The organism is Streptomyces sp. NPDC001933, from assembly GCF_042890955.1.
GTDB lineage: Bacteria > Actinomycetota > Actinomycetes > Streptomycetales > Streptomycetaceae > Streptomyces.
On the sequence record NZ_JBIASS010000003.1, the window covers coordinates 287496 to 343866 of the forward strand.

General features: G+C 70.9%; 51 protein-coding genes and 4 pseudogenes (2 of these 55 only partly in view). 24 read left to right on the forward strand and 31 right to left on the reverse strand.

Annotation, left to right across the window (positions count from 1 at the left end; genetic code table 11):
• The 4 genes from lon to ACFYY7_RS09070 all read right to left on the reverse strand — a co-directional run.
• A protein-coding gene (gene lon / locus ACFYY7_RS09055; protein ID WP_388658907.1) for an endopeptidase La crosses the window boundary here: on the reverse strand, positions 1-917 show its beginning. It extends 1507 nt beyond the left edge of the window; 917 of the gene's 2424 nt are visible here — the first part of the coding sequence; its start codon is at positions 915-917; the stop codon falls past the left edge of the window.
• Between the two features lie 368 nt (positions 918-1285).
• On the reverse strand, positions 1286-1705 hold the full coding sequence (locus ACFYY7_RS09060) for a hypothetical protein (protein ID WP_388658910.1): 420 nt from the start codon (positions 1703-1705) through the stop codon (positions 1286-1288).
• A 146-nt stretch (positions 1706-1851) separates the two neighbouring features.
• Entirely contained in the window at positions 1852-4119 is a 2268-nt protein-coding gene (locus ACFYY7_RS09065) for a DUF6571 family protein (RefSeq protein WP_388658912.1), read from the reverse strand.
• A gap of 18 nt (positions 4120-4137) precedes the next feature.
• The gene (locus ACFYY7_RS09070; protein WP_388659760.1) at positions 4138-4569 is read right to left on the reverse strand and encodes a hypothetical protein; all 432 of its coding nucleotides are present in this window, start codon (positions 4567-4569) and stop codon (positions 4138-4140) included.
• A gap of 573 nt (positions 4570-5142) precedes the next feature.
• On the opposite strand from ACFYY7_RS09070, the gene ACFYY7_RS09075 reads away from it, so the two are divergent.
• Both ACFYY7_RS09075 and ACFYY7_RS09080 read left to right on the forward strand, forming a co-directional pair.
• Positions 5143-5793 carry a DNA alkylation repair protein gene (locus ACFYY7_RS09075; RefSeq protein WP_388659763.1) on the forward strand — a complete coding sequence of 217 codons (651 nt, stop codon included), beginning with the start codon at positions 5143-5145 and terminating at the stop codon, positions 5791-5793.
• A gap of 73 nt (positions 5794-5866) precedes the next feature.
• On the forward strand, positions 5867-6694 hold the full coding sequence (locus ACFYY7_RS09080; protein WP_388658915.1) for a nucleotidyltransferase: 828 nt from the start codon (positions 5867-5869) through the stop codon (positions 6692-6694).
• On the opposite strand, the gene ACFYY7_RS09085 is transcribed toward ACFYY7_RS09080, so the two are convergent.
• A complete protein-coding gene (locus ACFYY7_RS09085) occupies positions 6621-7466 on the reverse strand; it encodes a rhomboid-like protein (RefSeq protein WP_388658918.1) in 846 nt (281 codons plus the stop codon). The two genes, ACFYY7_RS09080 and ACFYY7_RS09085, sit on opposite strands and share 74 nt — an antisense overlap.
• Before the next feature lie 136 nt (positions 7467-7602).
• On the opposite strand from ACFYY7_RS09085, the gene ACFYY7_RS09090 reads away from it, so the two are divergent.
• The 9 genes from ACFYY7_RS09090 to ACFYY7_RS09130 all read left to right on the forward strand — a co-directional run bounded on the left by ACFYY7_RS09090 (position 7603) and on the right by ACFYY7_RS09130 (position 18839).
• Positions 7603-8205: an RNA polymerase sigma factor gene (locus ACFYY7_RS09090; RefSeq protein WP_388658921.1), complete on the forward strand. Its 603-nt coding sequence runs from the start codon at positions 7603-7605 to the stop codon at positions 8203-8205.
• Complete coding sequence (locus ACFYY7_RS09095) at positions 8202-9185, forward strand: zf-HC2 domain-containing protein (protein WP_388658924.1); 984 nt, start codon at positions 8202-8204, stop codon at positions 9183-9185. The genes ACFYY7_RS09090 and ACFYY7_RS09095 overlap by 4 nt, the downstream gene beginning before the upstream one ends.
• 10 nt (positions 9186-9195) lie before the next feature.
• Positions 9196-9999 carry an ABC transporter ATP-binding protein gene (locus tag ACFYY7_RS09100; protein ID WP_388658927.1) on the forward strand — a complete coding sequence of 268 codons (804 nt, stop codon included), beginning with the start codon at positions 9196-9198 and terminating at the stop codon, positions 9997-9999.
• Positions 9996-11315: a hypothetical protein gene (locus tag ACFYY7_RS09105; protein WP_388658930.1), complete on the forward strand. Its 1320-nt coding sequence runs from the start codon at positions 9996-9998 to the stop codon at positions 11313-11315. Before ACFYY7_RS09100 ends, ACFYY7_RS09105 begins: the two co-directional genes overlap by 4 nt.
• Before the next feature lie 38 nt (positions 11316-11353).
• Positions 11354-11935 (forward strand): hypothetical protein, encoded by a 582-nt coding sequence (locus ACFYY7_RS09110; protein ID WP_388659766.1) that lies wholly within the window; start codon positions 11354-11356, stop codon positions 11933-11935.
• Between the two features lie 113 nt (positions 11936-12048).
• The gene (locus ACFYY7_RS09115; RefSeq protein ID WP_388658932.1) at positions 12049-12741 is read left to right on the forward strand and encodes a spermidine synthase; all 693 of its coding nucleotides are present in this window, start codon (positions 12049-12051) and stop codon (positions 12739-12741) included.
• Positions 12742-12964: 223 nt separating this feature from the next.
• A complete protein-coding gene (locus ACFYY7_RS09120; protein WP_014154105.1) occupies positions 12965-13702 on the forward strand; it encodes a response regulator transcription factor in 738 nt (245 codons plus the stop codon).
• Complete coding sequence (locus ACFYY7_RS09125) at positions 13699-14775, forward strand: ATP-binding protein (protein WP_388658935.1); 1077 nt, start codon at positions 13699-13701, stop codon at positions 14773-14775. The genes ACFYY7_RS09120 and ACFYY7_RS09125 overlap by 4 nt, the downstream gene beginning before the upstream one ends.
• A 257-nt stretch (positions 14776-15032) precedes the next feature.
• Complete coding sequence (locus ACFYY7_RS09130; protein WP_388658938.1) at positions 15033-18839, forward strand: multifunctional oxoglutarate decarboxylase/oxoglutarate dehydrogenase thiamine pyrophosphate-binding subunit/dihydrolipoyllysine-residue succinyltransferase subunit; 3807 nt, start codon at positions 15033-15035, stop codon at positions 18837-18839.
• 86 nt (positions 18840-18925) lie between these two features.
• On the opposite strand, the gene fxsT is transcribed toward ACFYY7_RS09130, so the two are convergent.
• From fxsT to ACFYY7_RS09170, 8 genes are all read right to left on the reverse strand, one after another.
• Positions 18926-21919 (reverse strand): FxSxx-COOH system tetratricopeptide repeat protein, encoded by a 2994-nt coding sequence (fxsT, locus tag ACFYY7_RS09135; protein ID WP_388658941.1) that lies wholly within the window; start codon positions 21917-21919, stop codon positions 18926-18928.
• 81 nt (positions 21920-22000) lie between these two features.
• Positions 22001-23398: an aKG-HExxH-type peptide beta-hydroxylase gene (locus ACFYY7_RS09140; protein ID WP_388658944.1), complete on the reverse strand. Its 1398-nt coding sequence runs from the start codon at positions 23396-23398 to the stop codon at positions 22001-22003.
• Positions 23395-24594: an FxsB family cyclophane-forming radical SAM/SPASM peptide maturase gene (locus ACFYY7_RS09145; protein WP_388658947.1), complete on the reverse strand. Its 1200-nt coding sequence runs from the start codon at positions 24592-24594 to the stop codon at positions 23395-23397. Before ACFYY7_RS09145 ends, ACFYY7_RS09140 begins: the two co-directional genes overlap by 4 nt.
• A gap of 144 nt (positions 24595-24738) precedes the next feature.
• A complete protein-coding gene (fxsA, locus tag ACFYY7_RS09150; protein WP_388658951.1) occupies positions 24739-24936 on the reverse strand; it encodes an FxSxx-COOH cyclophane-containing RiPP peptide in 198 nt (65 codons plus the stop codon).
• A 207-nt stretch (positions 24937-25143) separates the two neighbouring features.
• Positions 25144-28743, reverse strand: a complete 3600-nt coding sequence (locus ACFYY7_RS09155) for an SAV_2336 N-terminal domain-related protein (RefSeq protein WP_388658954.1) — start codon at positions 28741-28743, stop codon at positions 25144-25146.
• Between the two features lie 7 nt (positions 28744-28750).
• On the reverse strand, positions 28751-29782 hold the full coding sequence (locus tag ACFYY7_RS09160; RefSeq protein ID WP_356088344.1) for a MoxR family ATPase: 1032 nt from the start codon (positions 29780-29782) through the stop codon (positions 28751-28753).
• Between the two features lie 88 nt (positions 29783-29870).
• Positions 29871-31937 (reverse strand): trypsin-like peptidase domain-containing protein, encoded by a 2067-nt coding sequence (locus ACFYY7_RS09165; RefSeq protein ID WP_388658957.1) that lies wholly within the window; start codon positions 31935-31937, stop codon positions 29871-29873.
• A complete protein-coding gene (locus ACFYY7_RS09170) occupies positions 31934-32428 on the reverse strand; it encodes a CU044_2847 family protein (RefSeq protein ID WP_388658959.1) in 495 nt (164 codons plus the stop codon). The genes ACFYY7_RS09165 and ACFYY7_RS09170 overlap by 4 nt, the downstream gene beginning before the upstream one ends.
• Positions 32429-32669: 241 nt before the next feature.
• Here ACFYY7_RS09170 and ACFYY7_RS09175 point away from each other — a divergent pair, with 241 nt between their 5' ends.
• Positions 32670-32849, forward strand: a complete 180-nt coding sequence (locus tag ACFYY7_RS09175; RefSeq protein WP_128557595.1) for a DUF6104 family protein — start codon at positions 32670-32672, stop codon at positions 32847-32849.
• Positions 32850-32884: 35 nt separating this feature from the next.
• On the opposite strand, the gene ACFYY7_RS09180 is transcribed toward ACFYY7_RS09175, so the two are convergent.
• Positions 32885-33742, reverse strand: coding sequence for a hypothetical protein (locus ACFYY7_RS09180; RefSeq protein WP_388658963.1), 858 nt, complete (start codon positions 33740-33742; stop codon positions 32885-32887).
• 165 nt (positions 33743-33907) lie between these two features.
• Between ACFYY7_RS09180 and ACFYY7_RS09185 the strand changes: the two genes are divergently transcribed.
• Both ACFYY7_RS09185 and ACFYY7_RS09190 read left to right on the forward strand, forming a co-directional pair.
• Positions 33908-34765, forward strand: coding sequence for a DUF4097 domain-containing protein (locus ACFYY7_RS09185; RefSeq protein ID WP_388658964.1), 858 nt, complete (start codon positions 33908-33910; stop codon positions 34763-34765).
• Position 34766: 1 nt separating this feature from the next.
• Complete coding sequence (locus tag ACFYY7_RS09190; RefSeq protein ID WP_388658967.1) at positions 34767-35804, forward strand: helix-turn-helix transcriptional regulator; 1038 nt, start codon at positions 34767-34769, stop codon at positions 35802-35804.
• A 142-nt stretch (positions 35805-35946) separates the two neighbouring features.
• Here the strand turns inward: ACFYY7_RS09190 and ACFYY7_RS09195 are convergent, their stop codons facing one another.
• The 3 genes from ACFYY7_RS09195 to ACFYY7_RS09205 all read right to left on the reverse strand — a co-directional run bounded on the left by ACFYY7_RS09195 (position 35947) and on the right by ACFYY7_RS09205 (position 39889).
• Positions 35947-37389 carry a cellulase family glycosylhydrolase gene (locus tag ACFYY7_RS09195; RefSeq protein WP_388658970.1) on the reverse strand — a complete coding sequence of 481 codons (1443 nt, stop codon included), beginning with the start codon at positions 37387-37389 and terminating at the stop codon, positions 35947-35949.
• A 44-nt stretch (positions 37390-37433) separates the two neighbouring features.
• On the reverse strand, positions 37434-38399 hold the full coding sequence (locus ACFYY7_RS09200; protein WP_266729757.1) for a zinc-binding dehydrogenase: 966 nt from the start codon (positions 38397-38399) through the stop codon (positions 37434-37436).
• Positions 38400-38677: 278 nt separating this feature from the next.
• Positions 38678-39889, reverse strand: a complete 1212-nt coding sequence (locus ACFYY7_RS09205) for an NADP-dependent malic enzyme (RefSeq protein WP_388658973.1) — start codon at positions 39887-39889, stop codon at positions 38678-38680.
• 521 nt (positions 39890-40410) lie between these two features.
• Between ACFYY7_RS09205 and ACFYY7_RS09210 the strand changes: the two genes are divergently transcribed.
• From ACFYY7_RS09210 to ACFYY7_RS09220, 3 genes are read left to right on the forward strand one after another with little or no spacing between them, the layout of a single operon-like run.
• Positions 40411-41361 (forward strand): ABC transporter substrate-binding protein, encoded by a 951-nt coding sequence (locus ACFYY7_RS09210; RefSeq protein WP_388658976.1) that lies wholly within the window; start codon positions 40411-40413, stop codon positions 41359-41361.
• Positions 41362-41390: 29 nt separating this feature from the next.
• Positions 41391-42341 carry an amino acid ABC transporter permease gene (locus ACFYY7_RS09215; protein WP_388658979.1) on the forward strand — a complete coding sequence of 317 codons (951 nt, stop codon included), beginning with the start codon at positions 41391-41393 and terminating at the stop codon, positions 42339-42341.
• Positions 42338-43105 (forward strand): amino acid ABC transporter ATP-binding protein, encoded by a 768-nt coding sequence (locus ACFYY7_RS09220; RefSeq protein ID WP_323185731.1) that lies wholly within the window; start codon positions 42338-42340, stop codon positions 43103-43105. Before ACFYY7_RS09215 ends, ACFYY7_RS09220 begins: the two co-directional genes overlap by 4 nt.
• Before the next feature lie 72 nt (positions 43106-43177).
• Here the strand turns inward: ACFYY7_RS09220 and ACFYY7_RS09225 are convergent, their stop codons facing one another.
• The 3 genes from ACFYY7_RS09225 to ACFYY7_RS09235 all read right to left on the reverse strand — a co-directional run bounded on the left by ACFYY7_RS09225 (position 43178) and on the right by ACFYY7_RS09235 (position 45350).
• Positions 43178-43930: a hypothetical protein gene (locus tag ACFYY7_RS09225; RefSeq protein WP_388658982.1), complete on the reverse strand. Its 753-nt coding sequence runs from the start codon at positions 43928-43930 to the stop codon at positions 43178-43180.
• The gene (locus tag ACFYY7_RS09230) at positions 43927-44415 is read right to left on the reverse strand and encodes a SigE family RNA polymerase sigma factor (protein WP_362200788.1); all 489 of its coding nucleotides are present in this window, start codon (positions 44413-44415) and stop codon (positions 43927-43929) included. Before ACFYY7_RS09230 ends, ACFYY7_RS09225 begins: the two co-directional genes overlap by 4 nt.
• 173 nt (positions 44416-44588) lie before the next feature.
• Entirely contained in the window at positions 44589-45350 is a 762-nt protein-coding gene (locus ACFYY7_RS09235) for a class I SAM-dependent methyltransferase (RefSeq protein WP_388658984.1), read from the reverse strand.
• Positions 45351-45439: 89 nt separating this feature from the next.
• Here ACFYY7_RS09235 and ACFYY7_RS09240 point away from each other — a divergent pair, with 89 nt between their 5' ends.
• Positions 45440-46069 carry a CGNR zinc finger domain-containing protein gene (locus ACFYY7_RS09240; protein WP_388658987.1) on the forward strand — a complete coding sequence of 210 codons (630 nt, stop codon included), beginning with the start codon at positions 45440-45442 and terminating at the stop codon, positions 46067-46069.
• Here the strand turns inward: ACFYY7_RS09240 and sodX are convergent.
• A complete protein-coding gene (sodX, locus tag ACFYY7_RS09245) occupies positions 45973-46488 on the reverse strand; it encodes a nickel-type superoxide dismutase maturation protease (protein ID WP_388658988.1) in 516 nt (171 codons plus the stop codon). The two genes, ACFYY7_RS09240 and sodX, sit on opposite strands and share 97 nt — an antisense overlap.
• A 123-nt stretch (positions 46489-46611) precedes the next feature.
• Between sodX and sodN the strand changes: the two genes are divergently transcribed.
• On the forward strand, positions 46612-47007 hold the full coding sequence (gene sodN / locus ACFYY7_RS09250) for a superoxide dismutase, Ni (RefSeq protein WP_093899557.1): 396 nt from the start codon (positions 46612-46614) through the stop codon (positions 47005-47007).
• A gap of 7 nt (positions 47008-47014) precedes the next feature.
• Here the strand turns inward: sodN and ACFYY7_RS09255 are convergent.
• From ACFYY7_RS09255 to ACFYY7_RS09285, 7 genes and pseudogenes are all read right to left on the reverse strand, one after another.
• A pseudogene (locus tag ACFYY7_RS09255) lies at positions 47015-47413 on the reverse strand (tyrosine-type recombinase/integrase); the annotation flags it as partial.
• A 74-nt stretch (positions 47414-47487) separates the two neighbouring features.
• Positions 47488-47772 (reverse strand): annotated as a pseudogene (locus tag ACFYY7_RS09260) (tyrosine-type recombinase/integrase); the annotation flags it as partial.
• A 136-nt stretch (positions 47773-47908) separates the two neighbouring features.
• The gene (locus ACFYY7_RS09265) at positions 47909-48118 is read right to left on the reverse strand and encodes a hypothetical protein (protein WP_388658991.1); all 210 of its coding nucleotides are present in this window, start codon (positions 48116-48118) and stop codon (positions 47909-47911) included.
• Positions 48119-48284: 166 nt separating this feature from the next.
• Positions 48285-49292, reverse strand: a complete 1008-nt coding sequence (locus tag ACFYY7_RS09270; RefSeq protein ID WP_388658993.1) for a hypothetical protein — start codon at positions 49290-49292, stop codon at positions 48285-48287.
• 377 nt (positions 49293-49669) lie between these two features.
• A complete protein-coding gene (locus ACFYY7_RS09275) occupies positions 49670-50488 on the reverse strand; it encodes a class I SAM-dependent methyltransferase (protein ID WP_388658995.1) in 819 nt (272 codons plus the stop codon).
• A complete protein-coding gene (locus tag ACFYY7_RS09280) occupies positions 50485-50907 on the reverse strand; it encodes a hypothetical protein (RefSeq protein WP_388658998.1) in 423 nt (140 codons plus the stop codon). Before ACFYY7_RS09280 ends, ACFYY7_RS09275 begins: the two co-directional genes overlap by 4 nt.
• Before the next feature lie 43 nt (positions 50908-50950).
• Positions 50951-51850 carry a helix-turn-helix domain-containing protein gene (locus ACFYY7_RS09285; RefSeq protein WP_388659001.1) on the reverse strand — a complete coding sequence of 300 codons (900 nt, stop codon included), beginning with the start codon at positions 51848-51850 and terminating at the stop codon, positions 50951-50953.
• A 68-nt stretch (positions 51851-51918) separates the two neighbouring features.
• On the opposite strand from ACFYY7_RS09285, the pseudogene ACFYY7_RS09290 reads away from it, so the two are divergent.
• The 3 genes and pseudogenes from ACFYY7_RS09290 to ACFYY7_RS09300 form a co-directional block, all read left to right on the forward strand.
• Positions 51919-52224 (forward strand): annotated as a pseudogene (locus ACFYY7_RS09290) (ATP-binding protein); the annotation flags it as partial.
• 103 nt (positions 52225-52327) lie between these two features.
• A pseudogene (locus tag ACFYY7_RS09295) lies at positions 52328-52585 on the forward strand (hypothetical protein); the annotation flags it as partial.
• Positions 52586-52803: 218 nt separating this feature from the next.
• Positions 52804-53013, forward strand: a complete 210-nt coding sequence (locus ACFYY7_RS09300; protein ID WP_388659003.1) for a DUF6243 family protein — start codon at positions 52804-52806, stop codon at positions 53011-53013.
• 52 nt (positions 53014-53065) lie between these two features.
• Here ACFYY7_RS09300 and ACFYY7_RS09305 read toward each other — a convergent pair whose 3' ends face one another.
• Positions 53066-53650 (reverse strand): helix-turn-helix domain-containing protein, encoded by a 585-nt coding sequence (locus ACFYY7_RS09305; RefSeq protein ID WP_388659006.1) that lies wholly within the window; start codon positions 53648-53650, stop codon positions 53066-53068.
• Between the two features lie 115 nt (positions 53651-53765).
• Here ACFYY7_RS09305 and ACFYY7_RS09310 point away from each other — a divergent pair, with 115 nt between their 5' ends.
• On the forward strand, positions 53766-54602 hold the full coding sequence (locus ACFYY7_RS09310) for an EamA family transporter (RefSeq protein ID WP_388659009.1): 837 nt from the start codon (positions 53766-53768) through the stop codon (positions 54600-54602).
• 52 nt (positions 54603-54654) lie between these two features.
• Entirely contained in the window at positions 54655-55362 is a 708-nt protein-coding gene (locus tag ACFYY7_RS09315; RefSeq protein ID WP_388659012.1) for a B3/4 domain-containing protein, read from the forward strand.
• Here ACFYY7_RS09315 and ACFYY7_RS09320 read toward each other — a convergent pair.
• Together ACFYY7_RS09320 and ACFYY7_RS09325 are read right to left on the reverse strand one after the other, a co-directional pair.
• Entirely contained in the window at positions 55352-56047 is a 696-nt protein-coding gene (locus ACFYY7_RS09320; protein WP_388659014.1) for a response regulator, read from the reverse strand. The two genes, ACFYY7_RS09315 and ACFYY7_RS09320, sit on opposite strands and share 11 nt — an antisense overlap.
• A protein-coding gene (locus tag ACFYY7_RS09325; RefSeq protein WP_388659017.1) for a sensor histidine kinase crosses the window boundary here: on the reverse strand, positions 56044-56371 show its final stretch. The gene runs 896 nt beyond the window's last position; 328 of the gene's 1224 nt are visible here — the last part of the coding sequence; its start codon lies beyond the right edge, outside the window; its stop codon occupies positions 56044-56046. The genes ACFYY7_RS09320 and ACFYY7_RS09325 overlap by 4 nt, the downstream gene beginning before the upstream one ends.

Sequence of the window (56371 nt, forward strand, 5' to 3'; positions counted from 1 at the left end):
TTCCACGGCAGTTCGAGGACGGTGTCGAGCCAGGTCCTGATCCAGGAGCCCTCAGGGCTCTGGTCGGAGGAGCGCTCCAGCTTGTCGACCTCCTTGAGCGCGGCCTCGCGGACATGCTCAGGAAGGTCGGCGGCCTCGACGCGGGCCCGGTAGTCGTCGGACTCGTCCTCCGGATCACCGTTGAGTTCGGAGAGCTCCTTGCGGACGGCTTCGAGCTGGCGCCGCAGCAGGAATTCGCGCTGCTGCTTGTCGACACCCTCCTGGACGTCCTTGGCGATGGACTCGGCGACGTCCTGCTCGGCGAGGTGTTCGCCGAGCCACTGGATGGCGAGCTTCAGCCGGGCGACCGGGTCCGTGGTCTCCAGGAGCTGCACCTTCTGGGCGGTGGTGAGGAAGGGCGAGTAACCGGAATTGTCGGCGAGCGCGGAGATGTCCTCGATCTGCTGGACCCGGTCCACGACCTGCCAGGCGCCGCGCTTCTTCAGCCAGCTGGTGGCGAGCGCCTTGTACTCCTTGACCAACTCGGCGGCGGCTCCGGGGAGCGGATCGGGGACGATCGCGTCGACCCGGATCCCCTCCACCCAGAGCGCCCCGCCCGGCCCGCTGGTCCCGGCCCCGATCCGCACCCGGCCCCGGCCGCGGATGAGCGCGCCCGGATCTCCGTCCGAAAGCCGTCCGACCTGCTCGACGGTGCCGATGACACCGGTGCCGGTGTACGTACCGTCGATCCGCGGCACCAGAAGCACCTCGGGCTTGCCGCCCCCGTCACGGGCCGCGGCCTGCGCGGCCTCCACGGCGGCACGTACATCGGTGTCGGACAGGTCCAGAGGCACCACCATCCCGGGCAGCACGACCTCGTCGTCGAGCGGCAGCACGGGCAGGGCGAGCGGAGTGACCGCATTGGAATCGGTAGCCATGATCTCCCCTTCGGCAGTCAAGTTGAGCTATGCAGACTCAATGCTCCTGAGCCGTCCGTTGTTCCCCGGGGTGTGTTCGCTGTGAGCGATCATCCGACCGGGCCACCGTCGGCCGCACGCGCGCGCTCACGAAGCGGCTCAAGACGCAGCAGGAGCTCGCGGGCAGGCTCCGGGCGACGGACGGACACCGTGGCAAGGCTCATGGGACCCCTGATCTGCCGCCCGAAGGCGTTCGGGCGGCAGGAGCTGGACACCACGGCGTGATCCGGGATCCCCATCGAATCCGGGGGCTCAGCTACATACCCGGAGGAATCCCACCGAGTCTCCGATCGATGCCGAACTGCCGATCATTCGAATCGATCGGGAATTCAATTTCCATTGCTCGCAGCGCACTTCAGCTCGCGCTGAGCAAAAGTCACGAACTGCTTCAGAAGTGCCGGCAGGACCCTCTGCAGCTTGCCCTTATCAGGGGCGCTACCCGCGTTGACGAAAAGGTCGATGTACTTTCCCGGCGAGTTAGGACCCCTGGAGGGTTCGCAGGTGAAATAGGTGGCAGCGCCGATGTCCCAGAGGATGCCCTTCTTTCCCACGTCGATCGGTTGCGGCTTGGCTTTGTCCATTGAAGTCCAGTCGATCTGATCCTCGAAGCCTCGGAGAGTGGCGATTGCCAGAAACGTCGGAGCGCCATCAATGTCGAGGGAACATGTCACAGAGTCGAGATCATCGACCAACACGAAAGGCCTGTGATACACGGCAGCTTTGTCACCCGCTGGCAGGATGGGCGACACGTCACTACTGGCGAACGCGTTCCAACAGATTCGCTTGGGAAGTTCCGGGACAGCCTTCCTCTCACCGTTCGAACAGCCCGCCAGAAGACCTGCCAAGATCACGAATATCGATACCCCCGCTGCGGCACTTACGAATCGGCGCACGATTAACTTCCCTTGAGGGCTGAACTGGCGACCAAATCACGGCCTGCTGAGTGCGCCGTTGCTGTCTGGGTGGAGGCCGAGCCTTGGTACTCCTTGATCTGTTCAGTCGTCAGACCAGCCCCTCGCCCAGCCACGTCCACCGCAGACACGGCGGCCACTTTGGCGGCCTTCTCGGCGGCCGCGTAACCTGCCGCAGATTCATGGCGTGACGCGTTCGTCGTGTCGTGCTCTGCATTCTTCACGGCGGACTCGCTGACGTCTTCCTTGATCCAGTCCACCACATCGCCACCTACGGGAAGCATCTCGACGTACTTGGCCCCGACAGCGTCGATGATGCGATTCGTCCACTTCGCATTGTCTGCGACACCCTGGTTATATTCCTCGTTCGCAGCAACCTGCGCATCGAAGACACCTTGCGCCCTCGCCTCGGTCATCATGCCGGCGATCTCGCCTCCCGGGTGGACAGCATTCCGCACCGCCTCACCCATGTCATCGTGTATCTCAGGATGCCGGAAGGCATTGGACACCAGTGCCGTGGTGTATGCCTGCTGGGCATTGGTGATCGCGCCGTAGGCCTGGGGGTCCTGACCGACTGCGCCAAGGAAGAAGGCCATCTCGTCCTTACGGAATTCTGCGGGTTTACCGAACGGTTTGATCTGTTCCGCACCGTTCTCAGCCGTGGCCTGCAAGTCAGGCATGTACTCGGCTGCCATGTTGCCGAAGTTTTGGGAGAGTCCGTTGAGTCGTCCATCTCCTGTCACAAGCTCTGGCTCCGCACCGATCTTCGCGACGACCTTCTCCATCACGTTGCTCATGTGCTTGCCGTGCTCTACCGGCGGCGCGTCCTCGTCGCCCGGCACTCGTCCCGTGACCGCCGCTTCCAAGGCGTTGCCCATGGCCGTCTGGCCAGGACTCTGCTCTCCACCGATGACCGTGTCGTACCAGTCGTCCGTGGGCTTCTTGTCGAGCAGGTAGTCGACAACGTCCTGCGCCTTCTTGCCTTTGAGCTCAGCGTCGTCCGTGGTCACGATGCCGTCCTTGTTCGTGTCCTCACGGAGCGGCTCGTCGAAGAAGACCGCTGATGCATCGGGGTTGTTGCTCATGGCCTGCATGAGCCCGGTCAGGGGGTTGAAGCCCTTGCCGCCCGTCTCATCGAGGTTGATGAGCATCTTCTGGTCCCACGGCAGGTTCTCGTGCCAGATCTCCGGGTTCTTCTTGTCCATGGCGACCATGTCCCGGCCGACCGACAGCAGGAAGTTCTTGTCGTACGTTCCTTCCCGGAGGAGCGCGCCCAGCGCCTGGTAGCCGTACAGCTTCGCGAAGCCGGCGCCCGGTACGTCGATCTGCTTGTGGCCGGCCTTCATGAGCTGCGTGGTCCACCCGGCGCCGAGGTGGTCCGGTGTCGACGTCTTGGTGGCGAGGCCCAGCATGGTGCCCATGTCGCTCTGGATGTTGCGGACCATGTTCACCCGGTCCTGGCCGGCCGGTCCGAGGGACGTCGCGTCCAGCGACATCTTCGTGTAGGCCTCAAGGGTGCCCTCGGCGGTCAGTTTCCGGTAGAAGGCCGGGGCGAACTCGGGGTCGTTGCGGTTGTCGTCCAGGAGGTCTTCGAGTTCCCTCAGCGCTGCCACATTGCGCGCCGTGCCGCCGTCCCCGGTGACCTTCTTCATCAGCTCCGTCGCCCGGTCCACCTGCTCGGCGTCCAGGGTCGTGTACTTGGGAGCCGTGAAGTTGTGGTCATCCTTCACGTTCGCCGCGAGAGCGCGCTTCAGTGATTCGTCGGCGTCGGAGCAGTCCTCGACGATTCTGTCGATCTTCCTCTGCCAGGAGGCCACGGCATGGTTCTGCTTCCGCAAGGCTGCCGAGTAATCCGGGTCGTGGCGCGCCGCGGTGTCGCTCTCCAGGTCGTACCGGGGCGTGACCTTGCCCTTGGCGTCCACATGGATCCCGGCGGCCGGGCCTTCCTCGTCCCTGATCCGGACGAGCGCGTCCTTGGCGGTCCTGAACGACGTGTGCGCATCCGCAAGCAGCAGCTTGATGCCCTTGGCCTGAGCCTCGGCGTCTTCGAACTCCTTGGCCGTCTTGCCGATGAAGGGTTTGGTGACGTCGGAGTTGGCGCCTTGCCATCGCGCCTTGTCGGACTTGGCCTTCATTCCCTGGCGGGCGTCGTCGGCAAGCTTCTCCAACTTGGCCACCATTTCCGACCAGTCGTCCGCGGCTTCCTTGAGCTTGCCGACGGGCGCGTTGACGACATCATCGAATGTCAGCACGGCGCTTCCCTCCGCGTCCTATTTGAAGTATTCGCTGATCTTGGACACGGAGAGCAGGTTGCCGCCGATATCCGCATCGTCCTCGGCATGAGCGGACTTGCTGAAGTCGAGGTGGTCGGAGATCCGAGCGCAGGCGTCCAGGAGCGTTCGCAACTGGCTGTTCCACCGGTCGTGCACCTTCAGCAGCTCCGAACCGCTGGTGAAGTTGCCGTTCGTCAGGGCGGTCGCCGCATCGAAGGTGGCAGGACGGGCATGGTCACCGTCCCGGGAGAGCCGACCGCGCAGCAGGTACGCCTCGTGTCCGACTGCTCCGAGGTCGTCCTGGTTCACCACCAGATCAGCCGCACCGCCTGAAGCTGCAGTACCTCCGTCAGCTCGATTCAGCTGCATTTGAGCCGATTGCCGCTGAGCGGCTTCGGCCTTGACCTGTTCCCACTCGTTCCAGGCCATCATGCGCCCCCCATTCGACGAGTTCTCGTTGCGTGGTGCGGTGTTCGGCGGCGATGGCTACGCGTGCAGTAGGACTGGCCTGATCCGTACGGGTGCGGTGCGGCAGCAACCGGTGCCGATGGCACTGTGCGGCAGCAGTTGCGTGCAGGCTGTGCCTCGTCGAACCCGCGGCGCCCAGCTGACCGCGCACGAACGACTTCCCCATGTCAGACGCCGCTGCCCCGCCTTCCCGTGCGATATGCAAACTCCTCCCGCTTCAAACCCTTGACCGGACAGGCATTTTATTCGTTCAGGGACCGCCGAAAGAAGCAGTAACACCCCCACAACGCCTTGATATTCGGCCAACTTCAGATCACTCGGGCCGCTCGCACCGAGCAGCGCAGCAGCTCGTGGATGATCCGGTCGGACCGCCGCCCCACCATTTGCAGAAGTAACACTTCACCACGCCGGGCGGAGGTCACGCATCGCCGTCCGAGCATTCCCGCAGGCCGGCGGCCGTCGGCCGTACGCTGGAATTTCACGCGCGAAGGGCAGGAGGCCGAGGTGACCGGGACGACGACGGTGGCGCAGGTCATGGCCGAGCTGGCCGAGCTCGATGACCCGAAGGCGCGCAAGGTGAACGAGAAGCGCGGCGACGATCACGGGGTGAACCTCGGCAAGCTGCGCGCGCTCGCGAAGCGGCTCGGGACGCAGCAGGAGCTCGCGGGCGGGCTCTGGGCGACGGGCGACACCGCGGCGAGGCTCCTGGCGATCCTGGTCTGCCGCCCGAAGGCGTTCGGGCGCGAGGAGCTGGACACCATGCTGCGCGAGGCGCGCACCCCCAAGGTGCACGACTGGCTCGTCAACTACGTGGTGAAGAAGAGCCCGCACGCCGAGGAGCTGCGCCTGGCCTGGTCCGCCGACCCGGATCCGGTGGTCGCGAGTGCCGGCTGGGCGCTGACCACCGAGCGGGTGGCGAAGAAGCCCGAGGGTCTCGACCTCGCGGGGCTGCTCGATGTCGTCGAGGCGGAGATGAAGGACGCCCCGGACCGTCTGCAGTGGGCGATGAACCACTGTCTGGCGCAGATCGGGATCGAGCACGCCGAGTACCGCGCACGCGCGATCGACATCGGCGAGCGCCTGGAAGTGCTCAAGGACTACCCGACTCCCCCGAACTGCACGTCCCCGTTCGCGCCGGTCTGGATCGCCGAGCTGGTGCGCCGCCGACAGGAGCAGGAGAGCTGAGGGGGTGCTCCGTGGCCCTCGGCGGGCGCGAAAATCGTTCGGCCCGTCGCACGGGTGCGGGCACAGTGCCCCCATGGACGACGACAGCGGTGGCCGGGGTCTGAACGAGGACGGGACGATCCGGCGGGAGGGTTCGCTGAGCCGGGTGCCCGCGGCGTTCGCCCCCGTGGTGGCGGCGGCCCGGTCCCGGATCACCGGGGCGTTCGACGGCACGCGGCTGCACAGCGCGTACGTCTACGGCAGCATTCCGCGCGGCACGGCCGTTCCCGGTGTCTCCGATCTGGATCTGCTGCTGGTCCTGCGTACCCGGCCGACCGGGGCCGACGAGGCCGCGGCCCGTGCCGTCGAAGCCGGTCTGGACGCCGACTTCGGGCAGATCGACGGTGTCGGTGCCCTCCTCACCAGTACCGACACCGTCACCAGCGAGCTCGAACGGCACGATCTCGGCTTCTTCCTCGCCTGTCTCTGCACCCCGCTGCTGGGCGAGGACCTCGCCGGGCGGCTGCCGCGCTACCGCCCGACCCCGCTGCTCGCCCGCGAGACCAACGGGGACCTGGTGCTGGCTCTGCCCCGCTGGCGGCGCAGAGCCGCCGAGGCGGCCACGGACGCCGAACGCCGCAGCCTCTGCCGCGGGGCCGCCCGCCGGATCGTCCGGTCCGGCTTCACCCTGGTGATGCCGCAGTGGCGGGGCTGGACCAGTGACCTGGCCGAGTCCGCCGAGGTGTTCGCCCGCTACTACCCGGACCACCCGGAGCGAGTCGAGCAGATGCGGCTGGCCGCCCGCGTCGGCCGCGGCCCCTCCGCCGATCCGGCCGTCCTCACCACGCTCATCGAGGACCTCGCGCCCTGGCTGGCGGCCGAGTACCTCGCGGTGCACGGCGAGAAGGCACCGCGCCCCTGATCACCTCGCCGCGCTCCGCCACCCCCCTGCTCACCGCGTCCCTGACCGCACCGGCCCGGCGCAGCAGCGGCCAGCAGGCCACGCCGAGCAGCAGCGCCAGCGGATGACCCCAGTCGGTGAGCGGGTTGCTCAGCTCGACCAGGTCGCCCGCCAGCATCGCGCCCAGTCCGCCGAGCACCACCGTCCGGACCAGCGGGGTGAACAGCCCGGTGAGCGCGCCCACGCTCGCCATCAGCCCGAAGCTGATGCCGTAGTCGAGGCGGTGCAGCGACGACTCCGGCAGATGCCCGACGACCACGGAGATCCCGACCGGGATCTCCGTGGCGAGCGTCGCCACGACATGGCCGAGCACGAACACCGCGGCGGTCCGCCATCCTCCGATGCGGCGTTCCAGCGCGGTCAGTACGAGCGCGAGGACGAACACCACCGGGGAGCCGAGCCCGCCGACGGCCCACAGGGCGCTGGCGGTCAGGACGAGCAGCGGGGTCTCGCCGAGGTGCGCGACGTCCGTGCTCGATTCGCGCAGCACGGCGGCGACGGTGGCGGGATCGGCGAACTCCATGAAGAGGGACGTGCCGACCAGCACCAGCAGATACCCGGAGGTGAACGGGGTACCGGTGGGTGTCGGCAGCAGCCGCAGCCAGCGGCGGGCCCCGCTGTCCGGAGGCGGAGACGGCGGCGGGGCGACCGGGCCGGGCTGGCGCGGGACGGCGTCGAGCAGCGGAGCCGCGAAGGGTTCTTCGCGGACCGCCCTGTCCGTACGCTGATGCACCGCGTGAGGCCCCTTTCCGTGACAAGCCCCCCGAAGCAACGTCCTACCCTCTGTGATCATCCCCCGCGCCGTCTGTGGCGTGAGCCACACACGCCGCCCGTGAACCGGTCGGGGCGCGTCGCCCGATAGAAGAGGTGTGAAGCTGTTGCGCCCCTCGGGGGAGGACCCGGACGACGACGCCCTGCTGCGTGCCGTCGCGAAGGGCGATACGCAGGCCCTGGCGACGCTCTACGACCGGCACGCCGGCTGGCTGCTGGCCAGGCTGAGCAGACGGTGCGCGGATGCCGAGACCGTACGGGAGGTCCTCCAGGACACCTTCGTGACGGTCTGGCGCTCCGCCGCGTCGCACCGCGGGGCCAGGGTCGGCGGCTGGCTGTGGGTGATCGCCTCGCGCCGGCTGGTGGACGCCCAGCGGGCCCGTGCCCGTACCGATCTCGCCGACCGGGCGGAGCGGGCCGGGAGCAACGAGTGGGAGGCCACCGCGCAGTCCGCCGAGGAACGGGTGCTCGCCGGGCTGGAGTACGGGGATGTGGGCGCCGCGCTCGACCGGATCTCGCCCGAGCTGCGCGAGGTCCTGCGCGCCACGGTCATCGACGGGCTGACGACCCGCGAGACGGCCCGGCTCCTCGGCATACCCGAGGGCACGGTCAAGACCCGGGCGATGCGGGCCAGGCGCGAGCTGCGGGCCGCGCTGGAGCTGCCCGCCCCGGCGGCCCGGCCGCTGGGAGGAACGGCATGACCACGATGGGAGGTGACGGCATGCCCCACTGGCACGTGAGCGAGGAGCTGGCCGGGCGGTACGCCGCCGGTTCGGTGCCGGAGACGGACGCCTGGTCCGTGGAGAAGCACGTGGAGGCGTGCGGGGGGTGCGCGGCCCGGCTCTCGACGGCGGTACGGGCGCGGCCGGAGGCGGGGGCGGTGCTGGACGCGGTACGCGCGGGGGTGCTGGCCGCGGTGGTGGCGCGGGGGGCGTCGGCGGAAGGTGTGTCGACGGAAGGGGCCTCGGCGGAAGGGGACTCTGCGGAAGGAGCGTCCGCGAGGGAGCCCGCCCACGGAGTCCGGCGCCGCTCCCCCGGGGCCGCCACCCGCACCGGGCGGCTGCTGTGGGCCGCCGGCCCCGCGCTGCGCGGGCCGTGGCTGCTGGCGCTGGTGCTGGTGGCGGTCGGGGCCGTCGCGCTGGCGTACGGGGCGGGGGCCGGGGCCGGTGAGGCCGTCCGCCCGCTGCTCCTCGTCGTCGCGCCGGTGCTGCCGCTCGCCGGGGTGGCCCTCTCCTACGGCCGGCACGCGGACCCGATGCACGAGATCACCGCCGCCACCCCGTCCGGCGGGGTGCGGCTGCTGCTGACCAGGACCGCCGCGGTGCTCGCCGTGAGCATCCCGGCGCTCACCCTCGCCGGGGCGGCGCTGCCGTCGTCCGCCGGGCGGCCCGGCGCGGCGGCCTGGCTGCTGCCCGGACTCGCGATGACGCTGGCGGCGCTCGCCCTCGGTTCGTACGTCGGCTGCCGCACCGGTGCCACGTCCGTCGCCGTGGCCTGGGCGGCCGCCGTCGTCCTGCCCGCCTTCGCCGCGGCGCCCCCGGACTCTGTCGCCGCGGCGGCCTCGGCCGCCCGGTACTTCGCGGGCCCCGCCGCACAGGCCGGCTGGGCGGCGGGCGCGCTGGTGTGCGCCGCGCTGCTCGCCGTACGCCGTAGATCCTTCGACCATCTGGAGACGTTGTGAGCGTGAACGCATGAGCGGCAGCGAGGCCGTGAACACGGTCGAGGCAAGGGCACTGACCGTCCGGCACCGCAGGACGACCGCGCTCGACGCCGTCGACCTGGACTTCGCGCCCGGTGTGCACGGGCTGCTCGGGCCGAACGGTGCGGGCAAGACCTCGCTGATCCGGGTGCTCGCCACCGTCGCCGCGCCCTCCGGCGGCCGGGTGGAGCTGCTCGGCAGCGAGGTCGGCGCCGGGTCGGACCACCGCAGCCGGGCGGCGGTCCGGCGCAGGCTCGGCTATCTGCCGCAGGAGTTCGGCTACTACCCGGGCTTCACGGTCCGCGAGTTCGTCTCGTACGTGGCCTGGCTCAAGGAGATGGACGCGGCGGCGGTCCCGGAGGCGGTGGAACGCGCGGTGGACCGGGTGGGGCTGACGGACCGGATCGACGCCCGGGTGAAGACCCTGTCGGGCGGCATGGTGCGGCGCGTCGGCATCGCCCAGGCGATCGTCAACGATCCGGACCTGCTGCTGCTCGACGAGCCGACCGCCGGCCTGGACCCGGAGCAGCGGGTCGAATTCCGGGCGCTGATACGGGAGCTGGGCCGCACCACCACCGTGATCGTCTCGACCCACCTGGTCGAGGACATCGCCGCCGCCTGCACCGATGTCACGCTGATCGAGTCGGGCCGGATCGCGTACCGGGGCACGACACGGGAGCTGACGGAGCTCGGCGACGCCGGGGACGGCGGAGCGGAGCGGCCGGACGGAAACCCGATCGAGCGCGGCTACACCGCCGCGCTGCGGGCGCACCGGGCGGCGGTGGCGAGCCGATGACCGCATCCGCAGCATCCGGGAAGACCACGGCCGGGAAGCCCCCGGCCCACACCGCCCTGCGCATCGAACTCCGGCGCGGGATCGCCCCCTGGACGGGGCTCGCCGTCGCCGTCACCCTCCTCGTTCCGCTCTGGAGCAAGGCGGCCCAGTGGCAGGGCAGCTGGGGCGAGACCCAATCCCAGCTGCACTCGGCGGCGGCGCTGCTCGGCGGCCCGCTCGTCGCCGCGGCCGCCTGCTGGCAGGGCGGCCGTGAGCACCGCCGGCGCACCGCCGAACTGCTGCTCTCGGTGCCGCGCAGCCGGTTGGCGCAGGTGACGACGGCCGCGACGCCGATCGCGCTGTGGGCGGCGGCCGGGTACCTGCTGGCGCTGGCCGTGGTGTTCGCGGCGACGGCTCCGTACACCGGGGCGGGCCGCCCGTCCCTCTCGGTCGTCGTCACGGACCTCGGCCTCCTGCTCTCCATCGGCTTCGTCGGCTTCGTGGCCGGGCGGCTGCTGCGGTGGCGGCTGACCGCCCCGGTGCTCGCGGTCGTGCTGTACGTGCTCCTGGGGGCCCCGGGCTACATGGAGGCGAAGGCCCGGTTCCTGAGCCCCGGCGAGCAGTACACGCTGTCGTGGTCGGTCCCGGTGTGGTGGTTCGCGCCGGTCCTGCTGGCCTGGACGGGCGGCATCGCCGCCACCGTGCTGCTCGCGTACGCGGCCCGGCGGCGCCTGTCGGCCGTCGTACCGCTCGCGCTGGCGGTCGCGGCCGGAGCGGTGATCGTGCACACGGGCGCCGACCTGTTCCGGGACGACCCGACCGCGACGCGAAAGGTCTGCTCGGTACCGGAACCCGGCGTGCCTCAGCTCTGTGTGAAGGCGCCCGACGCCCCGGCGCTGCCCAGCCTTTCCGCTGCCCTGGCCGGCATGTTCTCGCGCCTGGAGGGAGTACCGGGCGCACCGGTCAGGTACGTGGACTCCGAGTCCCGTCCGAAGGACGGCGAGGCCGTACTCGGCTCGGCGACGCGCGGCTGGAAGCTCACCCGGAACAAGCTGACCGACCCTCAGGCATACGCCTCCAACACTGCCCTGACCCTGGTGAGCCGCGACTGTCCGGACGGCATGAGGACGAGCGACCGCAAGGTTGCCGACCGGGTGGAGTTCACGGACGACGCCGTACGCACCTGGCTGGCCGGCGACGACTCCACCTGGGACCCGGAGGCCCGCCCCCTCGTAGCCCGCCTTGAGGCCATGCCCGAAGCCGACCGCAGGGCCTGGCTCGGCCGCTTCCTGGCCACGCTGGAGAGCTGCACGCCCGCGGAGGTGCCTGCCCTGTGAGCGCTCAGCCGGCCCGCGCCGCTCTCCCCCTCCTCTACATGCGCTCCCGCGCCCTCCCCCTCACCGCCGCCACCCTGACGTGCATCACGCTCGTCGCGGCATGGGCCGCCCACTGGCTGCAGAGCCGGCCGTACTTCGACCACACCGCCCGCGTCCCGGTCGTCGTGCTGGCCCCGCTGCTCGCCTCCGCCGCGATCGGCACCAGCCTGCACTCGCACAGCGACGAGCTGGACCGGACCGCCGTGGGCCGGTGGTGGCCGCGCCGGCTGCTGCATCTGCTGGCGCTGACCGCCGTGACGGCGGGGGCGTTCGCGGCAGCCGTCCCGGGGCACCCGGAGGAGTTCGGCGTACCGGCCATGGTGCGCAACGTGCTCGGTGCGACGGGGGTGGCCGCGGCCTCCGTCGCGCTGCTCGGTGCCCGGCTGAGCTGGCTGCCGATGACGGTCTACGGCGGCGCCGTCTATCTGGCGGCGCCCCGCACCCCGGGCGGCGCGGCGGCGGTGTGGGCCTGGCCCATGCAGCCGGGCCCGCAGGGTGCGGCGTGGGCGGTGGCCGTGGCGGCGTACGTGGCCGGGGCGGCGCTCCTCGCGGTGCGCGGCGCACGCCCGGAGCGCGGGTAACCGCCGTCGCCCTCCCGGCGCTCGGCGCGGATCCGGCAATCCGCTGGCCCCGGGCCACGCCGACCGGACAGGATGGCGGGGAACCCGCCCGCCGTCCACCGGAGACCCGCGCCATGCCCGACACGTACCACTCCGACACCCTCGCCCCCGTCACGCTCGACCGCCGCGAAGGCCCGTACGGCGAGGTCGTGCTGCGGGGGCGGGGTGACGGCTTCGAGATCATCGCCAACGGGTGCTTCCTGATGGACACCTCGGACGGGCGCTCCGAGCGGTTGCTGATCGACGCGGCGCTGGCCGCGCTGCCGGCCGGCCGGACCGCCCCTTCGGTACTCATCGGCGGTCTGGGCGTCGGTTTCTCGCTCGTCCGGGCCGCCGCCGAGCCGAGGTGGGGGCGGATCGTCGTGGCCGAGCGGGAGCAGGCGATCGTGGACTGGCATCTTCAGGGGCCGCTGGCCACGATCTCCGGTGCGGCGCTCGCCGATCCGCGGACCGGGATCCTGACGACGGATCTCGTCGAGTACCTGAGTACGACTACGGACCGTTACGACGCCCTGTGTCTGGACATCGACAACGGGCCGGACTGGACCGTCACCGAGGACAACACGAGTCTGTACTCCCCCGCCGGTCTGGCGGACTGCCGGGAGCGGCTGACGCCGGGCGGCGTTCTCGCAGTGTGGTCCGCACAGCCGTCCGCCGACTTCGAACAGGCCCTGCGGAATGCCGGATTCGAGGGGGTAAGAACCGAAGAGGTAAGCGTTGCCCGAGGTGTGCCCGACGTGGTGCATCTCGCACTTCGGACAGGCTGAGACCCCCCACCGGGTATCCCCGGCCCCCGGAAGTCCGGGGGCCAAGTGCCACAAGCCCGACACTCCGCCACCTCTTCGCGTCCGCGGCGTTACACCCTGCGTAGCCGAGAGGAGTCCGCTGCCTTTACGCTGCTGACCGGTAACGGGATCACCGACGAAATCCACAAGCGAAGACCGTGCGTCCGGGGGAATGGCCCCCGCGAGAACGGGCAGGGGCGGGGCGATGGAACAGACACACACCACCCACAACGGTGTCGCGGCCACCCCGGGCGCGCAGCGCCGGGTGCTGGTGGTCGAGGACGACGCCACGATCGTCGATGCGATTTCCGCCCGGCTGCGGGCCGAGGGCTTTCTGGTGCAGACGGCACTCGACGGCCCCGCGGCGGTGGACGCGGCCGAGGCGTGGCAGCCCGATCTGATGGTGCTCGACATCATGCTTCCCGGCTTCGACGGCCTGGAGGTCTGCCGCCGTGTGCAGGCCCAGCGGCCGGTGCCGGTGCTGATGCTGACCGCCAGGGACGACGAGACGGACATGCTGGTCGGCCTCGGGGTCGGCGCCGACGACTACATGACCAAGCCGTTCTCGATGCGCGAGCTGGCGGCCCGGGTCCATGTCCTGCTGCGCCGGGTCGAGCGCGCGGCGCTGGCCGCGGTGACGCCGCGCAGCGGGATACTGCGCCTCGGCGAGCTGGAGATCGATCACGCGCAGCGCCGGGTCCGGGTCCGCGCCGACGACGTCCACCTCACGCCGACCGAGTTCGACCTGCTGGTCTGTCTGGCCAATACGCCGCGGGCGGTGCTCTCCCGGGAGCAGCTGCTGGCGGAGGTCTGGGACTGGGCGGACGCCTCCGGCACCCGTACGGTCGACAGCCACATCAAGGCGCTGCGCCGGAAGATCGGCGCGGAGCGGATCCGCACCGTACACGGTGTCGGTTACGCCCTGGAGACGCCGGCTCCATGACCCGGCCCGGTTCCGGACTGCGTCCCTTCTCGGTCAAGGCCAAGATGAGCACGCTCGTCGTGGTCTCGGTGTTCATCACCACCGGGCTGCTGATGGTGGCCGTGCGCACCAGGACCGAGCTGCGGTTCATCACGGTGTTCTCGGTGATCGCGACCCTGCTCATAACCCAGTTCGTGGCGCACGGTCTGACCTCGCCGCTGGACGAGATGACCACGGTGGCCCGGTCCATATCGCACGGCGACTACACCAGACGGGTGAGCGGCGCCGACCGGCGCGACGAACTCGGCGACCTGGCCCAGACGATCAACCGCATGGCGGACGATCTGGAGGCCGTGGACCGGCACCGCAAGGAGCTGGTCGCCAATGTGTCGCACGAGCTGCGAACACCCATCGCGGCGCTGAGAGCCGTGCTGGAGAACGTCGTGGACGGTGTGTCCACCGCCGATCCCGAGACGATGCGCACGGCGCTCAAGCAGACCGAGCGGCTCGGCAGGCTGGTGGAGACGCTGCTGGACCTGTCCCGGCTGGACAACGGGGTGGTCACGCTCAAGGCCCGCCGTTTCGAGGTGTGGCCGTATCTGTCGGGCGTGCTGAAGGAGGCGAACCTCGCCGCCGGGCACCGCCGGCTGCCGTCCGGTTCCGGGAACCACACCCGCAAGGACGTCCATCTGCACCTGGACGTGTCGCCGCCGGAGCTGACCGCGCACGCGGACGCGGAGCGGCTGCACCAGGTGGTGGCCAATCTGATCGACAACGCCGTCAAGCACAGCCCGCCGCACGGCCGGGTCACCGTGCTGGCCCGGCGCGGGGCCGCCCCGGAGTCCCTGACGCTCGAAGTCATGGACGAGGGACCCGGCATTCCGGAGTCCGAGCGGCACCGGGTCTTCGAGCGCTTCAACCGCGGCGAGGTGCCCTCCCCGCACGGTCCGGGCAGCGACGGCGGTACGGGCCTCGGGCTGGCGATCGCCCGCTGGGCGGTGGATCTGCACGGCGGACGCATCGGCGTGGCCGAATCCGTTCGCGGCTGCCGCATTCGGGTCACTCTTCCGGGGATCCCTCAGCAGCGAGGTTGACATAGGGTTCGAACCGGAAGGGCACGTTCTGCGTGTTCCGTTCAAGGGGTGCGGTCCAGGGGGCCGTAGCTGCGGTCCCGCATACCCAAAAAGCAGCGGAACCGTGCTTGTTTCCCGCCAATTCCCGCACCGAAACCCGCCTTCCGATGTGACTTGCGCGACGAAGACCGGCCCGGCCTGCGTGGAACGGCCGGGGAGGCGTAGCCTTGATTTCCGCTGTCCATCACCTTGTGAAGCGGAAGAGGGCGGTTGCCGCCGTGTCGTCTCAGTCCCCCAGTAACTCGAGCATCTCGACCGACCAAGCCAGCCCGGGTTCGAACCCGGCCGCTGCTTTCGGGCCCAATGAGTGGCTCGTCGACGAGATCTACCAGCAGTACCTCCAGGATCCCAATTCGGTCGATCGCGCCTGGTGGGACTTCTTCGCCGACTACAAGCCGGGTACGTCCGGCACGGCGGACAAGCCCGTTCCCGGCGTCCCGGCCGCAGCGGCCGCGGTGACCCCGGCCGCGCCCGCGCCGGCCACCCCGGCCAAGGCCCCGGCCGCACCCGCTCCGGCCGCCGCGGCCCCGGCCCCCGCACAGGCCGCCCCCGCCGCCGCTGCCCCGGCAGCCCCGGCGAAGGCCGCCCCGGCTCCGGCCGCGAAGGCCGCCGAGCCCGCCCCGGCGAAGGCCGCGCCGGCCACCGAGGCCCCGGCCGGACCCGAGTACGTCACGCTGCGTGGCCCCTCGGCCGCCGTCGCGAAGAACATGAACGCCTCGCTGGAGCTGCCGACGGCCACGTCCGTCCGCGCCGTCCCGGTGAAGCTGCTCTTCGACAACCGCATCGTCATCAACAACCACCTCAAGCGCGCCCGGGGCGGGAAGATCTCCTTCACGCACCTCATCGGGTACGCGATGGTGCAGGCCCTCAAGGCCATGCCGGCGATGAACCACTCCTTCGCGGTGAAGGACGGCAAGCCGACCCTGGTCAAGCCGGACCACGTCAACCTCGGTCTCGCCATCGACCTGGTGAAGCCGAACGGCGACCGCCAGCTGGTCGTCGCGGCCATCAAGAAGGCCGAGACGCTCAACTTCTTCGAGTTCTGGCAGGCCTACGAGGACATCGTCCGCCGCGCCCGCAACGGCAAGCTCGGCATGGACGACTTCACCGGCGTCACCGCCTCGCTGACCAACCCCGGCGGCATCGGCACCGTCCACTCGGTGCCCCGCCTGATGCCCGGTCAGGGCCTCATCATGGGCGTCGGCGCGATGGACTACCCGGCAGAGTTCCAGGGCACCTCCCAGGACACCCTGAACAAGCTGGGCATCTCCAAGGTCATGACGCTGACCTCGACGTACGACCACCGGGTCATCCAGGGCGCCGCCTCCGGCGAGTTCCTGCGGATCGTCGCCCAGCTGCTGCTCGGCGAGAACGAGTTCTACGACGAGATCTTCAAGTCGCTGCGTATCCCGTACGAGCCGGTCCGCTGGCTGACGGACATCGACGCCTCGCACGACAGCGACGTCACCAAGGCCGCGCGGGTCTTCGAGCTGATCCACTCCTACCGGGTCCGCGGCCACGTCATGGCCGACACCGACCCGCTGGAGTACCGCCAGCGCAAGCACCCCGACCTGGACATCACCGAGCACGGCCTCACCCTGTGGGACCTGGAGCGGGACTTCGCGGTCGGCGGTTTCGCCGGCAAGTCGATGATGAAGCTCCGCGACATCCTCGGTGTGCTGCGCGAGTCGTACTGCCGCACCACCGGCATCGAGTTCATGCACATCCAGGACCCGAAGCAGCGCAAGTGGCTCCAGGACCGGGTGGAGCGCCCGCGCGCCCAGCAGCCCGAGCGCGAGGAGCAGCTGCGGATCCTGCGCCGGCTGAACGCCGCCGAGGCGTTCGAGACGTTCCTGCAGACCAAGTACGTCGGCCAGAAGCGGTTCTCGCTGGAGGGCGGCGAGTCCGTCATCCCGCTGCTCGACGCGGTCATCGACTCCGCCGCCGAGGCCCGCCTCGACGAGGTCGTCATCGGCATGGCCCACCGCGGCCGGCTCAACGTCCTCGCCAACATCGTGGGCAAGTCGTACGCCCAGATCTTCCGCGAGTTCGAGGGCAACCTCGACCCCAGGTCGATGCACGGCTCCGGCGACGTCAAGTACCACCTGGGCGCCGAGGGCACCTTCACCGGTCTGGACGGCGAGCAGATCAAGGTCTCGCTGGCCGCCAACCCCTCGCACCTGGAGGCGGTCGACCCGGTCCTGGAGGGCATCGCCCGCGCCAAGCAGGACATCATCAACAAGGGCGGCACGGACTTCACCGTCCTGCCCATCGCGCTCCACGGCGACGCGGCCTTCGCGGGCCAGGGCGTCGTCGCCGAGACGCTCAACATGTCGCAGCTGCGCGGCTACCGCACCGGCGGCACCGTGCACGTGGTGATCAACAACCAGGTCGGCTTCACCGCCGCCCCGGAGTCCTCGCGCTCCTCGATGTACGCCACGGACGTGGCGCGCATGATCGAGGCGCCGATCATCCACGTCAACGGCGACGACCCCGAGGCCGTCGTCCGGGTCGCGCGGCTCGCCTTCGAGTTCCGCCAGGCGTTCAACAAGGACGTCGTGATCGACCTCATCTGCTACCGCCGCCGCGGTCACAACGAGGGCGACAACCCGGAGTTCACCAACCCGCAGATGTACACCCTGATCGACAAGAAGCGCTCGGTGCGCAAGCTCTACACCGAGTCCCTCATCGGTCGCGGCGACATCACGCTGGAAGAGGCCGAGCAGGCGCTCCAGGACTTCCAGGGCCAGCTGGAGAAGGTCTTCGCCGAGGTCCGCGAGGCCACCTCGCTGCCGGCCCCGGCGCACACCCCCGAGGTCCAGCCGGAGTTCCCGGTCGCCGTGACCACCGCGATCTCCCCGGAGGTCGTCAAGGTCATCGCGGAGTCCCAGGTCAACATCCCCGACCGGATCACCGTCCACCCCCGTCTGATGCCGCAGATGCAGCGCCGCGCGGCCTCGGTGGAGAACGGCACGATCGACTGGGGCATGGGCGAGACCCTGGCCATCGGTTCGCTGCTGATGGAGGGCACCCCGGTCCGGCTCGCCGGCCAGGACACCCGCCGCGGCACCTTCGGCCAGCGCCACGCGGTCCTCGTCGACCAGGTGACCGGCGAGGACTACACCCCGCTGCTCTACCTCGCCGACGACCAGGCCCGTTACAACGTCTACGACTCGCTGCTCAGCGAGTACGCGGCGATGGGCTTCGAGTACGGCTACTCGCTGGCCCGTCCGGAGTCGCTGGTCGTCTGGGAGGCCCAGTTCGGTGACTTCGTCAACGGCGCGCAGACCGTCGTCGACGAGTTCATCTCCTCGGCCGAGCAGAAGTGGGGCCAGACCTCCGGCGTCACGCTGCTCCTGCCGCACGGCTACGAGGGCCAGGGCCCGGACCACTCGTCCGCCCGCCCGGAGCGCTTCCTCACGCTGTGCGCGCAGAACAACATGACGGTCGCCATGCCGACCCTGCCGTCGAACTACTTCCACCTCCTGCGGTGGCAGGTGCACAACCCGCACCACAAGCCGCTGATCGTCTTCACCCCGAAGTCGATGCTCCGCCTCAAGGCGGCCGCGTCGAAGGTGGAGGAGTTCACCACCGGCGGCTTCCGCCCGGTGATCGGCGACGACTCGGTGAACCCGGCCGAGGTCCGCAAGGTCGTCTTCTGCGCCGGCAAGGTCTACTACGACCTGGAGGCCGAGCGCACGAAGCGCGGCGTCACGGACACCGCGATTATCCGTCTGGAGCGCCTGTACCCGCTGCCGGGTGCCGAGATCCAGGCCGAGATCGCCAAGTACCCGAACGCCGAGAAGTACCTCTGGACCCAGGAGGAGCCGGCCAACCAGGGCGCCTGGCCGTTCATCGCCCTGAACCTGATCGACCACCTGGACCTGGCCGTCGGCGCCGACGTCCCGCACGGTGAGCGCCTGCGCCGCATCTCGCGTCCGCACAGCTCGTCCCCGGCGGTCGGCTCGGCCAAGCGCCACCAGGCCGAGCAGGCACAGCTGGTCGCCGAGGTCTTCGAGGCCTGACCCGCTGCCGTACGAACCGAAGGGCCCGGCCCCGCGAGCAATTCGCGGGGCCGGGCCCTTCGGTGTGCGGGCGGGGCGCAGCCCGTTCAGATGATCTGCGGCTCGAAGTCCCAGTACGGACGGTTGCGGGAGCGGGCCGAAACCGTGTGGACGTGCTGGGCGCCCAGTGTCTCGACCAGATCGCCCAATGCTTCCCGCTCGACCTTCTCCGCGCGCTCGCGGTCACGGATGCCGCGCAGGTCCGCGGCGTGCGCGATCCGGGCGGAGAGAGTCAGCGGATGGGTCCGGCCGAGGACCTCCGTGGCCCTGGTGATGACCGCGTCCGTCAGCGCGGCCGCGGATTCCGGGTCGCCCACCAGATTGCGCAGCGCCGAGGCGTTCACCGCGCAGCCCAGGGTCCAGGGGTGGTACTCACCCACGGCTCGCGTCATGTCGGCGAGCGCCTCCTCCAGCAGGGCGTGCGCATGGTCGCGTTCGCCCACGTTGCGGAGGATCAGGGCGTGGTTCCCCCGGGTTCCCGCCACGTACGGGTGTTCCTCGCCGAGCATGCCCACATAGCCGTCGACCACCTTCTCACTTATCGCCCTGGCCTGGTCGATGTCGGCGTGCTCGCGGGCGAAGAAGCTCTGACTGGCCGCGAACATCATCGTCAGCGGGTCGTTCTCCCCGAGCACCCGCTCGCTTCGTTCGAGAACCTGGGTGAACAACGTCGCCGCCTTGGCGCGCTCCCCCGCACGGTACTGGCACAGCGCGAGGTTGTGCTCGGCGCACAAGGTCTGCGGGTGTCCGGTCCCCATGACCAGCCGGTGCAGCCGGACGCTCTGGTTCTGGAGCGAGAAGGCGTCGTTGTAGCGGCCGAGCAGACGCAGGCTGGTGGCGTAGTGGATCTCGGAGTAGAGCGTCCAGCTGTGGCGAGGGCGCAACACCTGCCGCCTGGCATCCAGTGTCCGCCGGTGCAGCTCCAGGGACTCCTCGTATCTGCCGAGCAGCCGGAGCGACACGGCCAGGTTGTTCTGCGCACTGAGCGTGCGCGGGTCCTGGTCGCCCAGCAGTTCGCGGTAGGCCATGAGGATCCAGGTCGACATCTCCAGCGCCTCGTCGTACCGGCCGAGGCCCCGCAGATCGGCGGCGAGGCCGCCGGCGGCGCGGAGGTGTTCCAGGTCCTGGGCACCACGTTCGGCACGGAGGTGGTCTACGGCGGCGCGTTCGATGACTTCCGTACCGGCGTAGTCGCCGACGGCCCGCAGCAGGTTCGCGTAGTTGTAACTGAGGTCCCAGACCCTGGGGTGGTCCTCGCCGAGGAGTTCCCGCCAGGCCTTCATGGCGCGTTCGCCCAGCTTGATGCCGGCCCGGTACTCGCCGGAGAGGTACATGTAGCGCAGGCAGTTGAGTACCAGCGCGTGGACGGCCGGGTCGGTGCTGTTGAGTACGTCGGCCCACTTCAGGTGCGGGGTGATCTCGGCGTAGGCGGGCCACATCCGGGTGTCGGTGGGGCGGCCGGGGTCCGCGGCGGCGAGGGCCCTGCGGACCACGTCGATGAACTCGTGGCGGTCGTGTTCCGGCATGTCCTTGCCGACGATCTGGTGGACCATGCGGTGCATGTAGAGCGATTCGCCGGACGAGGCCTCCTCGCCGGCCATCTCGTGGGACTCCAGGCGGACCACGGAGTACTGGCGGAGCTGGCCGATCGCCTTGTTCCACAGCAGCGGATCGTTCATCAGGCCGGAAAGCTGTTCCGGCAGTTCACCGGGGGGCATTTCCCTCAGCAGTCGCACGGGGATGGAGCCGGGTGCGAAGAAGCTGCACAGGCGCAGCAGGTCGACGGATTCCGGGACGGTTTCCTTGAGCTTGTTCAGCAGTATCGACCAGGCGGTCTGGAAGGCGAGCGGGAAGTCGGCGGAGACCTTGACGACGTCCTGGTCGATGCCGCCGTCGAGGAGTTCGATGTACTCCTCGACGGACATGTCGGAGTCGTTGAGCCAGCCCGCCGTCTGGTCGAGGAGGAGCGGGAGATCTTCGAGGGCCTCGGCCAGCTGGTCGGCGTCGTTCGGGGTCAGGCGTGGTGCGCGGCGGCGGACGAAGGCGACGGACTCGTCCCGGTTGTAGACGGGGACCTCGACGAGGTTGCTGTTGTGCTCGCGCCACTCCGGGTTGCGGGAGGTGATCAGCACATGCCCGGGGCCGGTGGGCACCAGGTCCCAGATGTGCTCGGGCTCGTCCGCGCCGTCGAGCACGAGGAGCCAGTGGGAGTGCGGTTCGCCGCGGCGCAGCGCGTCCCGCACGGCCCGCAGCCGCTCGCCGTACTCGGCGCCCGTGGACAGGCCCAGTTCGGGGGCTAGTTCGGCGAGCTTCTGGCGGTACAGGGCACGGCGGTCGGCGGGCACCCACCACACCACGTCGTACTCCGAGCCGAACCGGTAGACGTACTCCGCGGCCAGCTGGGTCTTGCCCACGCCGGACATGCCGTGCAGGGTCACGACCCCGGCACCGGGTCCGGCGTCCTGGAGTGCCTGGTACGCCTTGCTGAGCAGCGCCTCCCGGCCGGTGAACCGGGTGTTGCGGCGCGGCACGCCGCCCCACACCTCCGGGACATCGGCCGGATACCGGGGCCCCTGCCTGGCCTCGACGGGCTCGGGCAGCGGGTCGGTGGGCAGGCCCAGGCGGACGAGAAGCCGCCGTTCGGCCTCTTCGGCACCGATGTTGGTCAGGTCGGCCGCGCCGAGGGCCGAGGTGGCGCCGGGCAACGCCGACGTGGTGACGCAGACGGCGGTGAAACGGTCGGGATCGGGGGCGACGACCTCGCGCAGCGCCCTGTTCCACTCGTCGTGGCTGCGCGGTCCGAGCTGGAAGTACCAGTCGCTGAGGATCACCAGGACTCGGCCCCGGGAGAGCGTCAGATCGCGCAGCGACTCCTCCAGCGAAACCTCCACCGGGGGGTCCCAGCGCTGCTGGACGACCGTCACCCCGCGCCGCTCCAGACGGTCCCCGATCCAGGTCGCCCAGGCCCGGTTGAAACCGGCGAAACTGATGGTGACGGTTTGCGCCCCGGTTGCTCCAACTTGCCTACGCGTTCCGGGCATTCAACCGTCTCCCTGCCTCGATTCGAGCCTTGTCAACATACACCGGAGCCTGGTCGTTCCGGCGGACAATCCCGGGGGTTCTCACGGCCCGTGCGAGCCGTTCCTCTGCTGCCATATCACCTGCGCGGTGGCCACGTATGCCTCCGCGCGGGCGAGGTGACCGGAAGGAGGCGGGCAATCGTCCAGACGGTGGTAGAGCGTGATCATCTCGTTGACCAGTACCCGGCCCTCGCGGGTCAGTGCCGCCGAGCCGGCCAGCACGGGCAGTACCGCTCCGACCTGTTCGCGGCAGCGGGCGTGCTCGGCCCAGGCCAGGTCGCGGTGGGTGACGCGCCGCGCGGAGAGCGCGAACCGCTGCCAGTAGTCGGCGAGCGCGATGTGCGAGTAGGCGCCCTGGAGGAGCCCGTCGAAGGGGCGGGGGTCGGAGCGCCACGGTGCGAAGTGGCGCGCCTCCGGGCCCTCGTGATGCAGCGGTACGAGGGCGGCGAGCGCGGCGAGTTTGGTGTGCTGGAGTTCGTGGACGAGGGTGGAGGCGAAGTAGGCGGGGGTGGCCGGTTTGCTGCTGAGGACGGCGCCGAACGCCTCGCGCCTGGTGCCGCTGCAGTGTGCCGCGCTCTCGCCGGTGGGCCCCGAGCCGGGCGGCGGGCCGAGCGGGACGAGGCAGCGGAGCAGGACCGCCGCCTCGGTGAGGCGGTGCTCGCCACCGATGGCGAGCAGGGGTGCCACACCGGCCCACGACTCGGCCCAGGCCTTGCGTTCGTGGTCGTCGACATGGGTGGCGGCGCTCAGGCCGTGCCGCCGGGGTCCGCGGCCGTCGGTGCGGTACGGATCGACGTCGTCCAGGGGAACGGGTCCGATGCCGGACTGCACGGCGGGCAGGGCTAGCACCGGAAGCCAGCGCGGGTCGGCCGAGCCGGTCGTGCCGTCCGGCTGGGTGTGTGCCGATATGGATTCCCGCCCGCTCTCACGCATCGTCAACTCGTTGCCGGAGAAGGCGATGTCGACCGGTGCGGATGCTTCGGATTCCGCGCGCAGGGCACCCAGGGTGGGCAGGGACAGGAGCCCGCCGTGCGCGGCGAGCCGGGTCGTGAACGGGATTCCGGCGCGGATCGCGGCCGCGGCGGCCAGGGCGCTCAAGTGGTCGAGGTCGGAGCGGAGTTCGGGGCCGGGGCCGGGGCCGGAGAGGCCACGCAGGCAGCGCTGCACCCATGGCCCGGTGAGGGGGTGCAGCAGGACGGTGCGTACGGCGGTCCGGTCGGCGCGTTCGGCCGTCTCCAGCAGCGCCCAGTCCTGGCGGAGGCGGTCGAGCGCGTGGGGCGGGAGGACGTCGGCGGGTGCCGCCTCGGCCGCGTCGAGCAGGGCCCGCAGCAGGAGGAGTCTTCGGGTGTCCTGATCACGTACGAGTACCTGGAGGGTGTCGGCGTCGCCTTCGGTGCGGCCGAGTTGACGCAGCATGTGGTCCGGGAGTGGGGGGATCATCGGCGTTCTCCTGCGGTTGCGTCGGACAGCCGGGCGGCGACATGGCGTACCAGCCGTTCGAGGTCGGCGCAGTAGACGGACGGGTTGGCGAAGCCGTTCTCTGCGCGGTAGCGGTGTGCGTAGTGGCCGCCGCCGCAGACGGCCAGCAGCGGGCAGGCGCGGCAGGTGGCGGCGAGCGCGTCGGCGCCTGCCCGGCGGGCGGCGACGCCGGGGTGGCGCAGGGCGTCGTCGAAGGTGTGGCGGAAGACGTCGAGCCCGGTGGCGGCGGCCGTGTCGTAGGCGGACTTGAGCGAGTCGACCTGCTCGATCGACCCGTCCGTCTCGACCACGATCGCGTCGACGGGGTCGAGGCCGAGGGATTCGGTGGCGCCCGGCAGGCCCAGCAGCAGGGCGACGCACTCCTCGAAGAGCCGGACCCGGGTCTCCCGCCGCCCGGTGCGCCACCAGCGGTCGAAGACGGTGGTGAGCCAGTCGCCGTACGGGGTCGGGCGGCCGGACGCGGAACCCGTGCGCGGCAGGCCCGGTGGGGGGTTCGTCCAGTTGCCGTGCGGCAGCAGCAGATCGATGGCCGGGGGGTGCAGGTCGAGCAGCGACTCGTACATCTCGATGGGGTCGGTGCGGGGGTCGACGACGGTGAGGATGCCCGCGTACGCGTCGGGGTGCCGGTCGGCGAGGAGCCGGGCGCCACGCGAGGCGGCGGGCCAGGAGGGGCGTCCGGCGTGGTCGGTGCGCTGGGTGTTGTGGGCGGCCAGTCCGCCGTCGAGGCTGATGCCGATGCGTATGCCGTGCCGGGCGAGCGTGGCGGTGCGGGCCTCGGTGAGCAGGGTCGCGTTGGTCTGGACGGTGGTGTGGACGGTGGTGTGGACGGGCGTCAGGTCGCGTACCCGGTTGGCGAAGGCTGCCAGCCGGTCGGCGCCCGCGAGGAGGGGTTCGCCGCCGTGCAGGACGAGCGCGATGTCCCGCAGTCCGTGGGTGGCCGCGTGTTCGGCGATACGGTGCGCGGTGCGCTCCAGGACGGCGGGCGCGGCGGCGGCCGGGCGGTCACGCCATGTTTGGTCGGGGCCCTCGTAGAGGTAGCAGTAACGGCAGGCGAGGTTGCAACGGCCGTGCACCTTGACGATGAACTGTCCGAAGGAGGGCCGGGGTTGGTCCGGCCCGGCACATGGGGGTGTTTTCGGCGTCGCCTGTCGAGACACTCCCGCACCCCCGTGCCGTTCGCATCCGCCGGCACGGCCCCCGTCGCCGCCCCGAAGCGAGTATCCCTGGCCTGCCGTACGGGCAAACGTGTCCCCCACCACGATGTCCTGTTCAACCGGCCCCCGGACCGAAATCGTGCGGCTTCAAAAGGCGCTGGTGAACCCCCACAGCATCTCCCGCGGTTGCTCGGCCCGCCCGCGCAGATCCGCCACCACCTCGGCGAGCACCGGATGGTCCAGCGTCCGCAGCGACTCCAGATCCAGCCCCAGCAGGTCCGGCAGCGGGTCCGGTCCGCCCGTCAGGCTGTCGTCCGGTATGCCCTGGTGTGCCGTCTCGCTCATCGTTCCTCCCCGTAACACCGCATCGTGCTCGCGGTGGCATGCTCGCCCTTGAGCGCACCCCGTCGAACCCGCGTCCCTGACCTGTGCACCGGCACGGGCCCCGCCCGCACCGACCACCCCTGTACGGATGCCCCGCCCGACCGGGCCTACGCCTCGTGAAACACTCACCGGCCGCACCGCACCGCCGAGCGCTCTCCGTCGCGCGGCTCAGCGCTCCAGCTCCGCCAGCCGCGCGGCGGTCGACTCACCCGCAGCGCCGCCGCCGTCCGGCAGTTTGCGCCATTCCCGATGGGCCGCCCGGTACGCCTCCCGCGCGGCCCGGGGGCGGCCCGCCTTCTCGTACGTCATACCCCACCAGTGATTGGCTGTAGCGCTCAACTCGATTGCCTGTCCCAGCTGTTGCGGACTGTCCAGCTCCGCCTCCGCCCGGCCGGCCGCCTCAGCCGCCCCCCGGAACGCCTCGGCCGCGTCGTCGAGCCGGGCCGGGCGCTGGAGCACCCGGGCGGCGTCCAGGTGGGAGCGGCCCAGCTCCAGCCAGCAGCTTGCCTCGGTCAGCGGGTCGGCCGCCTCCTGGGCCGCGAGGCCGAAGAGGTGCTCGGCCTCGCGGAGGTCGACCCGGTCCTCGGTGGCGCGGTGCCGGAGCATCAGTGCGCGGCCCAGCATCAGCAGCCGCTCGGCCTGGCGGGTGCTGCCCGCCGGCGTCTCCGTACGGCAGTCGCGCAGCACCCGGATCGCGGCGCCGATGTGCGGGCGGCCGTCCGGCAGCCTGGCCCGGCGCAGCAGGGTGCCGCCCCATTCGGCGAGCAGGTCGGTGTGGGCGCGCGAGTCGCGGGGGACGTCCCGGGCGGCGCGGGCGAACCAGTCGGCGGCGGCCACGAGTTCGTCGGGCTCGCCGGTGTGCTCGTACCGGGCGACCCGGACCCGGCCGGCCCTGATCCGCAGCGCGGCGCGCTGCCGCTGATCGCGTACGGTCGCCAGGGCCTGCTCGACGAGTGTCGCGGCCTCGTCCGGTTCCTGGCCGGAGCCGAGCAGGGCGTCCACCAGGTCCAGCAGGATGCGCACCTCGGTGCCCAGGGTGTGCCGGCCGCCGCCCTGTTCGAAGGCGGTGCGCAGGGAGCGTGCGGCCTGGCCCGCGTACACCCGGGACTGTTCGGTGTCGGCGGTGGCCCCGGCCAGCTTCAGCATGGTCCGTCCGTGCGCCAGGGGCAGGGTGGTGGGGCGGTTCTCCTGGTCGGGCCAGACATCGGCGAACGCCTCCAGCATCCCGCACGCGGCCTGGAGCAGGGCGGTGTCGCCGTCGAGCCGCCACTGCGCCTCCAGGGCCCGCACCCGTTCCAGGGTCAGCCGGAGGGCCTCGGCGGGGTCCAGGCCGGGGGCCGAGCAGGCGGCCGTGTACTCGCGGTCGGCACGGCGCAGCAGCTCCAGCGCTCCGCGCCGGTCGCCGCGCCGCCGCCGGTCGTCGGCTGCGGCGTGCAACACCTTGGCCAGTACGGCCCGTTCGCGTACCGCTGCGGGTTGCGCGGCGGCCCGTTCGGCGGCGTACTCGGCCTCGCGGAGCAGTTCGGCGTCGCCCTGGACCTCCCACAGCCGCAGCACGCAGCGGGCGTACTCCGCCCACAGTGCGGGGTCGGTGTCCGGTTGCTCCTCGCGCACGGCGGCGCCGCGCAGCAGCTGCACGGCGTCGATGAGGTACTGCACCATGCTGTCCGATTCGAACTGCCGCAGGAGGGCGCGGGCGCTCTCCACCGCGGTGTTCGGGGTCCGTACGAGGCTCGGGCGGCCGCCGCTTCCGGTCTGCATCACGAACTGCTCGGGCAGGGGCATGAAACGCTCCAGTACGCGGACCGCGACCTCGGCGAAGGGGTGGGGGACGCGCGACCCGCCGCTTGCGCCGCTCTCCTCGTTCTCGCCACCCTCCTCGATCCCCCCGTCGGGTGTGCCGTCCTCCAGGGGGTCCGTACCGGCGGGGGCCGGCGTGGACGGGTATCTGCGTTCGTGCCGGCGTTCGCCGAGCTGGGCGAAGGCCAGGGCCGGGAAGTTCGGACCGCCCCTGCCGAACCGCTGCTCGATGTACTGCGAACAGTGCTTGAGCACGAGCAGCGCCTCGTCGCGGCCCAGCGGCCCGAGCAGCGCTTCCCGGACGCCGGGCACGAATTCGTACCACTGGCCGTCGTGCTCACCCCCGTCCTCGTTCCTGCTCCGCGTCAGCAACCCGCTGAGCAGCACCTCGGCGAGTTCGGAAGGGCCCGAGTGGGGCAGCATCGTGCGCTGCACCAGCTGCATCACCGGGAGGTGCAGCGGGGCCGCCGCGAGGTAGACGGCCAGTTGCCCGGCGGCGGGTGAGGCCGCCGAGCGGAAGCGGCTGACCAGCTGGAGCGAGGAGAGTCCGTCGCCCGCGCGTTGCGCGGCCGCCGCCGGCTGATCGGCCCGCACCCAGCCGACCGCGCCGGAGATCTGTCCCGAGCCGGTGCCGGAGAGCAGCCGGGCCCAGGCCGCCAGCGCCCTTTCCACCGGCGGGAGAACGGGTACGGCCAGGGCCCCCGGGTGCACGGCGGGGCCCGTACCCGGCTGCTCCACGACCTTGAGCACGGCGGCTCCGCCGGGTCCGTCGCCCCGGGACAGCGAACCGTAGGTGACCGGCAGTCTGGTGCGGTTCCACATCCGCTGCGGCAGCGGCTGGAGCACGGCGGCCGGGGCCTGCGCGGCCAGCTGGTGCAGCAGCCGGTGGGCCCGGCCGCTGTGCCAGAGCGGACCGGCGCAGTCGCTGACCAGGACGGTGACCCGGCGGCCGGTCGGATCGCTCAGCCGGTCCGCGGAGTTCAGCGGCGCCGCGGCCGGGTCGGGGCTGCGGCTCACCGCGGCCGCGCCGTCGGGGCCCTGGTGCAGATAGCGGACCTGTACGTCCCGGAAGGCGCCCAACTGGGCGAATATCTGCTGGAGTTCACCGAACATCCGGTCCCAGACCAGCATCGAGGACGAGGCGTCCATGACGCACTGCAGGACCGCCTCCCCCCGGGACACGCCGCGGAACACCGGGATGATCAACCCGCCCGCGCGGGCGCTGAGTTCGGCGGTCGCCGTCTCGTCGAGGGTGCTGCGCAGCGGTGGCGACGCGGGGTGGTAGCGCTGCAACGGCCTGAGCGCGCGCTGGAGTTCGAGGGGTGCGGGCAGCGCCGGGGCGGCGGGCACACCGAAGGCGAGGGCGGCCGTACGCCCCTTCCGGGCGGCGCCCGTGCCCGTGCCCGACGGGCCGCCGGAACGGGCGCGGCCCGAGGGTCCGGTACGCGGTACGGGGTAGAGCGTGATCCGCCGGTCGGGGTCGCCGGGGTCCGCCCGTGGCAGGGGTTCGTCGCCCGGGGCGTCGCGCTCGGGCTTCGCGGCGTCGGGCCCGGGGGCCTCGGGCCGCCCGCTCGACGGCGGCTCCGGGGACAGGCGGACGCCCGGAATGTTCCCCCGCTCCCCGGTGGTGGTGTCGGCGTCGGGGTCGGCAGGCGGTGCGTCCGGGTGACGGGCCCAGCGGGCCAGCCAGAGTGCGTCGCGCAGCTGCTCGACGTCGGGGTCGAGCCCCGCCTCGCGCAGCCGCGCCACGAAGGCGGGGAAGAGCCCCGCGTCGTCGGATCCCGCCCCATGCGGCACCGCAACACCGTCGCCGGGTCCCGCGCCGCCCGGCACCACAACACCGTCGTCGCCGGAACCCGCCCTGCGCGGCACCGAAATCCCCTCCCCCGCCACGCCGTCACCGTCGCCGTCGTCGTCGCCGGGGTGGTGTTCGCCGTCCGGTCCGTGTCTCGCACCGGCGCCCGCCATCAGCCCATCACCTCGGCCTGTCGAGTCGCTGGATGAGCAGGTCGGCGAGGCGGTCGCGGCCGGCCGGGGCGGCGGCGTCGGTGAGGTAGATGGCGTTCAACAGCTGGTCCGTGGCGAGGAGTTCACTGCGGGACCGCTCCAGGAAGTGGGCGATCAGGTCGTCCCCGGAGCGCGCCGCCTCGTCGCCGAGGTGGGCACGTACGAAGGTGGCGAGGCGCTGGTGGTCGGGGCGCCCCAGCTCCAGATGGATGCAGCGGCGCATCAGTGGCGCCGGGAAGTCCCGCTCCCCATTGCTGGTGAGCACCACGAACGGGAAGGCGGTGCACTGCACCCGGCCGCCCCGCACCGTCACCTTGTTGCCGTCGTCGTCGAGTACCCGCGCCTCGCCGTCGGGCAGCCGGTCGGCGATCCGCTCCAGCTCCGGAATGCCGAACTCGCCCTCCTCCAACACGTTGAGCAGGTCGTTCGGCAGGTCGATGTCGCTCTTGTCGAGCTCGTCGATGAGCAGCACGCGGGGCCGGTCCGAGGGGAGCAGCGCGGTGCCGAGCGGTCCGAGGCGGATGTAACTGCCCACATCGTCCGTGGCCGGGCCGGCGCCCGTGCCGGCTGCGGCGCTGTGCGCGGCGATCTGTACGTCCTGGAGCCGGGCGATCGCATCGTAGTGGTAGAGGCCGTCCAGCAGCGTCGTCCGGCTCACGATCGGCCAGCGCAGCACCCGGCCGAGCCCCAGTTCATGGGCGACCGAGTGGGCCAGCGTGCTCTTGCCCGCGCCGGGGGTGCCGGTGACCAGCAGCGGACGCCGCAGATAGAGCGCCGCGTTGATCATTTCGAGCTCCTCGGCGCCCGGCCGGTGGAGTTCGGCGACGTGCCGGTGGCCGCCGAGGCGCCGGTCGGCGGAGCCGTCCCCGTCCGGCTCGTCGGGGGCCGGGGCGCCACGGCTCGCGAAGTCGCGCCAGGGCGGCGGCGGAGGCAACTGCTCGATGCCTTCGTGCGGTTCGCCGGCCCCTCGGTAGATGAGCCACTCGCTGGGTTCACTCATAACGTGTTCCTCGTCATCACTCGTCCGCCAGGGGCAGCAGTCGAACGTGGTTCACCGTAGTCATCCGGGACACCCCTCGAAAGAGGCTTCACGGAGCCTGCAACAACGGGCCGGGCATGGGCGGTTGCGGGTTTCCGTAGACCAGGGCGATGCCGTCCGACCAGAACATGTCGGGCCGGCCCTCACGCACCCCTTTTCTCAGTTCATGGATCTTCTGCGGAAGCCGCTCGGCCACGCCCGCCCCGTCGACCGTGTCGACGACCCGGAGGTGGAACTCGGTGCAGGACGCGGCCCGTTCGGTCCTCGGGCGCCGCCACAGGACCACGCCGAACCCGTCGTCGAGCACCCGCGCGAACCCCGCGACGCTCTGGGCGTCGGTCCGGCCGCCGTAGCGGCAGAACACCGGGACGGTCTCGTGCGGCAGTCCGCGCAGCTTCGCCGCCACGGGCACGGGTACCCGCATTCCGTCGTCGCAGTCCAGGACGGCGGCCCGGGTCGGACCGGTGTGAATGCGGTTCCAGCGCGCCTGGCGCTCCCGGACGGCGTCGTCGGACGGGGCGGGGCCCTCGTCCGAGCACCGGACGACCACCGGCCGCTGGACCCCGAGGGGCCGGCTGTCCGCGGGCAGCTGCCAGTTCTCGACCTCCAGGTCGAGCAGTGCCGGCGGCACCACGACCTGGAGGATCGCGGGGCTGTCTGGCTCGTCGCACATCCGGAACGCCTTCCCGAGGGAGGCGGCGAGCCTGGCCGGCAGCTCGTCGGCCCTGGTGCCCTGGTAGTTCTCGGTGACGGGCAGGTCCTCGGCGGTCATCCGGGCGACGACCCGCCAGTCGTACTGGTCCGGCTCCCAGGCGCGGGGCTCCAGATACAGCACGACGAACGTGGGGGCCCGCACCGGACGGACCGGCTCGTCGGCCGGATCGGGCGTCCGCACGTGCTCGGCGCCCCGGTCGTACCGGCCCTGGTACCGGAGCCTGGCCATCTCTCGGCGGAACGGTGGTTTGAGCCGCTCCTTCGCGGTCTCGCGCACCCAGTCCCACAGGGCGTCCTCGGCGCGCTGGGTGGAGGGCACCACATAGGGGCGTTCGGCGGTGATGGCGCCCATGCAGTAGCGCAGGATCCGCTCCAGCGCCTCGTCGCCCTCGCGTGCGTCGTACAGGACGCCCAGCCCGTCGCGCCAGCCCCGGGGGGCCGGGACGCCGACGGTCCGGTAGCCGTACCCGAGGCCGCCGAGGGTGTCGAGCAGGCTGCGGGTGCTGACCGGCGGCGGGAGCTTGGCGAACCGGCCCAGCAGGTCGACGCGCTGCTGCGGGGTGAGCGCCGGGCCCGCCACGGCGCCCAGGTCCCGCTGGACGTCCGCCCAGGACTCCTCGTCGTCCACCGGGTTGTCGTGCCGGTCGGCGTGGTAGCGGTCGTGGGCGTGGAACACCGCCTGGTACGGGTCGTCGGACTCGGCCGTGGCTGCCTGGTCGGGCACGGGCAGCGTGCGCAGCCGCTCCACGCCGATCGCCGTACCGCCGTTCGTATCCATGGAGCGTGATTTGAGTACGCCGACGACCTCGCCCCTGGCCAGGTCGACGACGGGGCCGCCGGACATGCCCGCGTAGAGCTGGCTCGCCTCGATCAGCACCTGTTCGTCGCCGTCGGCCCAGTCGTCGACGGTGCCCACCACCCGGCACTCCCGGCCGAGCCGCTTGAGCGCTCCGGCTCCGCCGTCCGCCCAGCCCGCGAAGTAGTACGCGCCGCGGTTCATGCCCGTGGAGCGCTCGCTGAGGTACACACAGGGGTGTTCGACGGGCCGCAGCAGCTGGATGAGCGCGAGGTCGGGGGCCGGCCAGCCGCCCGTGCCGGGCCGCTCCTCGGGCAGGGCCGCGACGACCGTGCCCCCGACCCTGACGGCGTCGCCGCCACGAGCGGTCTTGTAGACCACGTTCACCTGACGCCCCCTCCCCTCCATCGCCACGTGCGCGCACGTGAGGACCCAGCTCGGAGCGATGAAGAATCCGCTCCCCAGGAAGTCGCCGTCGGATCCTTCAGGGGCATACCCGGGCTCCGGACGATGGATGCGCACCGTGGCGTCCTTCACGAGGCGAATCAGCGCGGATTCGGCGCCGCCCGGCCCGTGCCACGCGCCCCCGCCCGGCGGCTGCGTCACGATCCGCTTCCGTCGTCCGGCCCGGTGCCGCCCGCGTGCGCCGGTGCGCCGGTGGGTGCCCCGGCGGACGGAGAGGTGGAGGGCGTGGCCGGCTGCTGCCCCGGCGACTGCGCGGGTACCTGCGGGTCGAGGGGCGGCCCGCCGCCGTTCCACGTCAGCGTGACCTTGATCGACCCCTTGGCCTCGCCGTCCGCGAGCAGCCCGACGACCTTGCCGGACTTCGCGGTGAGCTCGATCCCGAACTCGACGCTGACCTCGTCGGGCCGCACGGCCCGCAGCGGCTCGGCGAGCGAACGCGCCACGCTGGTCACGACCCCTTGCAGGCTCTCGACCCGAGCCTGCACCCGGTCCGCGATGTTCCCGGCGCCGATGTCCGCGAACGACGGTCCCGAGCCGGACTGCGCCAGCTCCTCGGCGCCGGAGATCCGCGCCCAGACCTCCGTACCGTCGGGCATCTCAATGCGCGTAATACGGGCGTCACTGTCACCCATGAAACCCCCCGTTCCCCAACTACCCGCAGGCTAACGGCAGTACGCGTCCGATGCGAGGCAGATGGACGGGTACGCGGGCGGGTGCGCGGACCAGGACGCGGTAGTGGTGCGGGGCGGTTCCCGGCGGGCCGGCGGGGGTGACGGGGGCCGGTCGCGACGGTTCGTGGAGGTGCCGGAGTGCGCGGCCCGGGGACCCGCTCCCGGCCTTCGTGGGGCTGCCACCAGGCATTAGGCTTGCCGCATGTACTTCACCGACCGCGGTATCGAGGAGCTGGAGAAGCGGCGAGGCGAGGAAGAGGTCACCTTCGAGTGGCTCGCCGAGCAGCTCCGTACGTTCGTCGATCTCAATCCCGACTTCGAGGTGCCGGTCGAGCGCCTCGCGACCTGGCTGGCCCGGCTCGACGACGAGGACGAGGACTAGGAGTTAGGACTAGGAGCAGGGGCCAGGACGAACGGTCACCCGCGCCCGTCCGCGGGCCCCTCGGCGCCCCTCATCCGGTCGTGGGCGAGCCCGAGCGCCCCGTGCGCCAGCAGCAGCGCCCCCGCGAGCACCCATCCGCCGCCGCGGCGCCTGAGCCCCCAGAGGGCCAGCGGCAGCCCGGCCGCGAACTGGGCACCTGCCAGCGCACGGGCCCGGGGGCCGCGCATCCAGGGTCCGAGGCGGCTGCTCTCGACCACGTCGAGTTCGGCCTTCACCGCCTCGCGCCGGCCGGTCCGGGCGACCGGTTCCGCTTCGGGCCGGTCGTCGGCCGCCTCGTACAGCCGGTCGCCGGGCGTGTCCGGGTCCAGTCCGGGCGGCAGGATCAGCCCGACCCGGGTCAGTACGGCGAGCAGCCCGCGCAGCCGGATGCGCGCGTCGGCGTCCGGGTCCGGGCGGATCAGCTCGTCGAGCGCCTGGACGTCCAGTACGGAGTCCAGGCCGAGCCGTTCGGCGAACGTACGCATCGCCTCGTCCTCACCGGCCGGGGTGCCGTCCGCGAGCCAGACGTAGCCGACCGGGCGGCGGAATCCGGAGGCGAGCGTGCAGCCGGCCCGGTCGCCGTCCCACCACAGGGCGAGCACGGGCCACGTCGAGCCGACCGCGAGCGCGGCGGCCCAGCCGGCCACGACCCGGTCGACCGGGTCCACCACGTCCGCGGCACCGGCCTCCGCGACCGCGCCCTGCCAGGGCTTCCCCTCGGGCACGAGGACGGACCATCCGTCCCCGGCGGGAGCGAGCAGCATCCGCTCGCGCAGCAGATGGGCCACCGGCCTCACGGCCTCCGGTTCGGCTCGGCACAGCAGCAGCGCCCCCACGGGAGATGTCGCATTCATGCCTCACACGCTAGGGCAATTTGCCAATATTTGACGCCCTTTGCCCCTCCCAGTGATCCACCGACGGCATCGCGACGCGCCTTGACTTCCCCGATCCGCGATATATCGTGTTCATCAAGAGATGCGATATATTGCGTCAGCCGCGCTCCCCAGGAGGTCAGATCCATGCCTGTGTCGACATGGGCCATCGCCGAGCCCCAGAAGCTGACCTTCGACGACCCCGTGACGTCGCTCAACGTGCGCATCGTCGGAGGCACCGTCAACGTCGTCGGCACCGAAGAGCCGGCCGCCCGGCTGGAGGTCTCCGGGATCGAGGGACCGCCACTGGTCGTGACGCTGGAGGACGGCGTGCTCACGGTCGCCTACGAGGACCTGCCCTGGCAGAACTTCCTCAAGTGGTTCGACCGCAAGGGCTGGCACCGCAGCGCGGTCGTCTCACTCGCCGTGCCGGCCGGGTCGGCGGTGGAGGTCGGCGTCGTCGGCGCGGGCGCCGTCGTCTCCGGGATCCGCGGGCGTACGGACGTGAGGGGCGTCACCGGCGACACCACGCTCGTCGGGCTCGCCGGGCCGGTGCTCGCCGACACGGTCTCCGGCAGCGTGGAGGCCCAGTCGGTCACCGGCGAGCTGCGCTTCCATTCCGTCTCGGGCGATCTGACGGTCGTCGAGGGCGCCGGGGCCTCGGTACGGGCCGAATCCGTCAGCGGCAACATGGTGCTCGACCTGGACCCGACCGGGAAGCCCACCGACATCCGGCTGACCACGGTCTCCGGCGAGGTCGCCATCCGGCTGCCGCACCCGGCGGACGCGACGGTCGAGGCCAACACCGCGAGCGGCTCCGTCTCCAACGGGTTCGAAGACCTGCGGGTCAGCGGCCAGTGGGGCGCGAAGAAGATCACCGGCACGCTCGGCGCCGGGACCGGGAAGCTGCGCGCGACGACCGTCTCGGGTTCGATCGCCCTGCTGCGCCGCCCGCCGGCCGAGGACGGTCCGTACGATGCCGAGCCGACCGGAAAGGTGCTCTGACATGCCCCCCGTATTCGCCCATGGCCGCCTCCGCCTCTACCTGCTGAAGCTCCTCGACGAGGCCCCTCGCCACGGATACGAGGTGATCCGGCTCCTGGAGGAGCGCTTCCAGGGCCTGTACGCCCCCTCGGCGGGCACGGTCTATCCGCGCCTCGCCAAACTGGAGGCCGAGGGCCTCGTCACCCATGCCACCGAGGGCGGCCGCAAGGTCTACTCGATCACCGACGCGGGCCGGGCCGAGCTGGCCGGCCGCACCGGCGAACTGGCCGACCTGGAGCTGGAGATCCGGGATTCGGTCTCCGAGCTGGCCGCCGAGATACGGGACGACGTGCGCGGCGCCGCCGGCAAGCTGCGCAGCGAGATGCGGGCCGCCGCACACGAGACCAGGCACACCGGCTCGGGCGCCGGTTCCGGCTCGGGCTCGGGCTCGGGCTCGGGCTCGGGCTCCGGCTCCGGCTCCGGCCGCAAGGGCGACTGGGAGTCCGCCTTCGGCGACCTCGGGGACTTCGGCGACAAGGAGGCCTGGCGCGCCGCCAAGGAGGAGCTGCGCAAGGCCAAGCAGGAGTGGAAGGAGCAGGCCCGCCGGGCGAAGGACGAGTCCCGCCGCGCCCGTGAGGATGCCCAGCAGGCCCGCCGTCAGGCCAAGGAGGCCCAGGACCGGGCGCGCGAGCAGATGCAGAACGCCGCCCGGCAGGTCCAGGAGCACTTCGCGCGGGGCGACTGGCCCTCGGGCGTACGGGAGGGACTGGCCGAGATCACCGGCCAGCTCGGCGGCTTCGCCAGGACGGGCACCTGGCCCCCCTACGTCAAGCCGGAACCGGCCGGAGCCGACACCGACTGGGGCAAGGACACCCCCCGCACCGGCGACCCGGCCCGCGACCTGGACCGGCTGCTCGACCGCTTCCGCGACGACATCCGCGACACGGCCCGGGACAGGGGCGTCACTCAGGAGCAGCTCACGGAGGCCCGCCGCCACCTGTCGACGGCGGCGGCCCACATCGGGGCGCTGCTGGGGAAGGGCGACGACGGGCAGAAGTGACGGGGTGGGGGGCGGTTCGAGGACCCGGGTTCAGCCCGCCTCCTTGAACCGCCCCGCCTCGCCCGGGGTGTGCGGGCGCGATGTGCGGCGCGTGATGTGGCAGGCGTGGCGTATGGGGCGCGTGGTGCGGTGTACGGACCGCTCAGCCGCGCTCCGTCCCGGCCCCGGACCCGGTCACCGTCACCGTGATGCGCGCCCCCTTGCGGGCCTGGACGCGGACCTCTCCGCCGTGCCGGCGGACCTCGGCGCGACCGTCGACCGAGACCCGCCACCGCCCTGCGGTCGGCGGCAGCGAGATCTCCGTGCTGCCATGACGGCCCGCCGTGTAACTCAGCCGGTAGACGCGCGCGCTGGCGTCGTACGTGTCGGAGTGGACGGTTCCGGCGACGGCGGGTGCGTACGGCGTGGCGGTCCGCTCCTTGTTGGCCGCGAAGGCGCCGTTCTCGTCCAGGGCGCAGTAGCCACCGCCGTAGCACCACACCCAGCCCGCCCAGCCCGAGCTGTAGCGGCTCAGGGAGGCCATCGCGTCCCGGTAGAAGCGGCCCATCTGCGGGAGCTTGTTGTTCAGCGGGCCCCATTCGCCGACCACGACCGGGATCTTCTGCTGTTTCGGGTACGCGGTGATGGCGGCCTCGTACGACTCGATCCAGCCGGCCGCCGGGTCGTAGTCGGCGCCGGCCTCCATCGCGGCGTTGTAGAAGTGCGGGGCGTAGACGGTGCGGTGGTCCTTGATCGCGCCCAGTCCGGTGGGCACGCCCTCGCCGACGATGGGGGTGGGCTCGACGAACAGCCAGTTGTCGCGGTCGACCGAACGGACCGCGCGGGCCAGCCGGTTGTACATCGGGGTGATCTGCTGGGCCTCGATGCGGCGGGCGGCCGTCGCCAGGTCCTCGCCCTCGCCGAGCTCCCCCATCGGCTCGTTGATCAGGTCGTAGCCGAGGACGGCGGGGTGGTGCCCGAAGCGCTTGGCCACGACCTGCCACATCCGTGCCTGGGCGCGCTGGAGGTCGGCGTCCTCGTAGAGGTGGGTGAAGGCGCGCTGCACGGCGGGCTCGAAGTACTCCGAGAACCAGTCGTCGGGGTGCGGGGTGAAGGGCAGACCGTCGGTGCGGGTCGCCCAGGCCGGGATGCCTCGGGCGTTGAACGCCGGGCCGAACACGTCCTGGTGGGCGTCGAGCAGCACCTGGATGTCGTACTTCTGCGCCCAGTCCAGGACCCGGTCGATCCGGCGCAGATACTCGGCGCTGTAGTGGCCCCGGCTCGGCTCCAGGTCGTCCCAGAAGAAGAGCACCCGGGCGAAGTTGAAGCCCTTGGCCCGCAGATCGCGGAAGTGCTTCTCGGTGATGGCGTTCAGCGCCTGGTCACCGCTGTTCGCCTTGTCCGCGACGCTCCAGCCGCGCAGGGTGAGCGTGCGGCCCTGGTCGTCGGTGAGGCTGGGTATGCCGGCCCGTTCCGGTGGTGCCGGGTGCGCTGGGTGTGCCGGGCGTGTCGGGTGTGTCGGGTATGCGTCGGCGGCGGGGGCGAGGGCCCCCGCCGCGAGCACGAACGAAGTGACGATCGAGGTGAGTACGCTGCCTGTCCGCATCCGTATTCGCATGGCGCAGATCAGAGCAGCTCACCCCTTACTCCTCAAGGGCAGGTGAGCACAATCTTTCCGAACTGGTCGCCCGCCGCGAGCCGTTCGAACCCTTCGCGGGCCCGGTCCAGCGGCAGCACCTCGTCGATGACGGGCCGTACGCCGGTGGTCGCGCAGAACGCCAGCAGGTCCTCCAGCTCGTCCTTGGAGCCCATGGTCGAGCCGACGACCTTCAGCTCCAGGAAGAAGATCCGGGTCAGCTCGGCGTGCGAGGGACGGTCGCCGCTGGTCGCGCCGGAGATGACGAGTGTGCCGCCGGGGCGCAGCGACTTCACGGAGTGGGACCAGGTGGCCGCGCCGACCGTCTCGATGACCGCGTCGACGCGCTGCGGCAGCCGCGCCCCCGGCTCGAACGCCTCGATCGCGCCGAGCTCGACGGCCCGCTTGCGCTTGGCCTCGTCGCGGCTGGTGGCGTAGATCCGCAGCCCGGCCGCCCGGCCGAGCACGATCGCGGCGGTGGCGACGCCGCCGCCCGCCCCCTGGACGAGGACCGAGTCGCCGGGGCGCACTCCGGCGTTGGTGAAGAGCATCCGGTACGCGGTGAGCCAGGCGGTCGGCAGGCAGGCGGCCTGCTCGAAGGTGAGTTCCTTCGGCTTGGGCAGCACGTTCCAGCTGGGGACGGTGACCTGCTCGGCGAAGGTGCCCTGGTATCGCTCGGTGAGGATGGAGCGGGGTTCATCCGGGCCGACGCCGTGACCGGTCTGGCCGATGACGGAGTGCAGGACGACCTCGTTGCCGTCCTGGTCGGTCCCGGCCGCGTCGCAGCCGAGGATCATCGGCAGCTTGTCCTCGGCGAGGCCGACGCCGCGCAGGGACCAGAGGTCGTGGTGGTTGAGGGAGGCTGCCCGGACATTGACGGTGGTCCAGCCGGGTCGCGCCTCGGGGGCGGGGCGTTCGCCCAGCTCAAGGCCGTTGAGGGGCTGGTCGCGGTCGATGCGGGATGCGTAGGCGGCGAACATGGCCCCGACGATAGGCCGGGCGCGGGCCGGACGTAACCGGCCACGGGTGTGACGCGCACCGCGTGGGGTGGGCGCACCGCGCATCCCAGCCCCGTCGGCGATTGAGGAGCGGGGGTCCGGGGGCGGAGCCCGGAATCCAGCCCCTCCGGCGATTGAGGAGCGGGGGTCCGGGGGCGGAGCCCCCGGTTACGGGAAGGGGCGGGGTGGGGAACAAGCCCGCCGCAGGCGCACCCCGCACCCGGGAACTCGTACCCCGCCCCGCCCCTCACTCAGCCGGCTCAGCGCCGGGCCACACCCTCCGCCCGCGCGGCGGCCGCCACCGCGGCAGTGACCGCAGGCGCCACCCGCTCGTCGAACGGCGACGGGATCACGTAGTCCGCCGCGAGCTCGTCGCCCACGACGTCGGCCAGCGCGTTCGCCGCGGCGATCTTCATGCCCTCGGTGATCCGGGAGGCCCGGACCTGGAGGGCACCGGCGAAGATGCCGGGGAAGGCCAGCACGTTGTTGATCTGGTTCGGGTAGTCGGACCGCCCGGTCGCCACGACGGACGCGTACTTGTGCGCGATGTCGGGGTGGACCTCGGGGTTCGGGTTCGCCATGGCGAAGACGAACGCGCCGGGCGCCATCGAGGCGACGGCCGCCTCGGGGACCGTACCGCCGGAGACGCCGATGAAGACGTCGGCGCCCGCCAGCGCGCTCTCCAGCGGACCGGAGATCCCGGCCCGGTTGGTGAGCTCGGCCAGCTCGCGCTTGACCTCGGTGAGGTCCTCGCGGTCCTGGCTCACGATGCCCTTGCGGTCGGCCACGGCGACGTCGCCGAGCCCCGCCTCCAGCAGGAACTTCGCGATGGCGACGCCCGCGGCGCCGGCGCCGGAGATGACGGCGCGCAGGTCGCCGAGGCTCCGGCCGGACAGCTTCGCGGCGTTGCGCAGGGCCGCGAGCGTCACGACGGCGGTGCCGTGCTGGTCGTCGTGGAAGACCGGGATGTCGAGCCGCTCCTGGAGCTTGCGCTCGATCTCGAAGCAGCGCGGCGCCGAGATGTCCTCCAGGTTCACGCCGCCGAAGGACGGCGCGAGCCGGACGACGGTCTCGACGATCTCGTCCGCGTCGGTGGTCGCGAGTGCGATCGGCACCGCGTCGACGCCGCCGAACTGCTTGAACAGGATCGCCTTGCCCTCCATCACGGGGAGGGACGCCTCGGGTCCGATGTCACCGAGGCCGAGAACCGCGGTGCCGTCCGTCACGACGGCGACGACCTGCGATTTCCAGGTGTAGTCGTGGACCAGGTCGGGATTCTCCGCGATGGCGCTGCACACCTTGGCGACGCCGGGCGTGTACGCGAGGGACAGGTCGTCCTTGTCACGGATGGGAACGGTGGCCTGCACGGCCATCTTCCCTCCGCGGTGGAGAGCGAAGGCCGGATCGAACGGCTCATCGGTGGTGCTGTCAGTGGTGCTGTCGCTGCGAGGATTGACGATCTCCGCTGCCATGGTGTTGACCCCTTAAGTCTTCATCGTTTGAGGGTGGCCACTCCTGGTTGAGGAGGGGTGGGCGGGCACCGCGTACGTGCCCCACGTCGGCGGTTGGCCCGCCCCGGCAGGGGGAAATACATACGCGCGGGCGCGCCGCACACGCGCCCTGAGCCCCGGATGAGGGGTGTAAAGGTCTTTCTTACCGGACGAACCGCGTCATCGACGAGTCCATATCGGTTCGGTGACGTGACTCATAGTCGAATATCTGGACAAGTCCGCCAAGCGACAAAAGCGTCCACCAGTCGAGACGCGCCGCAGATCTTCCGGCGTGATGGTGGAAACCCCAGAGATGCTCCGGCCTCGTGTACCGGCCTCGTGAGGTTCGGGGATCGCCCGTTATCCGATTTTGACACGATCGGCGACCAGTTCGAGCCAGTCCGAATGGCAAGATGCCCTAATCCCACAGGGGGGCGACATCCGAAGTCGTGTGTCCATACCACCTGGTAACACCACCCTCACCTGCCGGAGGCAACCCGATCATGACCGCAAGCACCACTCGTCGCACGGCCGCGAAATCCAGGATCGCAGCGGTTTGCGCCATCGCGGTCGCCGGCACCATGCTGCTGGCCGCCTGTGGCGACCAGACCAAGAACAACCCGCGGAACAACTCGGCATCGGCCCAGGCGCCGCTCGCTGACCTCCTGCCCAAGGAGATCCGGGACAAGGGCGTCATCAAGGTCGGTTCGGACATCGCGTACCCGCCGGTCGAATTCAAGGACAAGTCCGGCAACACGGTCGGCATCGACCCTGACATCGGTGCCGCGCTCGGCAAGCAGCTCGGCGTGACCTTCGAGTTCCAGAACGGCACGTTCGACACGCTGATCACCGGTCTGCGCTCCAAGCGCTACGACCTGGCGATGTCGTCGATGACCGACACCAAGGACCGCCAGCAGGGCATCGACTCCGAGACGAAGAAGAAGGTCGGTGAGGGCGTCGACTTCGTCGACTACTTCACCGCCGGAGTCTCGATCTACACCCGGAAGGGCGACGACCAGGGAATCAAGACCTGGGCGGATCTCTGCGGCAAGAAGATCGCCGTCCAGCGCGGCACCGTCTCGCACAACCTCGCCAAGGACGAGTCGAAGAAGTGCACGGGCGGCGAGAAGATCGCGATCGAGACCTTCGACAACGACCTGGAGGCCCAGACCCGGCTGCGCAGCGGTGGCGCCGACGCCGGCTCCTCCGACTTCCCGGTGGCCGCGTACGCGGTGAAGACCTCGGGCGGCGGCAAGGACTTCCAGATCGTCGGCGAGCAGGTCGAGGCCGCCCCGTACGGCATCGCCGTCGCCAAGGGCAACGACCAACTGACCAAGGCCGTGCAGGCGGCGCTGGACGCGATCATCAAGAACGGCGAGTACGGCAAGATCATCTCCAAGTGGGGTGTCGAGGCCGGTGCGGTCACCGAGGCCAAGGTGAACGGCGGATCCTGATCAGGGACCGGCGCAGAAAGGTTCTTCCTGTGACTGACATCAAGAAGACGGGCCCGGCCGACCAGCCGCCCATACCCCTCACCCAGTCCTCCGGTCCCGAGGCGATCAGGGCCATTCCGGTCCGGCACTACGGCCGGTACGTCTCGGCCGTCATCGCCATCGCCGCACTCGTCGCGATCGTCTACGCCTTCAGCCAGGGCAAGATCAACTGGGGTGCGGTCCCGGACTACTTCTTCGACGACCGCATCCTCAAGGGCGTCACCCAGACCCTGCTGCTGACCGCGCTGTCCATGGTCATCGGCATCGTCGGCGGCGTTCTGCTGGCCGTGATGCGGCTGTCACGGAACCCGGTGACCTCGTCGATCGCCTGGTTCTACATCTGGTTCTTCCGCGGCACCCCGGTCCTGGTCCAGCTCTTCGTCTGGTTCAACCTGGGCCTGGTCTTCGAGTACATCAACCTGATGCCGATCTACAAGGACTACTGGTCGAGCTTCATGACGCCGCTGCTGACGGCGCTGCTCGGCCTGGGTCTCAACGAGGCCGCCTACATGGCCGAGATCTGCCGTGCGGGTCTGCTCTCGGTCGACGAGGGCCAGACGGAGGCGTCGCACGCGCTGGGCATGAGCCACGGCAAGACCCTGCGCCGCGTCGTGATCCCGCAGGCGATGCGGGTGATCGTGCCGCCGACGGGCAACGAAGTGATCAACATGCTCAAGACGACGTCGCTGGTGGCGGCGGTGCAGTTCTACGAGCTGTTCAAGTACGCCCAGGACATCGGGCAGGCGTCCGGAGCCCCGGTCGAGATGTACTTCCTGGCCGCGGCCTGGTATTTGATCATGACCTCGGTGCTGAGCATCGGCCAGTACTACCTGGAGCGGTACTACGCGCGCGGTTCGAGCCGCAACCTGCCGCCCACCCCGTTCCAGAAGGTCAGGGCCAACCTCCTGTCCATCGGCCGCCCGAAGGGAGGCATCGCATGACCGCCACCGCCATGGTGAAGGCCGAGGGCGTCCACAAGTCCTTCGGCGCCGCCCACATCCTCAAGGGCATCGACCTGGAGGTCGCGCCCAGAGAGGTCTTCTGCCTGATCGGCCCGTCCGGTTCCGGCAAGTCGACGTTCCTGCGGTGCATCAACCACCTGGAGCAGATCAACGCCGGCCGGCTGTACGTCGACGGCGAGCTGGTGGGCTACCGCCAGAAGGGCGACAAGCTCTACGAGCTCAAGGACAGCGAGGTCGCGCTGAAGCGCCGGGACATCGGCATGGTCTTCCAGCGCTTCAACCTCTTCCCGCACATGACGGCGATCGAGAACGTCATGGAGGCCCCCGTCCAGGTCAGGCGCGAGTCCAAGGCCGTCGCGAGGGCGCGGGCCGAGCGGCTGCTGGACCGGGTCGGCCTCGGCGACAAGGCGAAGAACTACCCCTCCCAGCTCTCCGGCGGCCAGCAGCAGCGGGTGGCCATCGCCCGTGCCCTGGCCATGGAGCCGAAGCTGATGCTCTTCGACGAGCCGACATCGGCGCTCGACCCGGAGCTGGTGGGCGACGTCCTGGACGTCATGCGCGGTCTCGCGGAGGACGGCATGACGATGGTCGTGGTGACCCACGAGATGGGCTTCGCCCGTGAGGTCGGCGACGCGCTGGTCTTCATGGACGACGGCGTGGTGGTCGAGTCCGGCCACCCGCGCGACGTGCTGACCAACCCGCAGCACGACCGCACGAAGTCGTTCCTGTCGAAGGTCCTTTAGCAGCAGCGGGAGAAGGGCGGTACGGAGCCGAGAGCTCCGTACCGCCCTTCTCCGTCCGTTCCCCTGCTTCTCCTACTTCTTCGGCAGCAACTGCGGGCTGAGCAGCAGCTCCCGCAGCTGGGCACGGGTCAGCGGCGGCGTCTTCAGGAGCGGGCCCTGCGCCCGCTCGCCCTTGAAGCCGGTGCTGTCACGGACGGACAGCACCCCGCCGTCCTTGAAGGTGAGCCGGCCGGTCAGCTCCCTGCCCCACTGCGGCGCGCCGTCGTAGTTCATCGGGTCGCTCCAGGTCGTCAGCACCCGCCCGTCCGGCAGCTTCTCGTTCACACAGTCCGGCATGGCCGGCACCCCGGGGGCGGCCTCGCACGGGTTGTCCCCCGCGGCGGAGCTGCCGGTCTTCATGTAGCCGATGACGAGGTAGCCGACACCACCGTCCTTGCGTACCGAGAAGTGCCCGTCCAACGGTCCCTCCAGGTGCGGCATCTCCCGCTCGGAGGTGGCGCCCTTGATGACGACCGACAGCGAGACCTGATCGATGTCCCCGACGTCCTTGGGCAGCACCTTCGCGAGGTCCTTCGCCCGACCGCTGTTCCCCGCGAGCTCGACCGGGGCCGCCACCGCGGTCTCCTGCGTGTCGCCGCCCTTCGCGGCCAGGTTCGGCACCACGACGGCTCCGCCCGCGACCACGGCGGCCGCCGCGACCGAGACGGTGACCCGCCGCCGCAGCCGCACCCGGGCGGCCCCGGCGTACACCGTCCGGGTGGTGGTGGCCGGTGCTCCCGCGTCGTCCGCGGCCCGCCCCAGCAGCTCGTGCACGTCGTTGCTCATACCAATTCCTCCGCCATCTCGGCGCGCAGCGCCGCCAACCCCCGAGCCGCGTGGCTCTTGACCGTGTTCTCCCGCATCCCGAGCAGCCCGGCCGTGGCCTCGACGCTCAGGTCCTCCCAGTAGCGCAGGACCAGTACGGCCCGCTGCTTGTCCGTGAGCCGGGCGAGCGCCGCCCGCACCGCCAGCCCGGTGTCCGTGTCCGGCGCCCGGTCGGCGCGGTCGGGCAGTTCGCCGTAGGACTGTTCGCGCCGCCAGAACCTGCGGCGGGATGCGATGAAGGTGTTGATCAGCGTCTTGCGCGCGTACGCCTCGATGTTGTCGAGCCGTCCGTACCGCCGCCCCCCGAGCACCACCTTGACCAGCGTCGCCTGGACCAGGTCATCGGCTTCGTGCCGGTCGCCGCAGAGCAGGTACGCGCTGCGGAACAGCGCGGTACGTCTGCCCTCGACGAAGGCGTGCAGCGCGGCATCGTCATCGATCCGCATCGTCGGCGCCCCTCTCCGGGTCCGCGGGTGCGGACCGTCTCACCCTTCCAGTGCGGTGGGGTGCAGAGCGGGTTGCAGCGACGTCAGGAAATAAATCACGGGCGGTGCGCCCGGAAACAGATCACGGGCGGCACGGCCTTCGGCCGTACCGCCCGCCCCTCCCCCTCATCCCGCTACTTCACGGCGAGCACCAGGGTGTCCGAGGGCGAGGCCCAGACGGTCCGCGCCTCCCCGAATCCCGCCTCGCGCAGGGTGTCGATGTGCCACCGCACGGGGGGCATGTCGCCGTCCGCGTGCTCGCCGTAGATCTCGTAGCGCTCGGCGGTCGGTCCGGCGAGGACCGGGTCCTTGGCGGCCAGCGCCCACCAGTCGGCCCAGTCGAGAGCGCCCGCGGCCTTGGCGCGGTCCATGACGGTGTGCCGGTGGGCGCGTTCGGCCGCGTTGATCCGGGGCGTCGCGGTGTCGATCATGTGGTCCGCGTTCATGAACACCCCGCCGTCCCGGACGAGCCCGCCGATGTGCCCGTAGAGCGCGGTGAGCGGTTCGGTGTGCAGCCAGTGCAGGGCGGTGGCGGTGAGGACGGCGTCGTACGAGTCGTACGGCAACCGCCCGGCCCACTCGGGGTCCTTGAGATCGGCGGTGACGAAGGCGACGCGCTCGTCGCCGTCGAAGTAGCCGCGCGCGATGGCGAGCAGCGCCGGGTCGAGATCCACGCCGGTACTGGTGGCTTCCGGGAACCGCTTGAGCAGCCGGTCCGTAATACTTCCCGTACCGCACGCGAGATCGAGCACCCTCGGCCGCGGCCCGACGAGGGCCTCGACCATGTCCAGCATCACCCGGAACCGCTCCTCGCGGTCGGGCATGTACCACTCCTGCTGCCGGTCCCAGCTCTCCTGCCAGGCCCGCCAGTCCGTACCCGTCGATGTCTCAGTCACCAGGAACCTCCATGTAATACCCTGGACCCAAAAAGGCCCATTACATCGTTCGCTGCACCGACCATAGACCCACGCCGTAAGGACTACAAGTGGAACTGGCCTATTACTCGGACTACGCCGTACGTCTGGTCAACACCGAGGAGCCGGCCCGCAACAAGGACTCCCTCACCTCCGTGGAGGCGGTCCGCGAGCTGTTCGGCGCCAACGGCCAGGCGGCCCGGCGGGCGACCGACGCGGACGTGACCCGCTTCAGGTCGGTACGGGCCCGGCTGCGCTCGGTCTTCGAGGCGGCCGACGGCGGGGACGAGACACTCGCCGTCGACCTGCTCAACTCACTGCTGCTGGAGTTCCCGGTCAGCCCGCAGATCTCCGGCCACGAGACCCGGGACGAGGACGGAAGGCCGGACTGGCACATGCACCTGGCCGACCATCCGTCGAACGCGACGGCCGGGTACGCCGCCATCGCGGCGATGGGTCTCGCCTTCCACCTCACCTCGTACGGGGTCGATCGGCTCGGCCTGTGCGAGGCGTCGCCGTGCCGCAACGCCTACCTCGACACCTCCACCAACCGTTCGCGCCGCTACTGCTCCGACCGCTGCGCGACCCGGGCCAATGTGGCCGCCTACCGGGCCCGCAAGCGCCTGGAGACGGAACGGGCGGCCGACACCGGCCGCAGCGCGGAGACCGCCCAGGTCACCACACCCAGCACCGACCGCTGATCCTTCTTCAGCGGCCGGTAGCGCGCCCGGACCCTGGCCAGTACGAACTCCTCGGGCACCGTCCCGTAGTCCGTGCTGTCACCGCCCGCGAAGCTGTTGTCGGCCAGCACCCACCAGCCGCCCCGACGGCGCTCGGCGGCCCGCTTGACGACCAGCAGGTCCTGCTGGAAAGGATGCCGCAGAATCACCACGTCACCGGGGCGCACCACGGCCCCGTAATGCACCAGCAGCCAGTCCCCGTGATGGAGCGTCGGCACCATCGACGGCCCGGTCACCTCCACCACCTGGAACGGCGACATCCCGCGCCCGCCCTGTCCCTGCGTCAGCTCAGGCACCTCCGGCACCTCCGGCACGTCCCGCATCTCTCCGGCACCTCCCCGGTCCGTCCAGTACACCGTCCCGTACAGCGTTACGTACATTCGGCCACTGGTCCCATCCTCGCCCTGGACTTTTGGCCTAAGCCCATGGGGGCACCCACGAAATCACGTCTCTCACCGAGTAATGTCCCACCTGAGAAGACGATCACGAGGAAGGACAGCTCAATGCTTTCCCGCCTGTTTGCCCCCAAGGTGAAGGTCAGCGCCCACTGCGACCTGCCCTGCGGCGTGTACGACCCGGCCCAGGCCCGCATCGAGGCGGAGTCCGTCAAGGCCGTCCAGGAGAAGTACCAGGCCAACGAGGACCCGCACTTCCGGGCCCGCGCGGTGGTCATCAAGGAGCAGCGCGCCGAGCTCGCCAAGCACCACGTCTCGGTGCTGTGGAGCGACTACTTCAAGCCCCCGCACTTCGAGAAGTACCCGGAGCTGCACCAGCTGGTCAACGACGCCCTGAAGGCCCTGTCGGCCGCGAAGGCCTCCACGGACCCGGCGACGGGCCAGAAGGCGCTGGACTACATCGCCCAGATCGACAAGATCTTCTGGGAGACGAAGAAGGCTTGATCTCCCTCTAGGCGGTCTGACCTGCTCTTTCACGGGTCGTGCCGCTTAGCTGTCCGCACCCGGTCCGCAGGCCGCCGAGCACGGCGTCCATGACGGCCCGGGTGCGGTCTCCTTCGCCCGGCCACAGGTGCGCGTAGATCCTCACTGTGATGACGGCGGGCGCGTGCCCGAGGACCAACTGCACCTGCTTGACGCTCGCGCCACCGGCGATGAGCGCGGAGGCGTAGAAGTGCCGCAGGTCGTGGGTGACCATGTGCGGCAGCTCGACGGGCTTGCGGCCCTCGCGCTTGGCCGCCTCGCTCTCCTCCGCCTGGAGCGCCCTGCGGGCGCAGCTCCACTCGGTCTTCCATCGCCGGTAGTTGAGCGGCTCGCCCTCCTCCATCGTGAACAGCCACTCCCTGGGGGGTGTGCGGCGAGATGCGCGGGGAGCGCGTCTGTGACGACCTCACCGACGGGGACCGTACGCCGGGACTTGGCGGTCTTCGGCGGGCCGATCTTCCCCGACTGGAGCCGCTGCCGCTCGACGCGGACGGTGCCGGCCTTGAAGTCGACGTCCGACACCTTCAGGCCGAGCAGTTCACCGATACGCAGCCCTGATCCGGCAAGGGTGGCGATCGCCGCGCGGATGTACGGCGGCATCACCCGCGCCATCGCCTCGACCTGCTCGGCCGTGGGCGGGGTGACCTCCTCGTCCGGCATGGCGGGGAGGGTAATCCTGCGGCACGGGCTGGAAGCGATGACCTTGTCGTCCACGGCGGCGGTCATGACGCACGAGGACGTCGTAGACGTTCCGCACGCTGCCGGGGCCGAGCTGGTCGGACAGGTGCTTGAAGAGCACCTGGATGTCGTTGCGGCCTCCAGGCCGGCTACGAGCAGGCTGCCGCTCCCATCCTGACCGAACTCACCCGCCGAACACCCCACCTACAAACCGGCCCACCGCTTCGAGGCCGCCATCGGCCACACCATCCCCGCCCAAGCCGACCGCATCCTCGCCGACCCGGCCTGGCCCGCCCTCGTCACCACCCTCGCCCACGCCGAGTCCGCCGGCCATCACCAGCACCGGCTCTTGGCCCAGGCCGTCGCCGAACGCGAAATGATCACCGCCGAGCACCCGGCCCAAGTCCTCATCTGGCGCATCGCGACCCAGCCCAGCGATCGGGTACGGGCGACATCCGGGCAAACCCCGGTCGGCGTCCCCGCTCCCGTGCCCTCCCCGACTTACCCCGCAGCTACCGGGGTGCACGTGCGGCCTCTGGGCTGACCCCGGGGAGAGCAGCTCAGGACCACGGGTCCCAGTGATCTTCGGGATCGGGTGCGCCGGGGTGCAACATCTTGCGGAGGCAGCGGCGCAGGCCGTCGCCGTGGATGCCTTCGATCGCACGCATCCATGGCAGCGGGGCCATCACACGGGCTGTCTCGTCGGTGGCGAGGCTGTCCAGCATGGCGTGCAGTTCGTCCGGGACTGGTGCGTCGGAAAGGCACATCCACCCCAGCCCGGCGCTGACGCGCACCTCGGAGGGCTGTGTCCGATCGGACCAGCGCGACTGGGTCCACTCCAGGGCCCCCGTGTCTTGGCGGGCCCGGGCCAACTCCGCAACTGCCAGCACCAGGCCCGCGCGTACGCTCGGATCGTCATCGATGTCGAGGCGCACGTGGAGCGCGTCCCGTATGACATGCGCGCGGCCGGATGCAGCCGCCAGCACGTATGCGGTTTCCATGCGTATGTCGGCCTCGGGGTCGTCGAGTAGAGCCTTGAGAAGGTCCACGTCCGCCGCGATCGCATCACGGGCGGCCTCGACCGACCAGTTGCCCAGGTATCCGGTGACTTCGAAGCCCCATTCGTCACCGCTGTAGCGAGGCCGAAGCATGTCGGCACGCGTGCACACACCGTGGTGCCTCCAACGCGCCGCCGCGGAAACCACGGCCAAGGCATCAGCTCGGTGGTGAGCCTGCGGATCAGCTCCGATACGCAGCAGGAACGGCACGGCCGGTGCCACCGCCGCCCTCATGTCGTTGGCGCACAGGCCCCCGAGCATGTCGAGAGCCCTATCGACGGCGGCTGCGTCGCCTGAGCGCAGTCGCTCCATGCTCTCCTGAACTCTGACGCCCTCGGGGAAGCGGCCCCAAGGCACCTCTTCGATCAGAAACCCGTCCTTGGCAACCGCCGGGATACCCGCCACCACCGCGCGCACGTCGAGGGGGCCTCCCACCTGCTCAAGCGGATCTGCGTTGATGAACGCCCGCTCCACTGCTTGATACGCCGGGTCGTTCTCCCACGACCTCACTCAAACCTCCACGACGAAACCTCAAGCACTACGCTCTGCACCACCCCAAGGAGTATCGCGGTCAGCCCCCCAATCGCTACGCCCTACGAACGCCTGCTCGGCTGGCAAGTTTAAAGAGCTGGCTCCCGGGCCCCCCTCAACACTTAGCAGCCACGCGGGTCGGAATTCTCCTTCAACCAGGATCCGGCTCTGGACTGGCCGCCGGCCCCAGCCCTCCCGGCGCAGCCGACAGCCGTCGGAGCCGGCGGCTCGCACGCGCCGCACGCGGCCGCGATCTCACCGTCGGCCGACGACATCGCCGAGGACATCTTCGTTGGCCGTGAGGCAGTCGTCCGGCAGCTGACCGAGGCACTGGCCGCAGCGTCAGCTCGGGCGGATCACCTGCGACAGACGAGGATCCCGCCAAGGCAGGTGATCTCGTACGCGCCATCGCGGGCGATGTCGTCGGCGACGAGGGCACGGGCCCGGTCAATGGTCGCATCGAAGGGCACGTCGTGCTGGTCTGCCCAGGCTCGGTAAGAGGCCATGTGGGCGATGACGGGTCCGGGGTCGCGGACAGTGATAGTCCCTGGCAGTTCGACAACCTCGACCCGCCTGAACTCCTCCCCAAGGAAGGCCGGAGCCTTCTCCAGGGAGAAGCGGGCACTGAGCGAGATGCGGGCCGGACCTCGGTCGATGCCGAGGACGTCGCCGGCGGCCCGCTGCCAGAGGACGTCGAGTTCGGCCTTGTCGCGGTCACTGTTGGTGGAGGCGACCACCAGCCCGTCACGGGCGACGACCCGGGCCAGCTCCCTGACAGCCTGAGGAATGTCGGGCACGTGGTACAGCATGTGGAGCGCAAGAGCGGCGTCGACGCTGCCCGCCGCCAGCGGAAGCCGCGTGGCGTCCGCCACGGCGACCGGACCGGGGACGCCGGCAAGGATGCCGGGAGCGATGTCGAGACCGAGCAGGGACAGTTCCGGGCGGTCCTGGCGGAGCCGCTGGATGAACTTGCCGTTGCCACAACCGATGTCGACAACCCGGCCGCGTACATCGCTGAGCCGCTCGGCGACGAGGCCAGGCAGGTCGTACCGGGGCGTCTGCCACCGGTAGAGCGACTGCCGGGCCGCAAGGTCCCGGTCTCCGTTGTACGCGCTGCCAGCCAGGCGAGCCCGGTCGGTGACGGAGGCGTCGTGGGCAGCGGACAGGTCGGTCACGTCGGCAACTCCGGAGGGTGGACGGCGGGCAGGGACGCACGGACGGCCGTGTGCTGGAGTCGGTCGCGCAGGTGCACCGCTTGCGCAGCTCCACCGTACTGCGGCCCTTCCAGCTCCCGCCCGAGAACGATGAGTCGGCGCACGATGCTGGCTGACATGCGCTCCGGCGAGGCCGTAAGGACGAAGCCGAGCATCTCCTCGACGCCATCCAGGTCACTCAAGAGCAGATGACCGTGGGCTAGGTCGAGGTGCGAGGCGAAGAGGTCTCCCACGGACTGGTCATCACCATCCGCGCTTCGATAGAGCCGGATCGCCGTCTCCGCGCTGACGATGGCCTTCTGAACGCGCTCCTGTCCGCCTGCAGCCAGAAGGGTCGTTCCGGCGTACGCGAACTGCTTGGCGACCGGGAAGTCGAACACTCCCGGCATCTCGTCCCGACCCGAGATCGCCTCACGGAATCGTTCAGCGTCCCCCAGGGCGGCGAGCGCCCCTGCCGAGTCGCCGACTATCGCCAACGCCCGCGCCTCCAGACTGGCCAGCCGTGCACCGATGCTGCCATTCACCCCTGTGCCGACGGCCGACCTGCGCCAGCCGAGCCGCCTGCTCGTACCTCCCGGTCCAGTACGCAATCAACGACTCCACGGACCGTACCCAGGCGAGCATCCCCTCGTGCCCAGCCGCTTCGGCACAGGCGCGTGCGGTACGGGTGTGGGTGGCGGCGGAGTCGTAGTCGCCGAGGTCGAGGCAGACATGCGCGGACAGGCCACAGAGGTGAGAAGCGGAGAGGTAGAGGTCAGCGGTCTGCCGGGGGTGCTGGCGTCCGCGCAGCAGATCGAAAACCCCGTCCCGTAACCGCTTGATCTCGACGTACTGCTCCATCAGCGGGTGGCTGACGTACGTGCGGGCGAGCCGGTGGACGTCCGCCTCCAGCTGCTCGATGACGAACTCGACGGCGTTCCGCTGCGCGATGAAGCGGGCGAAGTCGGCCGAACGCACCGCGTCCTCCGACAGGCGATCACCACTGGCGTAAGAAGCCGCAGGCGCCAGTGCGGGCAGCACGACCTCGCCGCCGGTCCCGTCCCGCCTCCCCTTGCTGATGGCCACGGCCTGGTCGAGCAGGGCGACATCCACACCGAAGACATGCGCCAGGTACTTCCGGGCGTAGGGAGTCGGGATCCGTGCTTCGCGCTCGTACCGCCCGATCTCCTTGCCGGTCTTCGCGGAACGCCCCTCCAGGGCGTTGTACTCGTCGGCGACCCTCTGCTGGCTCCAGCCGTGCGCGGTACGCAGCCGGACGAGCAAGGCGCCGATCCCGGTGTCGCCCATGCCGTCCCCCAGGAACACGTGACCTCTGGCCCCCATAGTGGCCCCCGTCTTGGCCCCCGTGCTGGCTCCCGACCCAAATGAGTTAAGTCGCTTTGCTGTTGACCATGGCAAGCAGACTCACCAACGAGGCGCCCGACGCCGCCCCACATCTCCTTCCGGGCACGGGTCGGCACCGCACCAGGCTGTTCCCCCGCCGCCGGACCACACCGCGCGCTGCTCGCGACTTCGTCGCCGCCACGCTGACCGAATGGGGTGAGACGAGCCGCCTCGACGACATGCGGCTGTGCACCTCGGAACTCGTCACCAACGCCGTGCTTCACGGGGTGCCCGTGGGCCGGCTGGTCCTGGTACGGGTCGAGTCCCTCGACGCGGAGCTGCGGATCGAGGTCCACGACAGTGGCGAGAACAGGCCGACGAAGCGCGTTCCCGAGGAAGCCGCCGTCGACGGCCGCGGTCTGCTGATCGTCGCCGAACACCGTCCCCGCCAACGCCCTCCACCACGCCGAGGACGCACTGGCCCCGCGGACCCTCGCCACCCAACCCGAGCGCATCGCGCTGGTCGTCGGCACCCAGATCAACGGCGCATCGCACATGCAGTCCCTGGCCTTCGCCATGGCCGCCCGACTGCGCGACCGCTTCGGCCTCCCCACCGAGGTGCTCTCCAGCGCCCCCGACAACGCACCGTACGAGCTGGCCACCGACCCGGCCAGCGGCCACCGCTACCAGCGCGCCTACGCCCAGGCCCTCGGCGAGCAGGCCCTGCTCGACCTCGGCTGACCCCGGGCGCTCGCCGAAGGCCCGGCCGACGCCGGGCGGCGAAAAGGTTGGCGTGCGGGGCCGACGGAACCGGGTAACGTCCTTGTCATGTTCTTCCAGACGCCGATTCACGAGTGAGAGCGTGATGGGTCTCTGCTGACGTTCTTCGACGTCGCCGCCCGTCCCCCACCGATGAATCCGCAGATCACTTCACATCAATACCGGGAGAACCCGTGACCGACAGCAAGAACATCAACAACCCCGTGGGCCAGGGCGGCGGCCAGCGCAAAAAGCTGTCCCGCGTCGAACGGCAGAACAACGGTCCACACCGCAACCTCGACCGCCAAAATGCAGCGGACAAGAAGGCGGAGCTGGTACGCAAGATGCGCGAGAAGACAGGCACAGCCGAGGGCGCTGGGCAGGCGGGCGACGAACCCGCATAGAGCTGGCGCACCGCCGCCGCAGGGCGGCGCCGCACGGGGCGTGGTGCTGGGGTCAGGCCGCAGCGACGGGGCCCGGTGGCAGGTGGACCGTCATGACCAGGTGGCAGGTCCCGGTGCCGGAGCCGCGGTACGCGTGGGGGGCGTCGCCCTCGAAGGTGGCGGTCTGGCCGGCTTCGACGGGGTGCTCCTCGCCGTCGACGAGCAGGGTCATCCGGCCGGCGGTGACGCTGATGGTCTCGGTGACTCCGGCCTGGTGGGGGTGGCTGGGGTACTCCTCGCCGGGCTCCAGTCGCCAGCGCCAGATCTCGACCGGGGCCGGGCCCGAGGTCGTGAGCATGAGCCGGGCCTCGCCGCCCTGCGGCCCGGTCCACAGGGGTGCGACGGTTTCGGCGGTCACGACGCGGACGCGGCCCTCGGACGGTCCCTGCATCAGGGCGGAGACCGAGATGCCGAGGGTGTCGGCCAGCCGGACCAGGGTGGCCAGGTTGGGGTTGCCCTGGGCCTTCTCCAGTGCCACCAGGGCCCCCTTGCTGACCTGGGCGCGCCGGCTCAGCTCGTCCAGGGTCAGGCCCGCGCGGGTCCGGGCCGCCCTGACGTTGTACGCGACCGTCCGCAGGGCTGCGGCCGTCTCGGCCATCTGATCTCCATCCCCGTCACGGATTACTGGATTGAACCGTGCGGTCATTTGGTTGACACCGACCGGTCGATCCGTTGTACGGTGCGGTCGTTTCAATGATGGTAAGGGATGTGCTGTGATCGCTCTGCTCCTGGCTCTGGGCAGCTCACTCGCATACGGGTGCGCCGACTTCCTCGGCGGGCTCGGTGCCCGCAAGGCCCATGTCCTGCGTACGGTGATGATCGCCGCCCCGGCGTCGCTCGCGGTCGAGCTGCTGCTGTGGCCGGTGCTCGGGGCCTCGTTCAGCCTCGGTGCCCTGGGCTGGGGTGCCGCGTCGGGGGTCGTCTCCGCCGCCGCGTTCGCCCTTCTCTACCGCACCCTGGCGATCGGCCCGATGAACGTGCTCTCGCCGGTGACCGCCCTGGTCTCCGCCGCGCTGCCCGTCGGGGTGGGCCTGCTGCAGGGCGAGCACCTGGGCTCCGCCGGACTGGTGGGCCTGCCGCTCGCGCTGTTCGCGGTGGTACTGGTCAGCGCCGGGCACGGCGCCGGGGTCGTGCGCCCGTCCCGTACCGCGCTGCTGCTGGCCCTCGGCGCGGGCTCCGCCATAGCCCTCCAGCTGATCTTCCTGCACCAGGCGCCCTCGGACAGCGGTGTGGCGCCGCTGATCATCGGTCGCGCGGTCTCCTCCGCCGTCACCCTGGCCGTCGCCGGGCTGATGTACCGCAAGCTCGGCCCCGAGCGGCCCGCCTACGCGATGTCGGCCGCCGCGGGCGTCCTGGACTCGATGGCGAACCTGATGTTCCTGCTCGCCGCCCGCAGCGGGGACCTGACCATCGTGGCCGTGATCACCGCCCTCTACCCGGCCGGCACGGTCCTGCTCGCCCGCGGTGTGCTCGCCGAGCGCATCCACCGCGGCCAACTCGTCGGCCTGGGCACCGCCGCCGTCGCCGTCGGCCTCCTCGCCCTGACCTGAGCACATTCACGCACCCGCGCATCCGCGCACCCAGGAAACGGAAACACCGCTCATGACCACCTTCCGCATCGCCCCCGCCGTCACGGACGCCTTCCCCGACACTCTCATCGCCCTGGTCACCGCCACCGGCCTGCGCGGCCGCGAGCCCTGGCCCGACACCGCAGCCGCCCTGGAGGGCCTGGAGCGGGGGCTCGCCGACGGTGTCTGGCAGCCCGCCGCCGAGACCGACCCGCGCATCGAGGCGTGGCACACCGCCTACCGCTCCTTCGGCACCAACCCGCGCCGCGTCCGGCCCAGCGTCGACGCGCTCGGCCGCCGCTTCGCGAAGCGCGGGACCCTGCCGCGTATCAACCCGGCCGTCGACTCGTACAACGCCGTCTCCGTCCGTCACGGTCTGCCCGCCGGCGCCTTCGACCTGGACCACGTCACCGGCGACGTCGACATCCGGTACGCGGACGGCAGCGAGGAGTTCACTCCACTCGGCGAGCCCGAAGCCGTCGAGAACCCCAAGCCGGGCGAGATCGTCTACGCGGACGCCGGCGGCGTCCTGACCCGGCACTGGAACCACCGCGACGCCCACCGCACCCGTGTCACCGAGGACTCCGACCGCGTCGTATTCGTGCTCGAAACCCTCCGCACCACCCACGACGGCGACCTCGTCGGGGTCGCGGCCCAGGAGCTGAGGAACCTGCTCGCACCGCACTGCGAACGGACCGCCGTGCAGTACCTCGGGCCGACGGATCCCAAGGTCACCGTCTGAGACCGTCGCGCCTGCGGGCGTCGACCAGACCGGTCTCGTAGGCGACGATGACGAGTTGGGCGCGGTCGCGCGCCCGGAGCTTGGCGAGCAGGCGGCCGATGTGTGTCTTCACCGTGGCCGGGCTCAGCCGGAGGTGCTGCGCGATCTCCGTGTTGGACAGGCCGCGCGCGATCAGGCCGAGCACCTCCAGCTCCCGGTCCGTGACCCCGTCCAGCGAACGGGACGGCGGCCGTCCCGGCTCCGGGCGGCTGGCGAATTCCGCGATCAGACGGCTCGTGACCGAGGGCGCGAGCAGCGACTCCCCCGCGGCGACGACTCCGATGGCGGTGAGGACCTCCGCCGGCGGGGTGTCCTTCAGGAGGAAGCCGGTGGCTCCGGCGCGCAGTGCGGCATAGACGTACTCGTCCAGGTCGAAGGTGGTCAGGACCAGGACGCGGACCCGGGACGTGGCGGGGTCCGAGCAGATGCGCCGGGTGGCCTCGATGCCGTCGAGTTCCGGCATGCGTATGTCCATCAGCACCACGTCCGGCCGTTCGCGCCGGGCCAGTTCGACGGCCTCCGCGCCGGTCGCCGCCTCGCCCACCGCGGTCATGCCGGGCGTGTGATCGACCAGTACGCGGAAACTGCCGCGCACCATGGCCTGGTCGTCCGCGACCAGCACCCGGACCGGTGCTCCGTCGGTCATGTGTTCCGCTCCCCGTCGACCGGCAGCCGGACGGACACCGCGAAGCCGCCCTCCGGGCGCGGCCCCGCAGCGAAGCTGCCTCGGTACATCATGGCCCGCTCCCGCATCCCCAACAGTCCGTGCCCGCCGGGAAGTTCGTGTCCGGTCCGTCGGCGGCCCGCCGGTGGCCCGTCGTCGACGACGTCGATGCGGATCTCGCGCGTGTCCGCCGCGACCGTGACCCGGCACCGGGTCGGGGACGCGTGCCGTACGACATTGGTGACGGCCTCCTGGACGATCCGGTGGACGGTCATCCGCATCCCCTCGGTCAGTCCCTCCGTGCCG

Coding starts and splice junctions, on each gene's coding strand:
- ACFYY7_RS09210 (WP_388658976.1), top strand. CDS start 40,411: ATGACCGCAAGCACCACTCGTCGCACGGCCGCGAAATCCAGGATCGCA.
- ACFYY7_RS09170 (WP_388658959.1), bottom strand. CDS start 32,428: ATGGGTGACAGTGACGCCCGTATTACGCGCATTGAGATGCCCGACGGT.
- ACFYY7_RS09125 (WP_388658935.1), top strand. CDS start 13,699: ATGACCCGGCCCGGTTCCGGACTGCGTCCCTTCTCGGTCAAGGCCAAG.
- ACFYY7_RS09320 (WP_388659014.1), bottom strand. CDS start 56,047: ATGACCGACGGAGCACCGGTCCGGGTGCTGGTCGCGGACGACCAGGCC.
- ACFYY7_RS09185 (WP_388658964.1), top strand. CDS start 33,908: ATGCCTGTGTCGACATGGGCCATCGCCGAGCCCCAGAAGCTGACCTTC.
- ACFYY7_RS09115 (WP_388658932.1), top strand. CDS start 12,049: ATGCCCGACACGTACCACTCCGACACCCTCGCCCCCGTCACGCTCGAC.
- ACFYY7_RS09225 (WP_388658982.1), bottom strand. CDS start 43,930: ATGAGCAACGACGTGCACGAGCTGCTGGGGCGGGCCGCGGACGACGCG.
- ACFYY7_RS09100 (WP_388658927.1), top strand. CDS start 9,196: ATGAGCGGCAGCGAGGCCGTGAACACGGTCGAGGCAAGGGCACTGACC.
- ACFYY7_RS09200 (WP_266729757.1), bottom strand. CDS start 38,399: ATGTTCGCCGCCTACGCATCCCGCATCGACCGCGACCAGCCCCTCAAC.
- ACFYY7_RS09230 (WP_362200788.1), bottom strand. CDS start 44,415: ATGCGGATCGATGACGATGCCGCGCTGCACGCCTTCGTCGAGGGCAGA.
- ACFYY7_RS09220 (WP_323185731.1), top strand. CDS start 42,338: ATGACCGCCACCGCCATGGTGAAGGCCGAGGGCGTCCACAAGTCCTTC.
- ACFYY7_RS09095 (WP_388658924.1), top strand. CDS start 8,202: ATGACCACGATGGGAGGTGACGGCATGCCCCACTGGCACGTGAGCGAG.
- ACFYY7_RS09075 (WP_388659763.1), top strand. CDS start 5,143: ATGGCCGAGCTGGCCGAGCTCGATGACCCGAAGGCGCGCAAGGTGAAC.
- ACFYY7_RS09195 (WP_388658970.1), bottom strand. CDS start 37,389: ATGCGGACAGGCAGCGTACTCACCTCGATCGTCACTTCGTTCGTGCTC.
- ACFYY7_RS09120 (WP_014154105.1), top strand. CDS start 12,965: ATGGAACAGACACACACCACCCACAACGGTGTCGCGGCCACCCCGGGC.
- ACFYY7_RS09315 (WP_388659012.1), top strand. CDS start 54,655: ATGACCACCTTCCGCATCGCCCCCGCCGTCACGGACGCCTTCCCCGAC.
- ACFYY7_RS09175 (WP_128557595.1), top strand. CDS start 32,670: ATGTACTTCACCGACCGCGGTATCGAGGAGCTGGAGAAGCGGCGAGGC.
- ACFYY7_RS09070 (WP_388659760.1), bottom strand. CDS start 4,569: ATGGCCTGGAACGAGTGGGAACAGGTCAAGGCCGAAGCCGCTCAGCGG.
- ACFYY7_RS09180 (WP_388658963.1), bottom strand. CDS start 33,742: ATGAATGCGACATCTCCCGTGGGGGCGCTGCTGCTGTGCCGAGCCGAA.
- ACFYY7_RS09285 (WP_388659001.1), bottom strand. CDS start 51,850: ATGGGGGCCAGAGGTCACGTGTTCCTGGGGGACGGCATGGGCGACACC.
- ACFYY7_RS09140 (WP_388658944.1), bottom strand. CDS start 23,398: ATGATCCCCCCACTCCCGGACCACATGCTGCGTCAACTCGGCCGCACC.
- sodN (WP_093899557.1), top strand. CDS start 46,612: ATGCTTTCCCGCCTGTTTGCCCCCAAGGTGAAGGTCAGCGCCCACTGC.
- sodX (WP_388658988.1), bottom strand. CDS start 46,488: ATGTACGTAACGCTGTACGGGACGGTGTACTGGACGGACCGGGGAGGT.
- ACFYY7_RS09155 (WP_388658954.1), bottom strand. CDS start 28,743: ATGGCGGGCGCCGGTGCGAGACACGGACCGGACGGCGAACACCACCCC.
- ACFYY7_RS09160 (WP_356088344.1), bottom strand. CDS start 29,782: ATGAGTGAACCCAGCGAGTGGCTCATCTACCGAGGGGCCGGCGAACCG.
- ACFYY7_RS09080 (WP_388658915.1), top strand. CDS start 5,867: ATGGACGACGACAGCGGTGGCCGGGGTCTGAACGAGGACGGGACGATC.
- fxsA (WP_388658951.1), bottom strand. CDS start 24,936: ATGAGCGAGACGGCACACCAGGGCATACCGGACGACAGCCTGACGGGC.
- fxsT (WP_388658941.1), bottom strand. CDS start 21,919: ATGCCCGGAACGCGTAGGCAAGTTGGAGCAACCGGGGCGCAAACCGTC.
- ACFYY7_RS09190 (WP_388658967.1), top strand. CDS start 34,767: ATGCCCCCCGTATTCGCCCATGGCCGCCTCCGCCTCTACCTGCTGAAG.
- ACFYY7_RS09105 (WP_388658930.1), top strand. CDS start 9,996: ATGACCGCATCCGCAGCATCCGGGAAGACCACGGCCGGGAAGCCCCCG.
- ACFYY7_RS09305 (WP_388659006.1), bottom strand. CDS start 53,650: ATGGCCGAGACGGCCGCAGCCCTGCGGACGGTCGCGTACAACGTCAGG.
- ACFYY7_RS09205 (WP_388658973.1), bottom strand. CDS start 39,889: ATGGCAGCGGAGATCGTCAATCCTCGCAGCGACAGCACCACTGACAGC.
- ACFYY7_RS09110 (WP_388659766.1), top strand. CDS start 11,354: ATGCGCTCCCGCGCCCTCCCCCTCACCGCCGCCACCCTGACGTGCATC.